The following is a 54,802-nucleotide window of genomic DNA, read 5'->3' on the forward strand; positions in this document are numbered from 1 at the left end:
TTAGCGCATTAACTGCCGGCTTCCCACTTGGCCCACTCCATGTAATTATTGCTATAGAAATGTTTATCGTTGTCTGGATTTTTGGGGTCATGCATAAAAAAGGCATGCATGTATGGAAATGGCCAGTTGCCCTCGTATTAAACGGCATCGTAGCGCCACTGCCATTTTATTTTATTATTAGTCCTGCCTTTTTCTGGGGTGCTTTAGCGAGTATTTTCATAGCAACCGCTATTAATTTAATGATTGTCGCGGTAGTCATGCCCATTCTGTCAAAAGTTTTTGTGCGTAAGGCAGGTCAAGTTTAGTGAGAAATGCTATAAAAGTGGGCGGATTTATTGCGACAATGGATAATGCGGCAGCCATCGGGGAGAAGCCCCAAGATGTTGTGCCAGCATCCGATCAATTGACAGCCTATATGACAGCCCGTGTGACATTTCTAGAGCAGCTGGCTGCACAGGCACTCCCTATTCAAATTCTACTCGCTAATTTTTCAGGGGATGGGGCATGGTCACGCTATGAAAGCGGAATTCAGCAAGTGTTCGAGGAAACAGGACTTTCCTGTCCAGCTATTGCTGGTAGTTCGGAATCCAATATGCCAACTTTGCAGTCTGGTCTAGCAATTACTATGCTTGGGGAAATACAACAGCGAAAAGCATGGGACCCTGAACAGCTTAGTTGGTACACATACGGCTTACCACTTGTTGGCGAGGAACTATTAGCACAACCTGATGATGTGGCGCAGCTGCAACCTATTTATCAGGCATGGCTGGCGGAAATCGTTCAGCAGGTGTGGCCTGTAGGATCAAAGGGACTTCAAGGTGAATGTGTGCGCCTTTTTGGCGAGCAATTAGTGGAGTGTTCTCATCATATGACCAAATCAGCCGGACCAAGTACAGTTATTTTACTTGGTGTTGATCCCGAGAAAGAGCAGTTGGCCCACCAATTTTTCCAAAGAAATTTTGAAAAACTACGGATAAGTCCCATGCAATAGGGTATGTTTTGAGCAAAAAAGACTGCCTTGAAAATTATCTAACAAGCGGTACAAGAATCATTTAAAGCGACCTCCATGAATAGACGAGGGCACTGAAAAACTTATGTTTTCATAAAAGCGAACCTTTTTCAGATAAAAATAAGGCACTTCCTGTTCAATTTTGAACAGGAAGTGCCTTAATTCTGTCTCACTGGATCTTCTGGTGCCATATCCAAGAAATAGTTGAATGACTTATCATACTTTGAGCGCTCTACTAGATCGACGTCTGATACATCATTAACCGCTTTTAATAATAAGTACTTAAACATGCGAATTGGAGGAATGGCATTACGTCCATTGTCTCAACAATATTTTGTTTTTAGCTCGTCTAAAATGAATGAAAAATCAACAAGTTCATTGATCTGGCGAAGCATATTATCTTTTGGCACAACAATATCGTAGATTGCCATGTATGGACTTAAATTAAGGGTTTCCTGATTTGAAATCATTGGGGCACCACCTGCATATTAATTCTTTTATTATAAAGGAAAGCGTGACTAAAATAATAGGATGATACATTGCGTTGTTTGGTGAAGCATCGCTCGCCCGCGGAAAGCGAGCGGAATGCTTCGGAAAACAACAATAGAGTCACAGTGTCAAATGAAAAAAGATATGGACTTTTTCAGTGCATGGGGGTTTTTTATTTGGACGGATGTCAGCCATAAGCTACATGATATCTCCTCAATTAGTTAAATCTCAAATATTACGAGTCTCGAAAAAATAGTGCCAAATGGGAATAGTTTTCAGTTATAATGAGGAACGAATGGGATTTAAATAGAACGGAGACGAATGTATGCAGGCAATAAAACAGTTAGGGCAGTATTTGGAGCCCTATAAATTTTTCACCTTAATAGCGCCTCTTCTCATGGTGCTGGAGGTGACAATGGATTTAATTCAGCCGACGATTATGCAGCATATGATTGATACAGGGATTGCCAATGGAGATCATGCTTATGTGCTAAGTATGTTTGTATGGATGCTAGCAAGTGCGGTGATTGGACTTGTTGGTGGGATTGGTTGCTCGTATTACAGCTCGAAGGCAGCGATTCATTTTGCTTCGGATGTTCGACAGGCTCTCTATGAGAAAATGATGACCTATTCAGCTAAGGAGCGAGATGCCTTTACGACTGGCAAGCTAATTACTATTTTAACGAGTGATGTGGAAAGTATTCAACGCGCGTTTATGATGACGCTACGTATTTTTGTGCGTGGGCCACTACTCTTTATCGGGGCAGTCATTATCGTCTTTGTAACAGCACGGGAGCTTTTTTCAATACTTCTTATCATTGTGCCGATTTTGATTGTGGCTATGTATTTTTTCACGAAGTATTCGGGGGTGCTCTATCGCCGCGTCCAAGAGGCTATTGATGGAGTGAATACGAAGCTACAGGAAAATTTAGCGGGTATCCGTGTCGTTAAAGCCTTTCGCCGTGAAACCCAACAGGTATCCCAATTTAGTGAGCTGAATGATGGGCTGACAAAACGCTTTATCACTGCAGAACAAATTGTAGGGGTGCTTGTGCCATTTACGATGTTCGTCGTTAACCTAGGGATAGTTGCGGCGCTTTGGCTTGGAGCTATTAAGGTTGAGGCAGGGACATTAAAGGTTGGGGTTATTCTCGCATTTATTAACTACTTAACCATTATCTTAAATGGTTTAATGTCTTCCAGTATGGTGCTGATGCAAATTGCGCGTGCATTGCCGTCGGGAGAACGAATTGTGGATGTCTTAAACAAGGACATTGCTGTTAAGGAAGCAGAACATGCATGGACAGATCCTATAAAAGGAGCTATTGAATTTGATCATGTAAGTTATCGTTATTATGAAACGGCGGAGGATGTTCTTAAAAACATTTCGTTTTCTGTGAAGCCAGGGCAAACAGTGGGCATCATTGGAAAAACCGGTAGCGGTAAATCAACACTTGTAAAGCTATTACCGCGCCTATTCGATCCAACAGGTGGCGCCATTTATTTGGACGGCAAACCGCTTTCAGCGTACTCTTTATCCACGTTACGGGACCATATCGGATTTACCTCACAAAAGGCCTTATTGTTTTCTGGAGCGATTGAAAAAAATATTCGCCTTGGTAATGAACATGCAACGCCAGAGGACATACAACAGGCATTGGATGCTGCCTGTGCTAGTGAATTTGTGGAGCGGCTTGATAAGGGCTTAGCACATGAGCTGTCACAGGGGGCTACAAATCTCTCCGGTGGGCAAAAGCAACGCTTGGCTTTAAGTCGGGCATTCGTTCGAAAGCCAGCTATTCTCGTACTGGATGACACGACCTCAGCCCTTGACAGTGCGTCAGAAAAACATGTGCAGCAGGCCATTGCCGCCCATTATCAAGACACGACGACATTGATGGTAGCTTCGAAAATTGCCTCGATACAGCAGGCAGATGTCATTCTTGTCCTAGAGGATGGCGAGATTGTTGGGCAAGGGACCCATCAACAGCTCCTTCAAAACAATGTACATTACCAAGCAATTTACGCGTCACAGCAAAAGGCTGGTGAAGAAGGATGAGTCAAAATCAACCAAAGCAAATGAATTTTGGACGGGGGCCTCGTATGGGAGGGCCAGCCGAAAAGGCGAAAAATCAAAGGGCAACACTGACAAGAGTTTGGCACTATGTCAAACAGCAAAGAATTGGACTGTATTTTTCCATCTTCTTGGTCATCGCTTCTACGTTTTTAAGTTTAGCGGGGCCTTATATGATAGGCCATATCATTGACGATTACATCATAAAAAAAGATATTGACGGGACAATTCGACTTGGAATCCTATTAGCCGTGATTTTTACGGTGGCGTCTATTCTGACATGGCTGCAAACCTATGTCATGATTCATGTGGCGATGAAAACGATTCGGACATTGCGTCTGGAGCTGTTTCAAAAACTACAAACGCTCACATTAAGATTTTTTGATCAGCGTGCGCTCGGTGATTTAATGAGTCGTGTCACTAACGATATCGATAATTTAAATACAGCGCTTGCTCAAAGTGTGACGCAAATTGTATCGTCCATCTTAACAGTCGTTGGTGTTAGTATTGCCATGTTCACATTAAGCTGGCCATTAGCGATTGTGACCTTGATCATTATTCCGCTGATTGTTTTCACCACTAAGCAAATTATCAAACGCAGCAGTAAAAATTATGCAGCACGTCAACGAGATCTTGGTAAGCTGAATGGCTATATTGAGGAAATGATTACAGGTGCAGAGGTACTCACGCTTTTTGGCAAGGAACAGCAGTCCATCGACACGTTTCATCAACAAAATGAAAACTTGCGAAACTCTGCACAACGCGCAGAGATTACGTCAGGCTTATTAGGACCCATCAATAACTTTATGAATAACCTTGGCCTAGCGATAGTCATCGGGACAGGAGCCCTTTTAGCAGTAAAAGGTTTAGTGACGGTTGGTATTATCGCGGCATTTGTCACCTATACACGGCAATTTTTCCGCCCGCTCAATCAATTATCTAATCTGTTAAACACCTTTCAGTCGGCTATTGCTGGAGCAGAGCGTGTATTTGAAATAATAGATGAACCGTCAGAGGTAGCTGATCGACCTCAGGCAATTGAGGCCCCTTCATTAAAAGGCGACGTCGTTTTCAAGCAAGTATCGTTTAGCTATGAGCAAGGGAAGCCAGTTCTTCAAAACATTAACTTCCAGGCAAAGGCGGGGGAAACGATAGCTCTTGTTGGTCCTACTGGCTCAGGGAAAACAACTATTATTAATTTACTAACACGTTTTTATGACGTGGATCAGGGTGAAATTTTAATTGATGGGCACCATATTGAGCACTATAAAATGTCTACCATTCGCCAAAGGGTAGGTGTGGTTTTACAGGATACCTATTTGTTCTCTGGCACTATTCGTGAAAACATTCGCTTTGGTAAGTTGGATGCGACGGATGAAGAGGTTGTGGATGCGGCAAAAATTGCGAACGCCCATCATTTTATAAAATATTTACCTACACAATACGATACGCCGGTTCAAGCGGGTGGCGCTAATTTAAGTCAGGGACAACGGCAGCTCATTGCTATTGCTCGTGCCATTTTGGAGAACGCGGATATTTTAATTTTAGATGAAGCGACTTCCAGTGTGGATACGCAAACGGAAGTCGATATTCAAAAAGGCTTACAGCATTTAATGCAAGGTCGTACTAGCTTTGTTATCGCCCATCGTTTGAAAACCATTGAGAATGCAGACCAAATACTCGTTATACAACAGGGTGAAATTATTGAACAAGGCAATCATCAAGAGTTGATGGAACAACAAGGGATGTACCGTCAACTCCAACAAAAACTATTGTTAGAGCAAGCGGAATAGGGAATAATAGGAATGAACAATCCGATTTTGTGAAGGCGAGGGATACACATGTATGAATTAAAGACGAAAGAAACCGATGCAAGTGTCATTGAATTTATTGAAAGTGTGGATCATCCAAAAAAGCGGGAAGATGCCTATCGACTATTGGACATTTTTACAGAGGTCTCAGGCTATGAGGCAAAAATGTGGGGTCCTAGTATTATTGGGTTTGGTCATTATCATTACAAATATCAAACGGGCCATGAAGGCGATGCTCCACTTGTCGGATTTTCCCCTCGCAAGGCAAAAATTAGTTTATACTTTGCCCCAGGTGATCGTGAGCGAGAACAGCTATTACAGCAATTTGGGAAACATACAACAGGGAAAGCCTGTGTTTATATTAATAAACTCGCTGATGTCGAAGAAGATATTTTAAAGGCTCTAATTCAACAGTCTATCGTCTTTTTACAGAAAACCTATCCAAATGAATGACTCTAAAAAAGCTGCCACATGATGTAGGCAGCTTTTTTTGTTCCTTGACAAGCATCTCAACGCATCTAGTAAACATTTCTTCGAAAATTAATTAGTTATTAATTTTTCACATGTATCCTTACAAGTATCAACGGAGAGGAGAGGCGTATGAAAAAAATCATAAAGAAAATGTTTATTTATTTGGGGGTCATCGTATCGATCGGCATTGTAGCGGTCAGTATGTACCACTATCGTTTGATCCAAAAAGAGGAGGCTATTTTACGCAATAATGGCATGATGGTAAATGTTCATGGTCAACGCATGAATGTCTATCAGGAGGGCGCTGGGGAGGATACATATGTTTTTATGGCAGGGTCAGGCATTGCTGCTCCTGTTTATGAGCTAAAGGGACTTTATAGTAAGTTTTCACAGCACCATCAAATAGCAGTAGTGGACCGAGCAGGCTATGGATTTAGTGACATCGCCCATGATAAAAGAGATATTGATACCATCCTTATGCAAACAAGGGAGGCGCTTCAGGCAAGTGGGCTTCAGCCGCCCTATATTCTTGTTCCTCATTCTATTTCAGGACTTGAAGCGATTTACTGGGCGCAAAAATACCCAGAAGAAGTAAAAGGAATAATCGCTCTAGATATTGGCTTACCAAGTCAATATGTCAAACATAAGATGGGTACCTTCGATAGATGGATGGTGAAGGGGATGAGTCTAGCTACTAAGGTAGGGTTACACCGCCTAGCACCCTCACAGGTGTATAATCCGCAAGTTCTGAACATGTCCTTTTTAACGACGGAGGAAAAGGACATCTATCAGGCGTTGTCCTTTAAGCAATTTTTTAATGAAGATATGAAAAATGAGCTGTTACACGTCTATGAAAATAGTTTACAATCAGAACAGCTTCCATTGCCGCAAGACACCCCCATTTTAATCGTTGATGCAATAGCGAAGGAAAATGTACATTCAAAGTATACAGTGCAAAATCGTCAAGATTACGCAGACTTCGCGAAGCAATTCACCCATGCAGAAGTGACAGAAGTAAGTGGCACTCATAGTATATATCTATATCAACCAGAGGAAATCTATCAACTAGCGATAGAGTTTATGAAAACGAATGCTGATGAGAGAGGTCGTTAACATGAAAGGATTTAGAATTTTAATTGTGGAAGATGATCCCATGATTGGTGATTTACTTCAAAAAATAATGCAACGAGAAGGCTATGAAGCCATATGGAAAACAGATGGCCGAGATATAATGAGGCACATTCAGAAAGTAGATGTAGTCATTATGGATATTATGCTACCAGGAGAGGATGGCTATCAATTAAGCAAAAACATTAAACAATTGGGCTTAAATATTCCTATCATTTTTCTATCAGCACGTAGTGATATTGAAAGCAAGCTAGAAGGTTTAACAGTGGGAGAAGACTATTTGACAAAGCCCTTTGATCCACGAGAGCTGTTGTTAAGAATCCAAAAAATGCTAGTGCAACAATATGGAACGTTTACGCAAATACAGCATTTATTCATTGACGGAGAGCATCGTAAAGTATTTCATCACCATCTTCATAACGAAATTTCATTGACAGCCATAGAACGAAAAATTTTCTTTTATTTATTTGACAACCGTGACAGAGTTTTAACAAAGGACCACTTTTTTGATTATTTATGGCCGTTAGATGATCGCAACCATAATATTCTCAATGTCTACATAAAAAAGATTCGAACAAAGCTGGACGATTCAACAGGAATTATTTTACAAAACATATATGGAGAGGGGTATCGTCTAAATACCCATATAAAGAAATGACATTAAAAACTAAATATAGAACACTCTTGTTGGTAGCGATTGGGAGTGTGCCCATTGTATTATTAGGTATTAGTGTGTTCATGTCCATCCTTTATGACAAGGCGTTTAAAACGAAAAATAATGGCATCCCGTTCCATGAATCCTTTGCATATCCTGTTATGCTGCTTGCCTTTGTGTTGTCTTTAGGGATTCTTGCCTTACTATTTTCCACATCCATCCATTCATTATTGTCTAGAATTACAATGCTCAACCAAACAATACGGGAACTAGCGAGTAACGAACGGATACCCGATACGCTAACCGTGAGCGGAGAGGATGAAATAGGGCAGTTAATTCAATCTGTTAATCTATTAATTGAGCGCACGACTTATAGGGAATTAGAGTTAGCTCAACAGCAGGAGCTCCAAAAAGAGCTGCTTCAAAAATTAAGACATGATATCCATACACCATTGACAGCGATACGTTTGCAATTGTTTTATTTAGAAGATCAACTACAAGAGCAACCAAAATTGGTGGAATCATTAAATGCACAAATTCACTATATCGCGAATTTAACGAATGAACTGCAATACCAGTCTTTTGATACGAGCGATAATACCTTTGTCGTTCAGGAGGAAGTTCAGCTAGCGTTTCTATTAGAAACGATGATCAAGAAATGGAGTTATTTATATCGCATGCAAAATATTGCACTCCATTTTCATTCAATAGATGCAGAGGTAATTTGGACAAGTAATGAATTATGGTTACAACGTTTATTTGATAATGTCTTTCAAAATACATTAAAGCATGCCCAAGCGTCTAAACTAGTCGTGACAATTAAAGAGGGAGAGGTATGGATGTGTGATGACGGCATCGGCTTTGATTCAGACATCGAACATAGTGGACTAGGACTGAAAATTATCCACGATATTGCTAGAACATTAAATATGGAAGCCTCTTTACAATCCAGCAAGGGTGGTACGACCTTTCGCTTTTCTCAGCCATAAAAAAACAACGGCCATCTTTTTGCCGTTGTTTTTTATTATACTGATTTTCGTTGTTGGAGTAAAAAGAGGGCAAGTCCTAGTAAAATGACCATTATGCCAATCCCTTGTTGAACGGAAATCATTTCATCTAAAATAAAATAAGCTAAAATACATGTGCCAATGGTTTCTCCTAAAATACTCATAGAGATGATGGTTGTACTTAACCATTTTAATAGCCAATTAAAGATCGTTTGCCCAAAAATGGTTGCAATCACAGCTAGTCCTAATAGGGACCACCATGTGGATGCGGGATAGTCGAAAAACGATTCCTGCATAAAGAGGGCGTAAATGGCTAAGAAGATGGAGCTACTGCCATATCCGATAATCGAATAGGTAATAAGTGATAAATCCTTCCGCACAGATTGCCCGATAAAAAAGTAGGCTGTAATAATGCCTGCTGCGATAAATGCCAGAATATCGCCATAAAGAGCCTGTCCACTAATTTGAAAATCCTGCCAGCCGATAATGAAACAGCCGATGATCGCTACCAAACAGCCAACAATTGCTCCTTTGGAAAAGCGCTCTTTAAATAAAAAATAGCTACCTACTAAAGAGAATAATGGCTGTAGCGTGACGATAACCGTTGAACTGGCCACGGATGTGTAGTTTAATGATTCAAACCATAAAACATAGTGACAGGACAGAAATAGACCTGATAGAATGCCCAATCCCCACTGTTTTTTAGACAGGTTAGCTAGCTCTTGTCGTAGACCCTTTTGTGCTAATAAAATGGGAAGGAGCACGAGCATGGCAAAAAATAGTCGATAAAAAGCCGTAATAGCCGGCGGGGCATCAGCAAGCTTAACAAAAATAGCTGATGTAGATAAAGCAAATACTGCCAAAAACAATGAGATGTAATAAAACATGATGTACTCCTATGTAGTTAATAATATCAAACCTATTATAGTGCAGCCTGCGTGAATAATATAGGCTTTTTAAAATATTCGCATAAAGAGCAACCTGAGCTAATGATCACCCTGCTCATTCCTTTCAAGTAAGGATTCTATTACTTGCTTTAATTGCAATATAGAAGACTGCTTATGGCTTTCCTTTTTATAAATAAAGACTGTCTCGATGACCTTGTTAAGTGTCTCCATTTCATAAAAATGCAGGTCAGGACAAGGGTAGAGTGCCAATAACTTCGTATTTAACACTGCCAATGTATGCTCGATTTCTAGAAAATCAAGAATACTACTTACGGATTTAATTTCCTTCATTGTAAAAGGGACTTTCTTGTGAGTAAGCCATTCTGCTAATGCCTTCGAATACATACAGCCCTTACTTAAAACTAGGAGTGTCACAGGTGTTTGCTTGTCAAAATCGATGACATGTGCAGGGCTTGAGATGACTTCAAATGTCTCGGTTGTCATTAAATCATAGTGTAAATCGGCATAATGCTTTATTGGATTACTCGTTAAAGCACAGTCTAATTCCGCCAGATGGACTTTGTGATTTAAGGATGTACTCGATTCGACCGTGAAATCCACGTCGATAGGACTATGACTGGTTTGTAGCGCATTCATGATAGACGCACCATATATTTTTATCGTCGTATGAGAGGTTCCAAATTGAATATGGGCTTGCGTGAATCCTACAGTTTGTAAAAATGCCTCATATTGTTGGGTAACCTGCTTTAAAAATTGTAAATAGTGGTCACCTACCTCTGTTAGCTTTAAGCCCTGAGGTGTTCGTTTAAAGACTTCCTGGCCAATTTCACTTTCCATCTTCTTTACCTTTGATGTTAAGGCCGACTGTGTATAGTTGGTGATTTCAGCAGACTTACTTAAATTTTGCCTTTCTAAAAGCTCAATTTTGATGGCAATTTCTTCAATGTTCATGTTATTCGTCACACACCTATTAAATTTTTTGATAGCCGCTATCATTTTCCTCCATTTTACGTAAGCTAGCTGTCAACGTAAACTCAAGATATCTAAATGTACCGCATAAATAGAGCGGTATATAGCTATGGAGGGTTTACATGCATACATATTATAAATGGATCATTTTACTGGTGGCTACGCTTTCGCAAACAGCTTCCACCTTTGTCACATACGGGATGGGGCCAGTTGCTTCCTTTTATCAAATGGAATGGCACTTAACGTCATTCCAAACAGGATTAATTGTTTCTGCCGTGAATATTGGACCGATTCTCTCGATGCTTTTCTTTGGCTATCTCATGGATAAAAAAGGAGAAAAACAAATTATAGGATGGGGCTCTATTTTACTTGGCCTCTGTACGTTCCTCTTAATTCCTGTGAATCATTATACGACATTGCTAGTCGTATTAATAGTTGTTGGCTTTTGGTACGGTAGTGCTCAAACGGGAGGTAGTACGGCCATTGTGAAATGGTTTCCAGACAAGCATCGAGGATTAGCGATCGGAATTCGCCAAACAGGTATTCCAATCGGTGGGGCTCTCGCTTCCTTTATTCTTACCTATTTATATCATCACTTCCATCTGACAGCTGTGCATGGGGCACAAGGTTTCGTAGCAATCGTTGGCGGTTTACTATTTTTATTGATGTATCAGGAGCCTAAACAGCAAAATACGGCAGCAGCAGCACCGATACCGTTTAAAGAAAAGATGAAGGCTATTAAAGACAATCGAGCACTCTATCCCATTTTTTTTGTGGGCATTGTGATGATGTCCTTACAGATGATCCTCATCGCCCATTTGATGAGTTATTTACATCAGGTGGGTGGCTATTCATTAACAGCAGCAGGGAAGTATTTGAGTTTGGTCTTGCTTGGAGGGATGGTAGGAAGAATTGCCCTTGCTTGGCTGAGTGACCGATACTTTGCTCAGAAGCGCGAGCATTTACTAATAATTGTTATGCTTGCCACATTTGTGATGGTCGCTTGTATGCCTGTTGTTTTACATGCTAAGAGCTTAATGATGGTATTTTGTGGTGTTATGGGCTTTTTCGCACTAGGCTGGTATTCCTTATATATAGCCAGTGTAACGGAGCAGTCCGATCCTCAATCTGTGGGACTGACTGTAAGTGCGGCTTTAACGATAAATCAATTCTTTATTGTTTTAGCTCCGTCTATCTACGGTTTACTCGTTACCATTTTTTCAAGTCATCAGATGGCCTTGGATATAGTAGCTATGCTGGTCATTGTAGGAGCGTTTTATTTATCGAGAACAACCAATAGTAGCCTCTCTTCTGAAAGTTCGGTAAAATAATGAAAAAATAGGAAAAGAGGGTGTTGCGGATGAGCAGTTCAATTTGGATCCATGCGGCAATTGAAAATGTGTGGCAAGCGATAACAGAGGAGCAATCCCTCTCACAATGGTATGCGCCAGGCTCTACTTGGGACATTCCTAAACTGGCTGAAGGGGAAAAAATGATCTTTACTTTAATGCCTAATGACCATAATCAGCTAGCAGATCCACTGCCAATGCAGTTAACGATCCAGCAGGTCCAAAAACATGAGATTTTTTCATTTTACTTGGAAGTTCCAGAAACGGTAATCGCGATGTCTTTAGCAGAGCAGGACAACGGCACAACGGTTAGCATCAATATGCAGGGCTATGAAGCGTCCCTTGCTAATTTAAAAGCATTGCTAGAGGGTGATGATATTCCAAACCAATCGTAACTACTACGTCTCAGGTCTTAGAGGAATTTCAAACGCAGGGTCGTATTTTATATGTTCCACTCCTATATAATGAAATTATTGGTAGAATATATAGCGGGAGGAAATTAAATTGAAAAAATTAGTTGGATTAGGTGTTGTGATGGGCACATCAGTATTCGTCTTGTCGGGGTGCTTTTCGTTTATGCCAAACAAAATGCAAGAAGAAACCATTTTAGTCGAAAAGGATAAAGCGAAGACGCTAGAGGTAGATATTGATTTAGGTGTCGGAGAAATGAATCTAACTGGTGGTGCCAAGGAGTGGGTTGAGGGCAAGGCGGACTATAATATTAAAAAGCTAGCCCCTCAAGTTACCTATGATGTAAGCGGCGATACAGGAGAAATTGAAATTAAACATAAAGGCTCGACGAAGCTAGGCATCTCCAATATTAAAAACACATGGGCAATCCAATTAAATGATGATATCCCGATGGATTTGACGGTAGAAACAGGTGCTTCCTTAGCCAATCTTGATTTACAGGGACTGCAGCTAGAAAAACTAGATATAGAAGCGGGTGTCGGTGATCTCACAGTCAATTTAGGTGGCGATTGGAAAAAAAGCTTTAAAGCAAATATTGAAACTGGGGTAGGTCAAACGACGATTATTGTACCTTCAAAGGTTGGTGTCAAATTAACAACCGAAAAGGGCATAGGTTCATCCAATATCGAGGGTCTCATTTCAAAGGGCCAAGGTGTCTATGTCAATGAAGCATATGATAAGGCAGATGTTGTACTGGACATCAAATCAGAAATCGGCGTTGGAGACATTACATTTAAATTAGATAAATAAAGAAAATGTGGGAGGCTACTAGTAAAGAAGTAGTCTCCTTTTTGTATGTAAAAAAAGGATGCTAAGCATTTGCACATTAAGCTTTTAAGCTTGAGTAAGACAAATTTATGATACCGCACAATCTGACGTTTACATTCTTTGAATTGGGCGCATATTTTATGTTAGTTTAAAGGAAGCAATTTGTTTTGAAGGAGCGAGTCGATTGAAAACCTATACATATAAACAGCCAATGGAAATAGATTCTACCGAGGTGGTCTCTATTTTAAATGAAGCAGGAGAGACATCATCAACGGTTCAACGTGTTTATTCCAATGCTCTCAAAAAAGCATTCGATAAGACGATGGATTTTCGTTATTTTGTTCGCTTTGACGTCCATGATCATACTGGTCTACCTTTATTTACTTGTAAAAAAGTATCTCGTCGTGGTCGTGTGCATTTCCGAGGCAAGGATTTAGTGACAGGGAAAGACTATATGATTGCCTATGATGGCTGGCAAATTATGATTCCTGATTTACTTATTACAGATGGAGAGCAGCAAATGAAGCTCAGCAAAGAAATGGAAGACTGGTCGATCTTTACATGGAATGAGGAGCCGATAGCACGTTGGCAAGCGACTTTTTGCGAAACTCATTTTGACATTACACTAGAAATTGAAGACAACAGTCCTATACAGCATGAGGCCTTTTTTATTGCGATTGGACAGGCTGTATTATTTGTAGGTGCCTAACAGCAATAAAAATTTGGCATAATATGTCGCTGTGGTCAGTGGCATATGTCTTTCGATTATGCTATAAATAACAACAAGAAGGTAGCCTTAAATGAGGCTACCTTCTATTATGATGAACGTGAAGAAAGGTTCTGATGTGGTGCTAACTATTTTACCGGCTAAAGAAATATACTTGAAAGGGAATGAGCATGCAGTATTGCTTCTACATTCCTTTACAAGCCATACAAGAGATATGAAGAAAGTGGCGACGAAGCTCCACGAAGAGGGCTATACCTGTTATGTACCTCTTTACAGAGGACACGGTCATAAGCCAGAACCGTTATTGCAGTACAAAGTTGAGGACTGGTGGCAAGATGTGGTGAAAGCGCACCAATTTTTGCTAAATGAAGGCTATCAAAAAATTTCTGTTATTGGCTTATCGATTGGGGGTATTTTTACATTGAAGCTTGCCCAATTAGAAAAGCTAGAGCGAATCATTGTGTTATCGGTACCAATTGATAAGGAACCAGCACAACTAAAACAAAGAATCATTGACTACGCTTATAATTTTAAACATATCGAGGGTAAATCAGAGCAGCAAATGACACATGAAATGGAGCCGTTTAACGATATGCCTTTGGACGCGATGATTGGATTTCAGCGATTTATTAAAGATACGATGCAACAGCTTGAGGAGATCACGATGCCTATTGCTATTTTCTACGGCAAAAGAGACGAGGACTTATACGCGCATAGTGCTGACACTATTTATCAGCGAGTTCATTCTATGCAGAAGCTTAAAAGAGGCTTTGAAAACTCCAAGCATTTAATGACATTAGGTCGGGAGCAAGATGAAATCCTTCAGGAAATCATGCAATTTTTAGAATGAAGAACTGACGATCAAAGGGTATTGACTACCTATAAAAAATCGTGTTATTATTATCTCGAATTAGAGATATATTAATTCGAGATAATAAAAATTACGTCATATTTCTTTAGATAAACACAAGCATGTTTTCGCAGTTGAACAAGTCTTCATTTAAAAGCATAGCAGATAGGAGAATATTCGATGTCAAAGATCACAGGACACCATCATATTTCAATGATTACGAAAAATGCTCATGAAAATCATCAGTTTTACCATCATCTTTTAGGACTTCGCCGCGTGAAAAAGACAGTTAACCAAGATGATCCCAGTATGTATCATTTATTTTACGGTGATTTGACAGGTAGTCCTGGCACAGGCTTAACATTTTTTGAATTAGCGCACGCCGGTCGTACACATCGCGGCACTGATGCGATTACAAGAATTGGTTTACTCGTTCCTTCTTACGACAGCTTAGTGTACTGGAAAAATCGATTGGATGAATTTCAGATTGAGCACAGCGAGATCACAACATATGGTGGCACGGATGCAATCTATCTTGAGGACCCAGACGGTCTACGTCTAGTGTTATTAAATAATCAGGACAAGCCTATTCCACAAGAATGGACAAAGTGGCAAGATTCATCCGTAGAGATGGCTCATCAAATTTTAGGAATGGGCCCAGTGGAATTAACTGTAAGCTCTTTAGAGGATGCTGCGAAAACCATCGTACAATTATTTGGCTACAAAGAACGATCAAAAACTGAAACTGAAGCTGTTTTTCAAGTGGAGGAAGACCAATTACATGGACAGATTATCATTGTCGAGCAAGAGGGTCCTAAAGAAAAACCAGGAAGAGGTAGTGTTCACCATTTAGCCATCCGCGTGAACGATAAGGAAGAGCTTGAGCAATGGGAACAGCGAATAAAAGACTTTGGTTTTCCTATTATAAAAAAAGCGGATCGATACTATTTTTCAAGTATTTATATGAAAGAAACACACGGCATAATAGTTGAACTAGCGACAGATGGACCAGGCTTTACCGTAGATACGGCAGTGGAGGATTTAGGAACACGTTTAGAGTTACCACCATTTTTAGAAGAACGGCGGCAGGAAATTGAAGAAAAATTAACACCAATAGAATAATAATCTTATAATGAGGGACGTGTTAGGTATGGGGTACCGTGAATATAGAGGAGAAGAGATAATCGTTTATTTCGATAAGGACATGTGTCAACATGCGGCTGAATGTGTAAAGGGCTTGCCAGAGGTGTTTAATGTCAAAGCAAAGCCATGGATCGCACCAGATGAAGCAGCGGCCAAACAGGTAGCAGAAATTATCAATCGATGTCCAAGTGGCGCATTAAAATACAAAATTTAAAAGGAGCATTATGCCATGGAAATTAAACAAGGTAACCAATCATTTTATATCGGAAACGAGGAAAATAGTGAGGCAGAGGTGCATTTCGTTCGTGTAGGGGAAAGTCGAATCATTCTCGATCATACACATGTAGGCGAGCATCTAAGAGGTCAAAATGTAGGACAGCAATTAGTTAAAGCGGCTGTTGACTATGCGAAAAAAGAAAAGTTACTAGTTATCCCACTATGCCCTTTCGCAAAAGCTGAGTTTGAAAAGCATCCTGAATACCAAGAAGTAGTAGGCTAAAATTATGTAGACGCACCCAGCAAACCGGGGTGCGTTTTTATTTTTCTCTTTCTAGCGATGGACTCTTGCTTACTTTGATAAACTTTAATTAAACGAACAATCACTATCAATCAAATAAACATCAGTATTAATTGAAGATTTGACAAATCCTTACCTCACTTTTGTTTAAGTTAATTATATATTTATTTATTTCCTATCGCGCTACTTGCCAAGTAACACAAAAACAATCAATCTATCGCAAAGAAATGCCGCTTTCTATTACATTTTGCTTATCTCATTCATTTTACGACTGCTATTTTCAGTAAATTAATTAATTTGAACGATTTGAGAGGAATAGGACTAGTTAAAATAGAAGGTCCATAGAGAGACAAACATGAAGGAGTGATTGGATGCGATTAACAAAAGGAATTACTGGTTTTGATGCCGACCATTTAATCGAACAAGATATGCGCATGTTTCAATCGATGGTGTACCATTTAGCAACAAGTGAACAGCGAGCGAAAGTACGACATTTTATCGATCAGCCGCATTTTGTCTATATGCAAGCAGTAGTGGAAATAGAGGGGGAAATGGTGACCATTCTTCACCATCGCTGGATGCCGTATATTGCCTTTGCGAAATTGAATGGAGAGCTCAGCTTTGCCTTTTTATCGAGGCCACAGCTACACAAATATTTCCCGATGCGAAAATGTTTGGAAGCAGCAACGCTGAATACGTTACTGGAGAAAGAGCGAGCCTTGCATAGTTTATCTGCTATAGAGTGGAAGAACATTGCCTATTTCAAAAGTGAAACTATTGGGGACGTCATGTTTCATGCTTGGGATTGATTAGGACAAATTACTCATGATGAAAGTTGCTATAAAATACACAAAATTGACCAAGTTATTTCTGGAAATATAGCAAAAATTCCTAAAGCCACCAATCTTTCTTTGAAAATGATAAATTACTTTTTATGGAATAGATTCGGAAAATAAGGAGTTTTTGCATATGTCATTCAAAACAATTAGTAGAAGAATTGTTTTTTCCTTTAGCATTGTCATTACGTTCATGGCGTTATATATCGTGTACAACTATTTTGCTATTAAGCAAAGTAACCATGCAACAGAACAAATTGTTGAGCAAGAATTACAGCTATTAACGACAGATTACGAGCAAGCGCAAACCATCGATTTAAGAATAGCTGCTGCTAGAGGCTATGTATTGTCTGGCGATGAAAAGTATAAAGCTATTTTTCAAGATAATGTAGCGCGTGCAGCGAGCAACGAAAAACAACGATTAGCCATGACAAGCTCTGAAGATTTCAGCAAACTTGCAGAAATGGCGAAGGAATGGAATCGCTATATTGAACAACAAGTATTTGCGGTTTATGATCAAGGTAATACGGAGCTCGCGATTCAAAACATCACAAAAATGGATGCAACAGTAACAACCATTCGTGAAGGCTATGAAGGTTTAGCAGAGCAACGCAAGCAAGCGATCAATGAGGTAGGTGCTGACATGATAGTTGCTGGAGAGAATAAGCAGCTTATTGGCATCGTCGTAGGTATACTCATTTTTGTCATAGCGATTATTGTTGAGCTATTGAGTGCCCGCGGTATATCAAGACCTATTATGACATTGACGGAGCGAATGCAACGAATGACGAATGGGGATTTAAGCGGTCCTCCTTTAAAGATTCACTCGAAAGACGAAGTGGGCCAGCTAATGGAGGCAACCAATACGATGGCGGATATTTTGAATCGTTTATTGAAGCATATTCAAACGGTATCGAATGACGTAGCGGCCCATAGTGAGGAGCTATTGCAATCAACATCAGAAGTAAAGACGGGGACAGACCAAATCGTCCATACGATGATAGAAATTGCAAGTGGGACGGATGAGCTAGCCAGCCATACGACAGATGTTGCAACTTCCATGAATGACTTTAAAGGAAAAGTAACCTCTGTTCATCAAAGCAATAAAGACGTTCAGCACTATTCTCAGGATGTTATGGCTTTAACAAAGGCGGGACGAGACTTAATGTCCTCCTCTACTAAGCAGATGGGTGCCATTCAACATATTGTGAAGGATGCAGTAGAGCAGGTTGATGGATTAAGCAAGCAAACACAAGAAATCTCAAAGCTTGTCACGGTCATTCAAACCATTGCAACACAAACAAATTTACTAGCATTGAACGCAGCCATTGAAGCAGCCAGGGCGGAGGAACAAGGCAAAGGGTTTGCCGTAGTGGCCAATGAGGTCCGAAAATTAGCCGAGCAAGTTTCATATTCTGTGGAAGATATTACGGGTATCGTCCGTAATATTCAGGATGGTTCCAATCGGGTGACCGCTTCTCTTGAGCAGGGCTATAGTGAAGTGGAGAAAGGGGCATTGCAAATTACAACGACCAATGCAACGTTCCATCATATTGCCGACGCAATTGAGGCCATTGCTACAAATATTGAGGGGATGTCCTCTGAGCTAGATGATGTCGTTCACAATACTGTCACGATTAATCAATCCATAGATGAAATGGCAGCTATTTCCGAGCAGTCAGCGGCAGGCATACAGGAGACCTCTGCCACAATTGAACAGTCCGCTAGCTCTATGGAAGAAATTAAACATAGTGCGGAGCATCTAGCCGAGATGGCCGAGCAATTAAATAGTTTAATCCGCCGTTTTAAGCTGTAACGATTTGTCCCGTTAATTTCAAACTTCCATCACATTTACGCTGTATACTTATGTATTGGAAGGTGGAATCATTTTGAGAAAATATTTACTTTTATTACTAATGAGTACTTTATTCATGGCACCAGCTGCCTACGCCCATACGATGGATAAAAGTACACTATTTACGGATGTTCCTGAAACAACTTCAAACATTCAGGACATAATGGTGTTACATAGTATTGGGCTTCTTGGGTATAATGGCAAAGATATGGCCTTAAACCCAACGGACAACCTATCACGCAAAGATTTTGCAAGCTGGGTAGGTGGCTTCTTTGGACTTGAAGGAGCAACGGTGGATGAATTAGCACAAGCAGCAAAAAAAGAAGAATACATTTCTTCCTTAGAGGGCGACCTTACATACAAGGAAATAAATACAGCACTTTTTCATCATAAACTTGAAGTAGAGAACCCCGATGCGACGATGACAAAGGAGGAGTATATTACCTTCTTAACGGAACACCTAGATGATGATATGGGCGGCCATACGCTTCTTCAAATGGGTGGCTTTGCTGAAGGTCCAACTGGTACTATTGAAGATGTCGTGACTGGTGATGAAACGGGCATTATTATCAACGGAAAAACGTATATGCTGTCAGGACACCCTCGTATTTTTGCAGAATCAACGGATGCTAAAAGCTGGGTAGGTCAACAGCTAGAACGTTCTATTTTTACGACAGCAGGAGATCACCATCATGGACATGATGACAATCAAGAAGGACATGGTGATCATGAAGAAGGTCATGGAGACGGCCATGATGCGCCGGCATCCAATGCAGCCACACTTCAATATGTGCAAATCAGTTCTGCTCAGGTAGCAGCAGATGACACGAAAGAAGTACAGTCTTCGAATGCCACACCAAGAGAAGCGCAGCAAACTGATGAAACAACATCATCTAACTCAAGCACAGTGTGGATCATTGCTATCCTAGTCGTGCTCGCGGCTATTTTTGCCTTTGTTTTTGTAAAAAGAAAAAAATAATTGAGAGTAGCAAGAACCAACAAAGATGGGAATCATCCTTTGTTGGTTTTTTTCGATTCATTTCATATACGTATACATGAAGGCTTGTCATGAAGGCCATGAACCGTCATAAAATCTTCATTCCTCACAAACGAATCTATGCATAATCCAGTAATTTTACACAAAATTGAATAACCACAAGCCTGTTCGGTATATAAATAGGGTACGATCATTTTTAGGCTGAGGAGTGTGTAAATGGCAACGCTTGTAGTAAAGAGAAGTATTATGCATCGGTACCAAAGCATTGGGCAGGCAATTGAAGAGGCTATGCCTGGGGATATGATTGAAATTCGGGATGGTATTTATGAGGAGAGCTTGGATATTTCGAAGCGGCTCACCTTGTATGGAGTTGGCAATGTCACAATTAAAGGTGGCGTTTTTATTCGCTACCAGACCTTTGTAGATATGCGCAATTTACGTTTTCGCCAAGGGCAGGGACTTTATGTAAAAGGAGATTTACAGTTAGAAAATTGCATTATTGAGGAGCAATTGATTCGCACACAGATTATGGTCAGCTATGGTAGTTTACTGATGAAAAATTGTGCTGTGCTTGCTACACCGCTCAATCACTTTGGTCTGCGTGTTGCTAATGGTTCCAGTGTTATTCTCATTGATACAACACTTGAGCATCATGTGAAAGCTCAAATTATTGCGCAAAACTGTGAGATGACATTAAGCAATTGTCTGCTGCTCGAAGGGAAGAAACATGGTATTTTTGCAATTCGTGATGTGAAGATGGTCATGGAGGATTGTGAAATTCATGGTCATGAAAAGGAGCAAATTGTAGCAGCGTCTAGTGAGTTGGAAATAACTAATTGCCTGATTCATCAAGGACAGGGAGTAGGTATTCAGCTATTCGATGATGTGATTTTACGTATGGATGGCTGTGAGATCAACAATCATCAAGACACGAATATGATCGTGCACCGTAGTGAGGTGATGGTATCTGATTCAATTTTATCAGATGGGCAAGGACTCGGACTGTACTTGGGAGAAAAAACAGTCGCTAAGTTTTATGACTGTCAGTTTCATCGTCATGTGAAAGCACAAATGCTGATAGAAAACAGCAAGGCAGAGTTTCGCAAATGTCACGTCCTCAATGGATTGGCGGTGGGTATGTCCATCGTAGATGAAGCAGACGTTTCGATGACCGAATGTCAAATCCAAAACCATCAGCAATTTCATATTATTGTGGATGCAAGCGGGCTACAGCTTCATCAATCGACTATTCAATTGGGGCAATCAGGTGGTATTTATGGCAATGATCATGCCAAAATTATGCTTGATCATACAAACATACGTGAACTAGAAAGGCATCATGTTTATATTAACAATGCCCGTTTATTTACACAGCATTGTATATTTGAACAAATGAAAGGCAACGGAATTACATGTATCGATGCCATTTTTGAGGTAGCTAACAGCCATTTCAAAGACTGTCAGGACAGTACGTATGCGATTATCTGGTCTGATCGCTCAATGGGACGTATTGAGCATTGCCAAGTAGACGAAGCTGCCCGCCCATTTTTAGCGTTGTCCAATCAATCCTTACTAGAAATACGTGATACAGATTTAAGTACCGTAAAAGCTCCTGCGGTGGTACAAGAGAACAGTCAGTTATATGTGCAAAAGCATGTTCAAACAACAACTTGGCATAAGGATATTACTTCTAGAGTATCACAAATAGAGATGGTACAAACAAATTATGAAAGCCAAATAGAAATGCTGAAAAATGATATTAAAAAAATAATTTAATAACCGATTATACAACTAAGATAAGTAGTTTCAATTTTGAAATTACTTTTTTTATGGCGGGCATCCAGAAAGTTTCAATTTTATTTAAATGGGTAAAGTAATATGTTTGGGTCAAAAATGAAGTGATAAATGGCAGTGAAAACTCTATAATTCGACAAATTGACTGATTATTTTTATAATGGTATAGACAACTTCTTTTCAATTTCTGTAATATTCCGAAATATTAGGGAGTAAAATGGGATAATCTTTTGTAAATGTTATTTTTTATATAATAAAGTTTCGAATTGATGTAAAAAAAATATTAAGAAATTATAGATAATAGATTGATTAGTTTCGATAAATTAGCCTATAATTAGTAAAAATGGTTCATATCTAAAGATGATTATATGTTATTTGTGAAGTGTGTGTAATTTGATTAAAATAATAATAAAAAAGGAGTGGAGGTGATAAGAGATGTTTGGGCTGACAAAAGAGGAAATTCTTTTAATGTTAGAGGAAATTGAATTAGCAGAGAAGCAAAAAAGTGCGATTGCTGATATCTTACATCTAAACAATATGCGAATAGAACAACAGCTGGCATTATTGATCCATTTAATTATCGATGAGCGCGAACGAACTATTTCTAACCATACATATTTAAATTAACCTATATATAGATGCAAAAAAAATCACAAGGGCAAAATCTGAAGCCCCTGTGGTTTTTTATTTTCGTCTTTTTTATAATTTTTTAGTAAAACAAATGATACGGTTCGCTTCCGTAAACCCGAGTTGTACATGTACTTGTAGACTTTCGGTATTGTCCCATTCGCAATCGCTGGCAAACTCTGAGCACCCCATATGCTTGGCCCATTGTTCGCAATGCACCACAAGCTGTCTAGCATAGCCTTGCTGTCGATAGCTTTCCATAACGAATAAGCCTTCTAAATAGCCAACTGGACTAGAGTCTGTACCCTCTACATAATCTGTTCGTAGCTGACATTGGGCAAAGCCAATCGCCTTGTCATCGTCGTAAGCTAAGAAAATGGCTGCATGGTCCTCCTTCAATACTAGTGTCATGCTTTCAGACAATTCCTCTACCGTATGATTGGGCCACAATAATAAAGCTAATGTGGCAGCAGTAAGAGCATCCTGTTGCTTTGCTTGTTGAATCATCTACTATTCCTCCATTCTTTTGATTCGATAAAAAACGAAACAAAAATCTAATTTACACGTACAAACTAGTAAGAGCTTCTGTCGTTGATGTGCTTTCTACCATTATATACAGGGTATACATGTAAAAAAAGGATAAAATCCACATCGACTGTGAAGAGAGGGGAACCAATATGTCATTATTACAATCGTTAATTGAACAGGAAAAAAACCCAAAAGGATGGATTGGCTCATGGATGCTACGGATCATGAATATCGCTCATCATGGCATGAATAGCTGGTTTATTCGACAAGGTGCCATCAATGATGGGGACCATGTGTTAGACATTGGCTGTGGCGGGGGCAAAACACTCCGGATTTTATCGAAATTGAATCCCAATGGTATAATTTATGGGATTGATATTTCTGCACAGGCAGTAAAGGAATCCATCAAAATGAATGAAGCGAATGTCGCAAGTGGCAGTATGATTGTTAAGGAGGCAAGTGTGTCTCAAATACCCTATGAGGACCAATATTTTGATGCCATTACAGCTTTTCAAACCCATTATTTTTGGCCCTCATTGGAACATGATGTTGGGGAAGTTTGGAGGGTATTGAAAAATGGTGGGAAATTTATTGTCATTGCCGAGTACTACAAAATGAATTACCATATGGAGGCTTTCCAAACACCCGCAGCTATGAAAGAATTATTGAAACAAACCGGTTTCCAAACGGTATATATAAGTGAAAAAACAAGTAAAGGATGGCTATGTATCACAGCCATTAAATAATACATAAACGTGGGAGGTTATACGATGAAAAGATGTTCATGGGTCAAGCTAGATCAGCCGTTATATGTAGATTATCATGATAAAGAATGGGGAGTACCCGTCTATGATGATCAGCATTTATTCGAAATGCTTTGTTTAGAGGGTGCACAGGCAGGACTTAGCTGGTGGACGATTTTACAAAAGCGAGAGGGCTATCGAGAGGCATTTGATCAATTCGATGCGAAGAAAATTATACTTTATTCAGAGGACAAGCTTTTGGAATTACAGCAAGACACACGGATTGTGCGCAATAAATTAAAAATAGCTAGCGTTGTGACGAATGCGAAAGCATTTCTACAAATACAAGAAAAATATGGCTCGTTTTCTGAATATATTTGGGGGTTTGTCGATCATCAACCAATCATAAATGAATGGCCATCTATGGCAGAGGTACCAGTGACAACAGATCGCAGTGATCGGATGAGTAAGCAATTGAAGAAGGACGGCTTTAAATTTGTTGGTAGTACGATTTGTTATTCATTTATGCAGGCTGTCGGTATGGTCAATGACCATATAACGGATTGCTGCTGTCGACAACAGGAACTTGCGCATGAGCATTAAACATATCCAATCTCAGCTAGCCAAGCAAGCGACAATATTCCAGACAGGTGGTTTCCGTCCAACCCATGAGCTTTTAGAAAGTTGGATTGGCTATGTTGGATGGTCTTTACTAGAGGAGGATCGACCTTCCGATTTTCAACCGCTCGCTACATTATTTTTGAAAGATTTGCCCTATGTTCCTCAAGCTTTACAGCCATTTCAATTGGTCACTCTATTTGTCCATGAGAATATTTTCGATCATCTCATGGAGGATGATTTGAGCACCTATTTTGAAATAAGAGTCTACACTACTTTAGAAAACCTAGTACAGCGGGACTGGCAGCACGACCGTATTCGAGCCTTTCCTCTGCAGGCAAAGCATATTCACAATGATTATCCAGTATGGGATGGCGGGGGTATTCCTGCACAAATAGAAGAGGACATACTAAGATTGGAGCATGAAGAGGGCCTTAATTATTTTGACGACATCCTCGAAGACCTGTATCCGCAACACAAAATTGGCGGCTACCCGACCTTTTGTCAAAGTGGCTATGAATTTGGTGAAGATACACCTTTTGTCTTCCAAATTGCCTCAGATGCCAAGGCACAACTGAATATTGTGGATAATGGCAATTTCTATTTCTTTTATAATCCAACAGAACAGACATGGCGCGCCTATTGTGATTTTTATTAATATCGTTAACGCTTCGCCCTAAAATGGATTGTGATATCGATCATGTATTGAATGAAAAATAAACCTAGGTATGCGCCTGTCAGTAGAAAAATGGGATTTAGGAAAACAGCATGAATCGTTGTCATAAAGACCATATCCTCAAGAATAATCTGCGTTATAGAAGTAGCGGCAATATAGCCAAAAAGAATGGCAGACACGACGCCTATTGCATTGAAAACAAGGCGCATTTTATCGCTTTTTTGCTGAAGATAGACCATGAGAGCAGGTATAACTATGATGGTAACTATTATGAATACGTTCATCAACACACATCCTTTTTTCTCAGGATGCCCTTGTTAGCTAGTACATAAACCAAAGATATAGAGGAGGGGAATAAGGTGAGACGGCAAGATGGGGAGATGAAAAAAGTAAAGAAGGTGAAGAAAATGGAGCACAAAACAGTCGTCAAGAATGGTATAGGCTTTGGTTCTGTTTTAGCGATCACAATTTCATGGAGTGTCCATCATTCCATCATATGGGCAATCATTCATGGCTGCTTTAGCTGGCTCTACGTTCTCTATTATGCATTTACTCGCTAAACTTTAAAGCATACCTATCAGCTAAGTATTTGTTTAATCCAACATAATATGGGGTACAAACAAAGTAACGTTCATAAATATTGACTAACAAGCATAAATAACAAAGTGCTCTTTTTCGAGAGGATAAACTTATCAGTATGAACGTAGAAGAAAGGTTGATAGTATGACACATCAAGTAACGGCATTAAGTAATGTGAATGGAAAAGCTACGGGAGTGGAAGGTATTTTACAAAATGTAGCATTTATTTTATCGACGTTTACGGTCTCTTGCCCGCAACGGGAATGGAGCATTCGATCAGATATCCGTAAACTCTTCCAACGTATGAAAAAAATGAATACCAAACGTTTGATTGAGTGTATCCAGCGTTTTGAACCGAGAGCGGTCGTAGTGGAAGTTGATTATTTGGGCGACGTTTATCGAGGAAAACTAGAGCCCATCGTGAAAGTAATTATCAATGAATAAGCCAATAAATTCTGCCAGGTTTCAACCTGGCAGAACATAAAATAAAAAGTTCGTTACCATTTTTTCGATTACAGAAAGCTTTAAGCAATGCTTCTTCTGATGACAATAATTTGTTGGCAATCAACAATAATAGGAGAAGCAGTTTCATCTGTTACGTCCAAGAATGTGGCACAGCACGTTTTAGGATCTAGGCTGATGAAAAAGACATCAGCTAAGCTAAACCCACCTGCTAGCACTACGTCTACAAGTGTGCCGATGGGCAGACATCTTAATTGATGGCAGATACAGCCCTTACAATCGTTTTTGGAACAACAATCTTTTTCATGGCATTTTTCTTCCTTCTGGCAAGGGCATTTCTCTTCCTTATGTTTGCATTTACACGTATGCTCACATTTTTTCTCCCAGCATTTTTTCGATTCGTCTTTTTGTTGACCCCAGTTCATATAATGATTAAATCTACAATCTTGCATCTTTTAATCTCCCTTATGGTTAATTTTTAGTATTGGTCGCGCAACCCTTACACCTCTAATCTATGAACGAATCAAATAGAGTTCTTGGTAATTTGCCCTTTGAATAGAAAAATGGAAACTTTGTCGTACATATCTAACAGTTTTTAGGGGTGAAATACTAGATTTCCGCCTGTTAATATGAAGGTGAAATGGAGCGAGTGTATGAAGAGATTACTTCAAGGTTTCTTTTTATTAATGTTCGCTATAGTGGTGATATCGTGGCTGATTGTAGAAAAACAGCCTTCACCAATACCCGTAAGTACTTCTAATTCTCCGACCTATGCAGAAGAGTTTAGTGAAAAATTACAAGTGACTAATTTTACACAGAAAATCATACAAGCGGTGCGAAAGGCAGGGTATTCTCCAGACAGTACGGTAGGCTATTTAGTAGATTCCCCCAACCATCAAATCATCACGATTCAATTACACGATGGTAGTGAAATAGAAAAAAGCACAGAAAGTGAGATTCAATCGATTATCCATGAGCTGGCCAAAGAAGATAATATGGGAGCATTTATTGTGAATGTTGAGCTACTAGAAATAAAATAAGAAAAGTGGGAGACACATAATGCATGTGTCTCTTTTGCATAGTAGGGGCATGGTATAATGGAATGAAGAGGTGAGGGTCTATGAAAATATTAGTTTTGGGTGCAACAGGACGTGTGGGAAGGCAAATTGTTGAGTTCGCGTTACAAGATCAACATGAAGTAACGACATTTGTCCGTGATTCCCATAAATTACAGCTAGACAATAAGAACTTACATATGTTTCAGGGAAATGTCTTAAATAAGAAAGATCTCGAACAGGCTATGGTGAATGTGGATGTAGTAGTAAGTGCGTTAAATACAGATGGTAACGATACTTTATCTTCTAGTATATCGCTCATACTTGAGGTGATGGAGCAATATACGATTAAGAGAATCATTACAATTGGCACTGCTGGTATCTTACAAAGTCGAGTGTCACCAACGATTCTTCGTTATCAATCAACGGAATCCAAACGAAAATCTACGTTTGCTGCTAAGGAGCATCAGTATGTTTTTGAACAATTACACGATTCCAATGTTGATTGGACAATCGTTTGTCCAACCTATTTACCAGATGGATCGTTTACAGGAGTCTATCGAGTGGAGCGCAATTTTTTACCCGAAGGAGGCAGTGAAATATCAGTAGCCGATACAGCCTCCTTTGCTTATCAACAAATCTTCAGCAAGGAATTCGTTAAAATGCGAGTAGGAATTGCCTATTAAAAAGAGGGTAGAAAAATGAGAATCATTCATACGATCATTGGCCTGCTCATTACATTTATTGGGCTTGCCCTGCTAAATATAACGATGGATGCTGCCATTCGAAATAGGATGGTGAAAGTATATGGCATTATCCTTATGTCTGTTGGGGTGTTTTATCTTAAAAAAATGGCAAAATTGGATAGGTAATAGCATCGTTAAGGAATTGGTTCCTTCAATTGACAGGGTTTTAATAGGAATAGCGGATACTTATGCTTCTAAGGGTGAGAAAGTATATGGATATTTTCCTTTTTATAGAAGGTTTGCTATACTTTATGTCGAATATATATCATTGAAGAGGTGATTGTATGGACAAAGAGATATCAAACAACTATCAATATCCTGAACACCTAACCAATCAAGATGGAATCGAAAAGACAGAGTTATATGTCATAAAGATAACAAAGGAACAAGTGGATAGGTTGATTGAGGATATCGATCAAACATTAAAGGCGTCTACCTGACGTCTTTTTATTGTTCAAAAGGCTCCTTATACAGGGGAGGTGGCCCCAAAAAAAGGAGAGTTTTTTGAGAAGGCTAGATTGCTTCTCATTACTATATTTAACCTGAATTGTTAAAACTGATAAAATAAGCTCAACCCCTTAGTATCCTGCACTTTTTATTTCTGAAAGGGGAACTAGACTAGGAATTAGGCAAATGCAAAAAATTGAGGAGCAAGTAGGAATAGATGCGGAAATTAAGAGGTACCTACATCCTCACCGGTTTAGACATACCTTTGCAACCGAGTTTTTGACAAAAGGTGCTGATCTTTTTTTTATTTCAGATGAATTAACACCGTCCGAAATCGGGTCAAAGGACTTGGTGCTACTAAAGTTGCATACACCTTTATCGTAGCTGCCTGTATAAAGCAGTTTTTTATTAAGAAAAAACTATAGTAAAAAATATTTTATCTAGATTATGAAAGGAGCTGAGCTGTTTTATGATTTATAAATTGGATAAAAAAGACTACTACAAAATAAAAAGGTTACTACAAACACCTGATCAGAAGAATGATTTAACATTAAATTCAATAATTAATGGTATGAATAGAGGGACAATTTATGTAGACAATCTGCAAGAACCCAATACAGCTCTAATAGATGTAACAGGAATTAGCAGTATTTTTATTGGGAATGCGACCAATAAACAATTTATTAATTCTTTACGTGATTTTCTTGATAATGAATTAAAAATTGATACGTATGAATCGTGTGGTGGAACCTGGTTTATTGCAGTCATAAAAGATGAGATATGGGAACAGGTATTAGAAAATGTTATTGCTGATAAAGAATACGAACCAGATTATGAGTTGTATTATCAATTCAATCCTGAAGCTTTCGTTTCTTTAAAAAAGCAATACAAATCTTTACCGGATAATTATCTTATAAAAAAAATTGATGCCGAAGTCATTAAGAACGATCCAGATGGAATTCTTTCTGAAGTATTAGAAGAGGTTTGGTATTCAATTGAAGATTTTTATACTTATGGACTGGGATATTGTATTATAAAGGGTAATAAAATAGTAAGTGCATGTTTTTCTTGCTGTGTACACGAGAATAAACATGAAATTAGTGTTGAAACATATGACGAGAAACTCATGAATAAAGGATTAGCAACTATAGTGTGTTCTGCATATTTAGATGATTGTATAAAAAATGGACTAATACCCCAATGGTCAACAATGGAAACAAACCTTGAGTCTAAACGTTTAGCAAAAAAATTGGGCTTTAAATATGAGTCAAAACTAAAAACATTGGAGTTTGAATGGGAATAGTAATGAGATACTCTTAAGAAGCCAAGAAATGAATTATAATTTTATGAATGATATTAAATATATAGAAACGGTACATTTTTCTAAAAAAAATGTGTTTTATAATCTAATTTTGAAAAATCAATCATACATTCCGCGACATTGTCACGTTTGTTTCATTGTAATGGATTTGAGTCACTAATACTCAAATAAATTAAATTTGTTTGTAATGAATCTATTCTTCCTCTGCACAATTTCTTCTTATTTATAGTTTATAGTATAAGTCGTCAACGTTTTACGACGTAGAAAGAATGAAGAAATTAGGGGTGAATAAAATGAAATTAAAAGTTATTGCTGTAACTTTGCTTACTACTGTTGTACTAGGTGCTTGCAATGGAGAAAGTTCTAATGACGATAACTCTAGAATAGACATGAAGATGCAAAATATTAAGGAATTGGTGAATGAATATAGCGGGGACAAAACTAAAGACGAATCTGCTTCAATCACATCAAACCAGCTGATTTTAACTGATAAAGAAGGAAAAGAGTCAGCATATGCTTTGCCAGAAGAAGAATTTTTTGTTTCTGTTGCTCCTTACATAAATGAAACTCACCCTTGTACTAACCATAGCTTGACTGGTTGCCAAGGTGAGCTGGCTAATAAGGATGTAGCTGTCTATATTGAAGACTCAAAAGGTAATGTGCTAGTGGACGAAACTATGAAAACTCTAGCTAATGGATTTATTGATTTATGGCTACCTCGTGACCAAACGTATAACATAAAAATGGAGCACAAAGGCAAAACGGTAAAATCGTCATTTTCTACTTATGAAAGCGATGGCACTTGCATTACAACAATGCAATTAAAATAAAAAAAAGGAGGGTTGTCCAAAAAGTCAGTGAAAGCTGATTATTTGTGGCAGCCCTTTACTATTTATATTTTTAAAATTATAGGTTTAGATTTTGCATTAAAGTTGCATTGTTTATAAAAAAGAGATGGTGTTTTTTAGCATATTCGAATGGTATAAATGAAATTATCATGGCTAATTTAACTTAAATTTATCTATTTTACTTTGTAAAGACGCGGATTTTTTACTTAAATTTGTAGCGACTAAATTTACTTGTAGCATTGTTCCGACTTGCTCCTTAATAGCTATCGTGAAAATTTGAGTATTGGAACTACTCATAGCAGCTCCATATGCGATTTCTGAAACAGAATCAGCAACTGTTCAGCACTTGCAGAAATTTCTTCAGACGTAGCTGAAATATCTATTAATATAAGTTATTTATTTAAAATAGCATGGTATTTACATGAAAATATAGCGAGAGGTATGAAATAGGTGCTGGATTGAAGAATAAGAGTCAATGAATAATAACTACCATGGAACTGCCGGAATCCCTTCCATAGATGTAGAAACCGGAGCAACTATTATTTTCCCCCCTAATTATTGAAAAAAATTAGTTAATTAAACAAAAGTCAGATCTTAAATCTTTTTAGATATAACCACTAAAATTCTCCGCTTCCCATTCATGAATAGCATGCTGATCTGTCTCCAAAACCTTTTCCATATAAATGATAGTCGTTTCAATCTTTTCGTGTCCCAGGGATTTCATTACACTATACATATATGGAAAGTATATTTGCCAGCTAGCCATTTGTCCGAACGATAGATAAAAATGATTGGAGTATCTATCTTATGTAAAGCCTCAGTCCTTTTGACATGAAAAGGAATAGTTAAGAGCCAAATAATCACGAATGATTTTAGGATGTCCGCCATTTTCAAGACAAAGTTTACTCGCAATTTTAATTTCCTTCTGATTATAGTGAGATTGCGCACCAATTAAAAATATGCCTGACAGTATCAATAATGTGCCAATCGCCAAAACATATTTTATGACTCTTTTCAATACACGTACCTCCATTTCAAAAGTAATCGCTATCCCTAGTATATGTTGAACGATGAAAGCAATATGTTTATTGACTTATTGTATACACTTGTATACAATAACTTTAAATTGATGTATACGTTTGTATACAAAGGGAGGGTTTAATGAATGAGAGGTTCAGGTTTTAGAGAGCATATGAAGGAAGGTCATCATCGAGGTGGTCGTCACAGAGGAGTGGAGGGAACGGCGACACGTGGAGCAAAAACATTCCGAAGAGGGAGAGCCATTGCCTTTTTAGAAACGTTAAATGTGAAACGTGCAACGATTAAACAGCAATTAGAACAGCCCGAGTTTCAATCCATTCAACAAATTTTAGTAGGTGAGTTAAAGGCCATTGATATGGTGATCCAGGAATTTAGCCAGTTGTTTGATATACATGAAAGCGAAACAGTAGAAACAGCAATTGAACATTCACAGATAGAAGAAGGAGATCCTGTGCATGAAAAAAGTGAATAACTATATTGATACGGTATTTGCCCAGCAGGACCCCATTCTTGAGAATGTTATAGCTTCCATTACGGAACAAGGTATGCCAGCCATTTCTGTTTCTCCTTCATCAGGAAAGCTATTGACGATGCTCGTATCGATTACAGGGGCTCAGAATATTTTAGAAATCGGTGCATTAGGTGGTTATAGTGGTATCTGTCTAGCGAGAGGAATGAAAAAGGAGGGCACATTAACCTCACTAGAGTTAGAGGAAAAATATGCACAGTTAGCTGCACAAAATCTTGCCAATGCAGGCTTTGCTGAACAAGTGACCTATCTCACTGGGCCTGCCCTTGAAAGCCTTGAAAAGCTTCTAGCTGATGGAAAACGCTTTGATTTTTTCTTTATTGACGCGGATAAGGAAAATTACGAAAATTATTTAGCAAATTGTATAAAACTAGCAAATACTGGTGCATTAATTGTCATGGATAATGTATTAGCAGCGGGTAGTGTTGCAGACCCAGAAGTGACACCAAAACGATATACAGCCATCATGAAGAAATTTAATCGTCTGGTGGCGAACCATCAACAATTGGAGTCAATCCTTTTACCGATTGGGGATGGCATAACCGTTTCTAAGGTAAAAAAATAATAAAGATTAGTCCTCCTTTATGGTAAAGTATGGGTAGTAACTGAAAAAGGAGAGATGCGTTTGAAACAAGCGTTAGTTGTAATTGATGCACAGCAAGAACTGATAGAAGGTAATCAGGAGGAACAAGCTGTTTATCGCAAAGAAGAATTACTAGAGACCATCAATAAGGTAATTAAAAAGGCTATCGAGGAAAATGTTCAAATTATTTTTGTTCGTGATCAAGATGTGGCTGGTGGAGAGGGAGATGGCTTTCAAGTACATAAAGAAATCCATGTTCCAACATCGGCTGTCTTTTTTGATAAACTCGCCACCAATGCATTCTACAAAACTGGGTTGCTGGACTATTTAAAGGATCATGACATGCAGCATTTGGTAATGATGGGGTGTAAAACCGAGCATTGTGTGGATACTGCCGTCAGAGCGGCCACTGTTCACGGCTTCGATGTCACAGTTGTCGCTGATGGACATTCGACGAACGGCTCCCAGCATTTAGTACCAGAAGCCATGATCGCACATCATAATGACATATTACACGGTCATTACAATGTTGACCATTTCTCGCTGGTGCGTCATTCAGACGAAGACTTATTTGAACCTAGCCATTCAACCTACCGCTAACATAATAATGACCAAGAATTTTAGTTCTTGGTCATTTCTTTTACGTTCTTAATGATCAAACTACTACATAGAAGACGTTATGACAGAGCAAAAGCTTGTCCAAAAGGATAGAGTTTTTTCAGAAATCGAAATCAGTAACACATTTATTCTCCAAAAAATGGAATACAAGCTATGCTTAATCCTTCTTATTCATAGGGCCACTGTGTGAGCAGTGACCCTAAGTATCAAGTCAGGAGGTGTAAGGCTAAAATTAGCTTTACACTATTATATGTATGTGAAAGTAACTTCGAAAGTTAGTTATCTGCCTGTTCGATAGATTATTTTTTTGAAAGGCGACTTAATCGGGCACAATATGTCGGATGACTCAATTCTATTCTTGCTATTGTTGTGGAAAGGGAGGTTATTCTAGTGGAATCATGCACACGATTGAATGAAGCGATTGCCTATATTGAGGCCAATTTGACCAATGACATTGATATGAAGGAAGTGGCAAGAAGAGCGTATTGTTCTGAGTATCACTTTAAACGAATGTTTTCATTTCTCGCAGGCATCTCACTTTCCGAATACATTCGTCGGAGACGTTTGACACTGGCCGCTCTTGAATTGTCAAATGCCTCTATGAGAATCCTCGATATAGCAGTTATGTATGGTTATAGCTCAGCAGATGCTTTTACAAGAGCCTTTCAGCACTTACATGGGATTACACCTTCAGAGGCGAGGCAAACTGGCCAAACATTCAAAGCTTTTCCACGGATAACCTTCCAATTGACCATCCAAGGAGGAATTGAAATGAATTACCGACTCGAGCAAAAGGAAGCCTTTCACATTGTTGGTTTGATGAAACGCGTACCGATTATTTTTGAGGGAGAAAATCCGGACATTGTGAAATTGGCACAATCCCTAACAACCAAAGATATTGAGCAACTTAAAAAGCTGTCTAATGTGGAACCTAAGGGCATCATCCAAGCTTCTACAAATTTTTCTGATGGGCGAATGGAGCAAAAGGGAGAACTCGATCATTATATTGGCGTGGCTACTACAGCAACAACCCCAGGGCGCTTTTGCCAACTTGCTGTCCCAGCGAATACATGGGCTGTCTTTACGGTGGTTGGACCTTTCCCGCAAACACTTCAGGAGACGTGGGGCCGCATTTATGCTGAGTGGTTTCCATCTTCTAGCTATGAACAAGTTGCTGGCCCTGAAATTGTCAGTCATGCGAGCACCGATTTTTCATCACCAACCTTTACAAGTGAAATATGGATACCCATTCACAAAAAAGAGCCTCTTGCATAATGCATGGCTCTTTAATGTATTTTTGTTCCATTTGGTACATGCTGATCAGGTGTTAACAGGATGACGTCTCCCTCACCTGGCACTCCACCAATAACTAACACCTCTGACTTAAAACCGGCAACGCGGCGTGGGGGGAAATTAACAATTGCTACGACTTGCTTTCCGACCATTACCTCTGGCGTATAACGTTTTGTAATTTGGGCGGAAGACTGTTTAATACCGAGCTCCTCAACAAAATCGATGTTCATTTTTATTGCTGGAACACGCGCTTTTGGTAGCTCCTGTGCGTCCAAGACCGTACCCACTCGTAGATCAAGCGCTGTAAAATCTTCAAATGTGGCCATTATACAACTCTCCTTCATTTCAGCTATATAACAATGCTAACATTATGTGGGAAATTATTCAAAATAAAAAAGAAGAGCACATTGAGTGCCCTTCTTTTCTTAACGACGATGCTCTACAAGGTCAATAGCTCCTAACACAATATGAGCTAAACCAAAGCCAAAAATGGTGTTAGCCACCATTTTATTAGAGCCATGCTTTTGCTTCATGGCATATCCTGCCGCTGTGACAGCCGACCCGAGAATAGTTGGGATTAAACCTTCACGAACATTATTCATAAAATTGATCCCTCCGTCGTATGATTCGGTATAAGTTTCATACCATACTTACTATGAACGTTTGCAGCCTATCCTATACGAATAAATAATAGGTTGAAAATATACGGCTGTCATTTATTGTTGAATAGGTGCTACTTCAATTTGATCGATCATAAATTCGTTTTTCGTATGATTGTATTTATAGGTAATGTGGAAATCAGCTACATAGATAGGAAAGACACTAGCTGCAAGGGTCAATTGTATCTTTTGATTTTCTAAATAGTAAATCGTTATCCCACCAAAGCCTAGTTCATCCTGCTGTAATTCTAGCTCAGGATCGACATGATAGTCAAAGTGGTATTCCTTGCCCAGTGCTCGGCCCGTAATCGTTAATGTTTCATGATCCTTTTTCACAACGTTTGACTCAATATGTTGAGCAACAATTTCCTCATAATAAGGGACCTTTATTTCTTGTAAGTCCTGATCTACTATATGAATATCATAATTATCTAGCCCCGTTCCTCTGCCAGTTTGAATGATGATAACTGCTTCTTCTTTGCCATCCTCCGTCATATCTATGTAAAACACTTGTGGCTCGGTACCTGTATCACTAGGGTTGTTCCAATTAAAGTCCTTCACGTGCCCATTAATTTCTAGCTTTACGCCATCTCCTTTCTTATACAGTTTTACTTCTTGATTGTCAGAGGCCCCAATTAAAGTGGTATCTATATGTGTTGGGCTGTGGGTTTCCTTCGAAACTCGTTCTTCTTTTTGATCTGATTGGCATCCTGAAAATATAACTGTACTTAACAATAGCAATGTACGAATTTCTTTTTTCAATCGTATCTACACCTTTCTTATTCTTTGTAAAATCTATGTTATTTATCACGAATAGCTGCAAGCCATAATGGGGAAGAAGCGAATCTACATAAGCGAACTATTACTACAGAAATTTTTCTCACTCTACAAAGTCGGCTTAGTAGAAAACCTCAAGACGATATCGGACATTACAATAATTTACAAAATAAAGCAATTTCCTCTTTCTAGTATATAGTTGTTGGAGTAAATATGAAAATTTTGGATTTATTGAAACGAAAATGAAGCATCTCCCGTATACTAAAGTAAGGGGGTGCGGAAATGAAATATGTAGGCATCGGAGCAATATTGTCCATCCTAGGTGTAGTATTTTCAATCCTAATATGGGGTACAGAAAAAGCCCATTTACTTTCTGGATTGGTAGGTGGAATGTTCGTAATATTCGCTTTACTGATGTCGGGTTCAATGGGTAGTGGGGATAGAATGCGGGCAAATTTTGCAACAGAAACAAAAGAAGATCGGGACGAACGCAATCATATGATGAATAACGCGTTATTGTTAGCATTACCGAATATTATTGTCGCTATCTTTGCTTATTATATGTGAACATACCAGCTCATTCGAAAGGATGTTGTGTACCTTGGATAAAGAAAAAGATTATTATTCAGAAGCCTCTAGATATACACTTGCAGTTGTTCTCTTCACACTCATCATTTGGGGCATCTATGATTGGCGAAATGCAACACCCAATGGTTTTCAATTTTTATTAATTAATGAAATTGTTATCACTCTTGGGATTACACGCTACATTTTGAAGAAACGAGATCAGAAAAGAAAGCGCTCTTAATAATCTTTACATAGATAATCAATAAAAGTGTCACATCTACCCTAGGTGTGGCTTTTTTTGTTGCATTTAATAAGTAAAAGTACATTTGCAATAGAGAGGTGGTTCTATGCAATTAACAGATGGTACACGGACGTTTGAAACGGATATAATTGATGAAGCTGCTAGAAAAAAGGAACGTGATGAGCAGGAGCGGGAGATGCTTAATGCCTTTGCACGCTATGCATATCTTCGATACAAGCAAATACGGGATAAGGTCAATCCGCGTAAATGCAAATACATGTATATCCATCAAGTTCGCCAACAATTAACTTCACCCGCAAGACTGCAACGCGTTTGCAATCTTGTAGGCATGACGGATGAAGAAGTACTTTATATTGTAGAATTTGTCCGCAAGTATTTGAAATACGTCAAATAAAAGCCTCATCATTGAATGGGGTTTTTTTACATAATTTCTAGGGAGAATTGTTTCTCAATACCCCACTCCATATAGTATGATGAACGTGGATAAAGGAGTGAAGCGATTTTGAGATTCATTAAATGGTTAGTTGTTTTTATTATTTTCATTGGTATAGTTGGCTATGGTGTATTACATTTTGGCACGAAATTTGCGTCTGAAAAAATTGTCAATACACTCTCAACAGAATTAGAGAATAGTGGACAAATGGAAGAAATAAAAAATACGATTGAAAATGATCCGGAGTTAAAAGCCTATATGGAAGAGGCGAAAACGGTTGATAGTAGTACGTTACCGTTTACATCAAAAGAAGATGCTACGAAAGTAATCATTCAAAAGGTTGGCATTACAGAGCTCAATGATATTCGTGTGAAATTACAAGATGGCTCCATGACAAAGGAAGAGGCATTGCAACAGGTAGAAGGAAAATTATCAGATGAAGAAATAGCTGCCTTAAAAGTTATAATTTATAAAGAGCTGTACGAATAAACAAGGCAATTGTAAAATGGGCAGTTAGCCTAGAGGAGGCACTTACTAAATGGTAAGTGTCTTTTTTGCTGTACATGTATGCAGAAGGCCATATTCTGAAAACAACCACAAATTTTAGTGAATTAGAAAAATTGTCCCTTTTAACCTCATGCCCATTTATATAGATGGTACTGAGATTAATTGTAGGGGAGAGGGGTAGCTATGATCTACAGAGTAGTAAAGAACGAAAATTTTGTCGTATTGGACAAGGGCTTTTTAAATGATGATCAATTAAGTTGGAAGGCAAAGGGGTTACTTGCCTATATGCTGTCATTACCAGATGATTGGGATTTTTGTCTGACTGATTTGGCGACACGTAGTAAATGTGGACGTGAAGCAACTGCTAGCATTATCAATGAACTGATTTTGGCAGGTTATCTTCAAAAGGTGCAGGAGCGAACAAAGGATGGGAAATTCAGCAAGGTGGAGTTTGTCGTTTTTGAAGTATCAAAACGTGCTGTCCAGCCGTCAACGGGTTATTCGTCAACGGTCGCACCACAAACGGAAAAGCCCACACAACTAAATAATAAATTACTAAATAACCAATTACTAAAAAATAAAGATGATGATCAACCATCACATACAGCCGACTACTTTTACGAACAACAAGGCTTTGGCTCACTGTCGGCGTATATAACGGCAAAAATTCATTCCTGGCTTACCATTTTTTCAGAGGAAATCGTCATTCACGCGATGAAGCTAGCTGTGGAACACAATGTATTGCGCTGGCGGTATGTTGAGAAGATATTGCAAAATTGGCATCATAAACAACTAAAGACCATGGCAGATATTGCTTCAGATCAAAGGCGCTTTCAGGCGAAGAAGATAAAAGTGACGGACATTCCAGCCAATAGACGTCAAGAGACTATTCCGCAGTGGTTTCATCATCGACATGAAGAGGAACGGCCACAGCAGCCAACCATTAATTTTGAAGCAGAACGACAAAAAATATTAGCGCTGCTCGAAAGTGGTTAAACGTCCTAATTTTCGGCATACCATAACGGCTTCACGGATGAAAAGGAAGCATGATCCTCCAAAATTAGCTGAATTCTGGCTACTGCATCGTCAAACGATTGCGGATCATATTGGCGTGTCCAAGCAATAGTTGCAATGACATTCATCGCGGCATATAAGCCATAAAGGCGCCAAAACTGGTCATCTGGTGGCTGTGTGAAATACCCATTTATTTGCCCGACGCAATAGGGGACGCTTCGCCGTCTACTAAACAGTGCTAGATTATAAAAATCATGATAGGGATCACCGACATCATAGCCATTGAAATCAATAACCCCATTGAAGCAGTTTTGGTGACAAATAATGTGACCAAGATGGTAATCATCATGAAGCAACGTAATAGGACGTTGTCTTAATAGCGGCCAATGTTCTTCGATAAAGCTCAATAATTTAGCTTCTTGCGGAATTTGATAAGAATCCTGTTGATAGGCTTGTAAATAATTAGTAAATTTCTCTTTTTGTAACGTCTCCCATTGGACAGTTTTTGGAGCTTTCACCTGATGAATTTTTCTTAATTCTTTCCCAGCCGCAAGACCGAGATGGAATTGCTCTGTGTCCGAAAGGTGAGGAATGATTTCATCCGCAGGGGTGCCTATTAAATAGCTCATAACCATCGCTGAAAGATCGTTGTCAGGGAGGGCCATATATTCAATGGCCTTATGTGTTTGAACTCCCTGTAGCTCTAAGTCCTGCAACAAAGTAAATTCAGTCCATCTTTTGTCGTGGTGTGCGAGATCGGATAGCCGTACAAAGTAAGGTGTATCATCAACTGTTACAACATATTTGGTATCAGAGGAATAGCCTTTGTCGATTTTTTTAATAGCAGTGTAACCTTGTAAGCTAGTTAATCGATTCATGATATTTTTTATAACCACTTTATCTCTCTCCTTCCAGTTTAGAAGATACAAAATACTATATGGAGCTGTCCTTTGTCAATGTACCTGCTGAAGTGAAATGATCATTTATTCATCATTTTAAATAATAGTCATGAGCACAACTCACTAGAAAAAATGGTGTAGCTTGCATTTACTAGAATAAGTGAATGTTATTTCATTCACGGTCATTAGCTTGACATGTGTAGCAGCAAAAAAGGTGAAATAGAGCAGTCACCCATTCAGCCCCATCAGTCAACCATGGCAAATAGTTAGAATATCGCCCTATAACTAGTTGTTGATTCTCCCCTAAAATCGACATAACTAATGAATAACATGGTTGTCATTCGCAAAAAAATGGTAGGAAAGGATGGTGCATAATGAGTTTTTTTATTGAAATGCAAATAATGTCAGGTTTACCGAATCAGCCGCTCACCGCTATCAAGTACGTGGTAGCGCATGAATCAGGTAACAGCACAAACACAGGTCCAAACGCATTAGAAAATGAAATTGCCTATATGAATAAAAATAAAGCCAATGCCTTCGTTTCTCACTGGGTAGGGGGAGGTGGACGTATTGTGCAAGTAGCACCCGTTAACCGCGTCCAATATGGCTGTGGACCAAAAGGGAATCCATATAGCTATGCCCAAGTAGAGCTAGCGCGGACTTCCGATAAGGAACAATTTAAAAAGGATTATGCGGCTTATATTTGGTTATTACGCAAAATGGCTATAGAAGCAGGAGTACCAACTATTTTAGATGGTACCGGCAACGGCATTAAATCCCATCGATGGATTGCCGATAATTTGGGCGGCACCACACACAAAGATCCGTTTGCCTATTTAATGAGTATGGGTGTTACCGAAGCACAGTTCCAACAAGATATAAAAAATGGACTGGAGGAGGAGTTAACCGTGTCACAATATAATGAGTTGAAGCAGGAAATAGAGGCTTTAAAAAGTCTATTAGCAACTAAAGCAAGTTTACAATCCGACCGAGAAGTTGGCGCATCTTATAAAGAAGCATGGGATTGGGCTATTCGAGAAGGTATTATCCGAGGAGATGGTAGTAAAAATATGAATCCAGCAGGCGTTCTCACGCGGGAGCAAATGGCTACTATGCTCAAACGATATTACGATAAATTTGTCGATAATAAATAACTATGCTATAATATAGAAAGGATAAAGTTCGTTGAAACAGCGTGCTTTATCTTTTTTTTTTAAGATCTTTAGAACTTTTGTCGAAATAAATAGAAGAGAGGCGGGGGTTAGGATGTTAACAAAAATTAGAAAAGTAAAATTTGAGCAGGAACGAAAAAATCCGTTATACAATGTAGTCATGGAATGTCCAGAGGGAAAGCAATTATATGTAAAATTTGATTATACGTATAAGACTAAAAACTTCTGGCCATTGGAAGTAAATTATAATAAGAAAAATTATGGCGCTAAACTGGCATGGTATACAAATGAAGTTGAAAATATGACTGTTGCTGCCTTTTTAGAGAAAATTGCTAATAAAATTAATAAAAAATATCAGTTCGAGTTAAAACAACACTAAAAAAGCAGCATCCTTCAGGGGAAGCTGCTTTTTGCTTGTCCATTATTTTGTTGTAATATAGACCGTTAATTTGGCTTCATCAAATGTAACCTCTGCGCCAAGTGCTTGACTTACAAAACGTAAAGGTACCATTGTTGTTCCTTGATAAACTTCAGCAGGGTGACTAAGGTTAATGGTAGATGTCGTTCCATTTGCATCAACATAAGCCGTTTTGTTGCCAACTCCGATGACAATTTTCTTGCTGCCCTTTGTCGCAGTTACTTTTTTAGTAGCACTTTCATAAGAAACTGTTGCACCAAGTGCTTCAAAAATCGGTTTCATCGGTACCAATGTTGTGCCATTTTTCATGTAGGCGCTTGGCGTATAGCTTTGTTTTACATTATTCAAATAAACGGCTACCTTTGTCAATGTCGGTGCTTGTATTGCTGTTGTCGGCTTTGTATAGTTGCTTTGACCATCTGAGGACGAACCACCGCCGCTATTCCCATTATGATAATGATAGCCTGTACAAAGACCTTTTGCCTTTGACTTCTCTGAACAATTATGACCACCATTGCTATCGAGACGTCCTGGATGCGCGTCAGCAATCGAGGTAGTAGTGAAAAATAGTGTAACCATAGCTAAAAATAAGACCAGTTTTTTCATATGTATCCTCCTATTATCAAAATATGTAATTATTATACTATCAAAAAGTAAAATTTGGAATGTTTTTATAGTAAATTAGTAGTGAAAAACAACTATGAAGCTGTTATATACACAACATGGAAGGCACTAACAGATCAATTATTAGTGCCAATTTGCTTTAAACGGAGTTAATTTATTCATTTTAACTTCCCTGTTTTTGTGTAAGAGGCGATGGAGGACAGCAGCAAAGATTCTAAAACAAAATGTATCCATAACCATTTTTGTATGTAAAAAGGCATTCATCCATATTGGATCAATGCCTCTTAGTATGATTCATTAACATCTTACATATTTACGTTTAAAACCAAGCTTCCCTCGATCGAGTTCCTTTTGAATATTTTCATACGCATTCAATGTCGTGCTTTTTTTATTGTCACGCTTCATTTCTACAGGGCCAACTGCCTGTGCGGCGGCCACTGCCTTATCGTGAAGGGGTACATAGGAAATCGCGACGGTGTAAAGGAAATTATTCATCGCAGATTTTGTTCGTTCGGGTGCAGTATGAATCGTATTATTCACAACATCTAGCATGCTCGCTAATTTGCTCTCAGAAAACTCACTATCTTTGCGATTTCCTAAAAGCCAGCAATAGCAGCTCCAGCCCGCTGACATTTTTAGTTCCTCACCACTTGCAATCCATGCATCTGCCACCTCTTGTGCAATGGGGGATTCCGCTAAAGTGACTGCCACTACATAATCAGATAGCATATAAAAATAGGCAGAATCCATCCATCGATCAAAGTCAGCCGCCGTCATCGTTTTTGGATCTGCAATGATACCCGCAAAGTACATGGCATCATAGTTGCCAGTAGCATAAAGCTCTTCTGCTAAAGCCTGATCGATTTTAATTTTTTTAGCAATCGGCTTCATCGCCCCAGTTGCCACGCCAAAAACCGGCTCATGTGCCCCATTCGACATATACATTTTCTTCGTACGTTCTTTGCCTAGCTCCTCCAGCTCCTGCATGACCATTTCTGCATTCATAGAAGCACTTCCTTTTTATCTAATTTCAACGCTATCCCTTATTATCCTATATGGAATGTCCTTTTGTCATGGTTGAACTCGTTTCATCTGGAGAAGGAGAGGCTGCTTATGCTTTCCGTGTGATTAGAATAAAAAATACTCTATTCAAATATAGTTGCTCACTTGAATGGATTACAGCCTATTCCAAATAAACATAAATTGTGCTGCATCCGCTTCAAGAGCTAGTTGGTGATACTCGGTCGATTCATCCTCAGTAATTAAGCGACCTTTTTGAACATTTAAAATGGCATGCTTAACAGAATCGGGATGTTCAACGGAATAGTGAGAATCCTTTAGGAGTGTCAAGGCAGATCGACATTTATGTTTATCAATGCGTTCATTTTTTCCTTTGAAATATAATTTTATAAGGTAGGGGATATCATCGATGATTAAACCAAGCTCTGGGTTTGAACGCACGATTAAGTCACCACAAACCCAATTAGATTTACCTGGTTCAAACCACTGCACATTTTTGTTTTTAAAAAATTTTAAATAAGCTTTAATCGCTTCTTGATAATTTTTCTGCCGAGTAGGGAGGGCATTGTCTATCATATCGAGAAGGTAGGAGTCATTAAAATGATGCTCATGGTATTTTTTTAACCCCTCGCGTAATGCTTTCCAATAATCCTTAATTGGATGATAATCACCCTGATATTTAATATCTTTCACAAACTTCGTCTTGGCGGCACTTCCCTTCATCGTGAAGTCCGTAAATTGTGTTAAGCCAATAGATGGCTTTGTCAAAATCGTCATTTTCACATCACCTTTCCTTCAAAAAATTACAAGGTTATAGATTAGTATTATATTGGAATGGATAAATTTATATGATTGCTCAAAGACTGATGAACGCTAGCATTAAGAGGTTCTACTACTATAGAAAAATTAATTTTTTGAAAAAAGGATGTTTAGATAGGATGGAGCTGGGAATATAAATAGCGAGCTAGTCAATAGCTCAAAAAAATAATTAGGAGGAATAGAAAATGGCTAACAAGCAAAACAATCGCAACAGAAACAACAATGAAAACATGACTGTCGAAGAAGCGGGACGTAAAGGCGGAGAAGCTACCTCCAAAAATCATGATCGTGATTTTTATGAAGAAATAGGACGTAAGGGCGGCGAGGCTACGTCTAAAAATCATGGACATGAATTTTATCAAGAGATCGGTCAAAAGGGTGGAGAAGCTACAGCTGACAACCACGGCGAGGAATTTTATGAGGAAATAGGTCGCAAAGGCGGCGAGGCTCGCAGCAAACAGCGTAGTACTAACTCCAACACCAACGGTAACCAAAATCGTTGAAGTAACAATAATCGCTAATTACGTTAAATAAAATATAACCCTTCACACACGAGGCGTTTGTAGTTTTTACTACAAGCGCCTTTTTTGTTGAGCATTTCCTCTATATGTATAGGATGAATTGGTTGAATTTATATGAATTGTAGTATATATTTAATCCGCTTCTATTATCGTTACATGAGAATGTTTGCAGAGGAAATGAGGACGGTTCATGACAAAACAACTAAAAGAGAAAGAACTATATGAAATCATCAACTCCGTTGTGCAGGCTGTTGGCATGACGATGACTATAAAGCAGGACCATTCAGGCGTAAATATGAGTTATAACTTTATTGGGGATTATGTGGGCTTTGATGCTGACCGTTTAATTGAGGCAAAGAATGAGTTGCAATATCCACTATCACTAGAAATGTATGTAAAAACAATGACCTTACATGAACTGGGTCATGCGGTGGATCGTGAAGCATTACAAACATCGCTTCCACGTACTATTGAAATTTTTACAATGAAAAAACAACATACCTTACAGGAAATTTATCTTCATGAGCATCTGTTAACGATGTTGCTGGAAGAACATGACATGAATATTCAATTTGAGCAAACAGCATGGGAAAATGCTTGGGCTCTCAATCGTAAACATCACTTCGTATGTGATGAGGATTTTGATTATATAAAGCAGCATAGCCTAGCGACCTATAAAAAAATATATGAGCAAGATTTACAGGCATATCACCATCTTTTGAACCAGCCTGTCCCGCAATTAGCATAGCTAGAAATGATTATTTCATACCTTTCCAAGAATGAGATCAAACCAATTAGGGCAATGTAATACTACTTGGAGGTGATCATTTTGACAAAGGGCAAGCAATATAAACGTCAGTCAGAGTTGGCGGAATTAGCGACAGATTTAAGTCCAGATGATTTAGATGTGCGTGAAGATAATGCGTTAACAAAAGAACAAAAGAAAAATTCAAACGATACTCATTGTTCGAACGAATCATCATCACGTAAATCTCAATCATAATTCACACACCACAATCCATTCGATTGTGGTATTATTTTTGTCCGTCATTTCACCAAATAGACGAAAGCCAGAGAAGTTGGATCAAATTGTCACAGAACATAACAGAGAGCCATTCATTGAGAATGGTTCCTAAAACGACCTGTCCTCTAAAGGGGGAATGGGGAAATTTACATAGAAGAATAACTATCATTTTTTTATCAACGCCATGTTATAATCTTATAATGGAAGAGGGAGGTGTGGTAAAAATGGAATTTTTTATTATATTTATTGGCATCATCGTAGTCGTCAGCATCATCAGTAATGTTAGCAAAAAATCTAACGAATCCAATGAGCAAATACATGATCTACATTCAACAAACGATTTCCATGGGCATCATTCACATACTACTATTCAGGAGAACTATCATTGTGCTGACAATAGTTCAACAACTCATGATTCGTCATGCGGTCCTTCAGGGGATTGATCAATGAACTGAATGGAAGAGGATTAAAAAAGCCTAATGATCAATAATACTCATTAGGCAAATTCATATTTATAATTGATGTGCTTGAATGGACTGTCTTTGATGTAGTTTTTTCATCACAAATCGAGCCATAGGCTGTGCTAATAAAAGTTCAATCCAAAAGGCCACAGCAAAATTCCTTGGCCAAATATGAAGAAATTGTTCAAAAGGCTCTAAGCTAATTTGCTTGGTTCCGACCCAAGGACCAATGATTGATAAAAAAATAGACAATACCGTTACATGTAATAATGTATCCAATAGCACGCGTGCATTGAAACCATCTGTTGGGCCCATTATAACAGGCATTATTTTTCCAACTAAGGGACCCGCAACAGCTCTCACTAATAAAATGACAATGACCCACATAATGGGAATAATTTTAAGTGTCTCCGTATATACAGCTATACTGAAACCTCGTTCTAGCCCAACAATAATGGGTGCAATGGTATTGACAGAAATAACTGAAACAATCAATAAAAATAAAATACCCTCTTTTGCGTTTTGTGGTAGCCGATCTTCTTTGTACATACTTATCCTCTCCATTTATAATATTTTCAGATGGCAGAGATTTGTGAAACAAGTCGGCTTGTACACTATGCGTGAGGGCAAAATTTGATATATATTCGCCCCATTACTGCGCATTGATACAATAAGTATATCAGTTAGTTTACAGTTAAACAAATGGAAATTATGAATTAAAGGATGATCTACAGGTGGAATGAGCATAGCGAATATACAGCAATAGGTTAAGCTGAAAGCGAGTGTCCTGTATTATCTATGCCCGTAGTTTCTCCTTGTCGTTGAATGTGGATCAACATTCTTCTGTTAGCAGCCTTCAAAGCTAAATAAGTCCTTCCGACTAACTAACCATAGATTATTACCATCATAAGGTTGTAAAATAAGGGATAGATACAGAGAGAATTTGGAGGGAAAGATATGATACGATTTGAAAATGATTATGCAGAAGGCGCCCATCCGCAAATTTTGCAAAAATTAGTGGAAACCAATGAAGAGCAATCGCCGGGTTATGGCATGGATGCGCATTCTGAAAAAGCTAGAGCGTATATCAAAAAAGCGATAGCGGCTGAGCAGGCAGACGTTCATTTTTTAGTTGGTGGCACGCAGACGAATACAACTGTAATCGCCTCCATCCTACGTCCTCATCAAGGCGTTATTGCTGCAACTACAGGCCATATTGCTGTCCATGAGACAGGGGCAATTGAAGCGACTGGTCATAAAGTGCTTACTTTGCCTAGTGATGATGGCAAAATAACGGCCGCACAGGTTAAAGCATGCTACGACGCGCACTGGCAAGATAGCACACATGAACATATGGTACAGCCGGGCTTAGTGTACATATCTCATCCAACAGAAAATGGAACAACTTATAGTAAAGCTGAATTAACCGCATTAAGTAAAGTTTGCCGGGATTGTGGATTGCCATTGTTTCTAGATGGAGCCCGTTTAGGCTATGGTTTAGTAGCACAGGATAATGATTTATCTTTAGCAGATATTGCTCAGCTTTGCGATGTATTTTATATAGGTGGTACAAAAATGGGGGCACTATTTGGCGAGGCGGTCGTAATCGTGAATCCTGCCTACCAACGAGATTTTCGCTATATGATCAAACAAAGAGGAGGGCTACTGGCAAAAGGTAGATTACTAGGTCTTCAGTTTGAAACATTATTGGAGAACCATCTTTATTTGGATATTGCCCAACATGCGGTAGAGATGGCAATGCTCATTCAACAGGCATTTATCAATAAAGGCTTTGCATTACGCTATGATTCGAAAACCAATCAGCAATTCCCAATTTTACCGAATGATTTACTGAAAACATTAGGCGAAAAATATTCATTCTCCGTTTGGGAATCATTCGATGAAACACATACGGTTGTTCGTTTTTGTACAAGCTGGGCGACAAAAAAAGAAAATGTGGAGCGTTTAATAAAGGACATTGAGCGTTTAGCATAAGGATTAAACTGCACTTGGACTCCCTAGGTGCAGTTTTCCTTTATTATTCCCTAATTATGGCTATAATGAGAGTAGAGAGAAAGGTGGGAGTGTAGGATGAACTACGTAGCATTACTAAGAGGGATTAATGTAGGTGGGCATAATAAAATAAAAATGGCTGACTTAAGGGAAGCTCTTATCCCGCTAGGATTGCAAAACATTCGTACCTATATTCAAAGTGGAAATATTCTTTTTGAATCGACCGAATTAGAGGAAGTTTTGCAGAAGCAAATTCATGAAACAATCCAAATGAATTTTGATATTACAAGTACAGTCATCATTAGAACCGCTGAGGAAATTCAGCATATCGTCAACAATTGCCCATTTTCTCAGCAAGACATCGCTGAAGCAAGTGCCACAGCAGTTGGGGAAAGCCTACATGTTGCCTTTTTACCTGCTGTCCCAACAGAAGGAAATCGTCATAAGTACTTATCCTATGAAAATGATCAAGAGCGTTGCGTCATCATTGGCAGAGAGGTTTATCTTTTATTTTACAAGAGCATCCGCAACGCCAAACTGAGCCAACAATTGCCCAAGCTCGAGATGCCCGCAACGGTTCGTAATTGGAAAACTATCATGAAGCTTACGTCAATGTTTGAATTATGACACGGGCTCAATTAGGTTATTTCATTTATCCAATTACCTACTTCATCGTAAGAACGATCAATCAATGGAGTAAACAAGCATCTATTACATGGGGCGAAAACGTGACAATGATGATAATTACGATGGTCATCATATATCTCTTTATTTTGCTGTGGAATTGGTCGAAAAAGCCGTATCAATGGGGGAAGAAAAATAATAAGGAAACATAAAAACGGGAGCAATTTTCACTTCTTTTGAAGAGATGCTCTCGTTTTATTTTTTTAGTTGTGTTAATAAAAAGTAAGCGATCATATAAAAAAGCTGTAGCGAGGTTATTCGCTACAGCCAAGAATTGGTTGACCCTTTGAGGTTTTCCAATGTATTATAGCATAATTATTTATTTCTTGCATAGAAGGGGGAGGATTGAGGTGTCTTGCATTGTAACACGCCATCAATTTTCCACCATTAACTGTCTATCGATGAGGCATATATTCACCTACTCGCTACCTTACTTAAATTTCTCTGGCTTAGCTACTTTAATGGATGCAGCTTCCCCACATTTTGTGCAAAACGTTAAAATAAGTGGAGATCCAGTAGCCATAATTGAACCGAACGGCCGTATATTTCCTTCACTCGTGAAACTGCCAATTTGTCCTGAAGCAAAGGCATCGTTTCCACATGCTTTACAATTCATTTTATCATTTTCCATATAAACACCTCTTTATGTAATTTATGTAAATATAACATAAAAAAGATGGCATCAGGTAATCAATGGGCTAGTCTTTTTAGTTTAAAAATAAATAGTTTAATGTTAAACTATTTACTGAAAATAAAGAGTGTATTGCTCTTTTTTGTTTTAAGGAGGAATGAAATATGAATCGTGTACAAAATAAAGTAGCTTTAGTAACAGGTGGCGCATCAGGAATTGGTTTATCAGCAGCGATCTTATTAGCCAAGGAAGGCGCAAATGTGGTTATTGCTGATTTCAATATAGAGGGTGCTCAAGAAGCGGCACATTCTTTAGTGAAAGAAGGTTACGAGGCTTCAGCGATTTTCCTTGATGCAGGGGATGCTTCTTCAATTGAAGCGGCAGTGAACTTCACGGTGGAACAATACGGTACATTAACTGTATTGTTTAACAATGTTGGTTTAACAAACTTGCAGAAGGATTTAGATGTGGTGAATATCGACTTAGATGAATGGGATCGTTTAGTCAATGTGAACTTAAAATCCATTTTACTTGGAAGTCGCTTTGCCATACCACATATGCAAAAGGCAGGAGGGGGCTCTATTATTAACACAGCTTCCATGGCTGCATTCGCTAGTGACCAAATCCGTACAGCCTATGGTGCTACAAAGGCAGGAGTGGTCAATATGACTAAAAACATTGCCACTCAATATGGCAAAGATAAAATTCGCTGTAATGCGGTCGCACCAGGTCTCATTTTAACACCAGCAGCAAAAAATAATATGCCAGATGAATTGCTAGCAATCTATTCTAAATTCAATGCCCTACCATACCATGGTGAAGCAGATGATATCGGTCACGCAGTGGTATTTTTAGCCTCAGACGAATCAAAATTTATGACGGGTCAAACAATGCAAATTGAAGGTGGCCATTATTTAGCAAACCCAACCATTGCAGACACAAATAATTGGTTAGCTACTCTTAAATAAGCGCTCAAAAAAGAGGTTGTCCTTTAATGGGCAACCTCGCTTTGAATATTGTGTCTGTCTTAGCTTCATTTACATTTGGGGGGCTTGCAACCCGAACTGTGCCCATTCCTCTTTGGCGGGACCGTAAATGCCTGGAACAGGTAAGCCGGCTTGTCGCATGAGCACAGTTATTTGTCCACGATGATGACTTTGATGTTGCAATAGAAATAATAAAAGAGAGCCGTTAGGGATGGATTGACCAATAAAATCAATCATTTCATTCATGGTCTGGTCTGTCCATTGTGTTTTTACTGCTTCAATAAAGGCATTACTCGCTTGATGATAACTATCTGCAATCAATTGAGCGGAAGTGGGAACAGGATAATCCTCTGCTGGTGCCTCAAAAGTTAGATCGGTATTGGCGGAAATAATTCGAATAGCTGTGACAGTATGCCAAGCAATACGCCCTAAAGTCCAATGTTCATCCGTTATTGCTTGATGAAGCGATTCATCGGTAAGCTGGTGGAGTAAATTTTGCGTAGCAGTAGCTTCAAATGTCCAAGATTGTAAAAAATGCTCTACTGTTTGAAACATAAAATAACCCTCCTAAAATGAAGTCTTTAAGGTTAAATAGTATTATTTTTCCCTCTATTTTGTTCCCAATAGAAAAGCAAAATAAAGTACGGCATAAACAGGAATTGCGGTGGAAGTGACGATATACATTGTCCACTCACCAATCGTTAGTTTTCTTTTCCATTTCGTTAATTTAAGATGTCTGCGATACACCATACTGGAAATAAGTATGGCTAGAAATGATAGTTCCTTTATGGAATCTAAAAGGGGAATCAAATCATCAGCTCCTTTAAACTGTTGCAATATATGAGGCGAGCTGTAGGAACATGACTACAAATAACGGCATAACCGCCAGTAGCTGAATTAAAAAAGTGCGCCTCTATACAAGATAGAAACGCACATTCTTTTACTCTTCTCGAATGACCATAAATACACCGCTAAAAATGAAAAGCGAGCCCAACCAAAATGAAAGACCAATCGTCTCCCCTAAAAGGAGCCAGCCTAAAAATGTACCGACAACGGGCTGAAAGAAGAAAAATAAGCCCCCACTAGAAGCATTCATTAGTTGAAGCCCTTTATTCCACAATAAAAAACCACCAGCAGTTGAAACAATACCTAAATAGAGCAAGCCACCTGAAATCGTTGGCTGCACAACAATGGATAGATTCATCTCATTTAACCTTGGAATGACAAAAGGCGTCAATAGGATAACGGCAATGAAGGAAGAATAGGTTGTCACCACTATTTGAGAGTAATGACTTGGAACTTTTTTTACTAGAACAGACATCAATGCCCATGTTAAGGCGGCAAGCAATAAGTAGAGTCCACCTAATTGTTGGGTACTATCAATTCCGCCATGGCCCACAATGACACCAACACCAATTGTTGCTAGGATAATAGACAAGCACTTTTTGATGGTTATGTCTTCCTTTAATAGGACACGTGCAAAGACAACCATAAAAGCAGGTGTTGTAGCCGTAATAATCGCACCCATTTGTGCAGTGGAAAGCAGGGTGCCCATTTCTTGAGTAACAATCGAAATCGTATTGCCGATCAGACCGACAAGAAAAATAAGGAGCCAATCCTTTTTGGCGATTTTCCAAGATTGTTTCGTCATAATGCCAATCAAACCAAGTGTAAAGACGGCAATTACATAACGAATCCAAACAAGCTCTAACGGTGGCACGACCTCCACCACTACTTTGACAACTACATACATAGCGCCCCAAATGCTCGCCGCAAGCGATAAAAAGAAGGCGCCGATTAGTTTATTTCTCATGTTTTTTCCTCCGTTTTCATAGTTACCTATGTCCTTAACGGAGAAAAAGCGCTTCTACCGTTAAGGAAGAAGAAGTGCTGGAACGTCCTGTTCAAATAATGGAGCATACATCATCTAGATCACACCATCCTATTCATGTATTTTTATCAGTATAAGGGAAAAGTCTATGATTTCATAGAATAGCCACGCTAATTTCGAGCTGTTCTAAATAAAGATAGAATACTAAAAACAGACCCTATGAATCCACAAACGAAGAATATATAAGCTACCAGTAGGGACATAGCTTCCAAGTGATCGGTAAAGATTTTATAGGCTCCTACTAAAAATAATGCTAAGCCACTAATGAAACAAATGAAATTCCTATTTTTAACAGTCATAACATCCCCCCTAAAAATTAGATTTGGCAAATGAAGCTCGATACACTCTAAAAACAATAAAAGAGGAGTGGCACTAATAAAATTAAAATAACTCCTATCCCATAAACAGTAATAACTTTGATCATGTCTTTTTTCATGAAAACACCACCTAATGTGAAACTTGATTGTCAGCCATCACAGTGGTACTTTTTATCACCATTTTACTAAAAATTGAAGCAAGCACTTGTTGAAATAACATACCAAACACGACAGGCATTGCTACTTTACCTGGGAAGTATGTTGTGGCCACAATGACCCCAACGGCAATATTTCTCATACCTCCAGTATAGACAAAGGTAGCCATATGTGAATAGTCTTTTAGCAGATAGCGACCAATCAAAAAGGCGAAGACATAGCCTGAAACAGCAATCAGAAACACTAATAATATAACGAACAATAGGTGTAGATTAAAATCTTTCAAGTATGGAGCGATCGCACTGCTATTAATTAAAATAACAGCAAATAAACATAGCTTTGAAAAAGGCGCAAGCTTCTTTCCCATTTTCTTTGGTATTTTTCCCTTTGACCATTCATTCACCAATATACCTACAATCGTCGGTAAGACAATCATTAAGAGTAAGTTAAGTATAAGCGAGAGAACGTCTAATTCAATTTTTTCACCAGACACAAAGAAGAGAATGAAAGGGAGAATGAATGGAGAAAGGAGCGTATCGATTAAAATGATCGATAAGCCTAACGGTAAGTTTCCTTTGCAAATATTGATCCAAATAACACTTGTAACACCTGTTGGAAGTGCAACCGCTAAAACAAATCCGACCGTTAACAAATGGTCATCAAAGATAACAGTAGATAAGAAATACGCCCATAACGGCATTAATAGGTGAAGAAAAATAATGGAGAACATAATAAGTCCGGGATGCTTCACAAAGATTTTTACATCTTTAAATTTCATATGTAAGCTTCCTGAAAATGTCATGAATGCAAATAGCCATGATACGAGGAATAATAAGCTTTGTCCTATGCTTTCTAATAATACACCTAAAATTAAACTTAATGGTGTCAAGATCGCAATGTATTTTTGGAGAAATACATTTAATTTTTCTAACATCAAAAGACCTTCTTTTTCATCTGATTTTATAACTTTATGTTAATAATAACAAGAAGAATAGGGGGATAGGTAAATAAAAAGGCAGAAGGTCCAATAGCGCTCGGTCAAATGAAAACGAGCGCTAATCCTTTTTACAGAAGGTAGTGACCCCTTAATGGTATTTGTCCTTATCAACGAATCATCGCTATTTTCACCAAGACAACGTATAATAAGTGAAGCAGAAGAAAAAGAATTTATTTTTCCTCTAGTTAAAAAAAGAGGTGCAATTACTTGAAACAGTTTGAAACAGCATTACCCGAGCAGTATGAAGCATTAAAAAAACAGGCCAATTATACATCTAGCTGGCGAGAGCGTTTAGACGCAGTCGAAAAGTTATCGGCTTATCAACATGACAAAATTATAGATTTATTAATTAATCGTATGCAGCATGATACTGTCTACAAGGTGCAAGTAGCAGCCTATGAAGCACTTGCGGCGCTTGGCGCGGACGTAGAGAAGCCATCACCGGCACGTTTTGATATTATCAAAGGAACAGACAAAATTTTCCTGCGAGTTAAAAAGAGCTTGCCGAAGGACCATACAGTGGCAGATTTTGCGGATAAACTAAAACGGATGCGTTTAGATGTCTTTGATGCGTATGAAGGCGACAAAGGTGTACAATTTATGGATTGGTTAGAGGAACGTTGGGCAAAGCTGTAATCTGTAGTATTGCGATTTATGATTATGAAGGAAAGTCATTCTCTCCGCTTGTGGAGGGGATGGCTTTTTGCGGTTCATCTAAAATGATTATGCAACCACCAAACAACAAGAAACATACTCGCTATCCCCCAAGCTGTGGAACCCCATATCCACCAAATGACGGATGTAGCTTTTGATGAGTTTTCCTCGTTTTCCCTATTTGCTTTTATAAAAGCGATCTTCCTTTCCATCCCTTTTTTCATAGAAGTGAGAACAACAAATCCAATTAGGATGAAGCCAATAGTTATCCAAAGTAATAGGTCCATTTTTACACTCCCTTTGAAAATTTTTCTTAAAAGAATGTTCTTCAACATTCTAACCTGATTGTTGAAGAAAAGATTCTGCCAATCAACACAGAATTTTTAAGTAAACTTTAAATGATCAATTTGCTTGTCTCATTTGCATCAATTCTTTTGATATTTGCCTAATTTATAGTCAAACAGCCCCTTCAAAATGAAAGGAGCTGTTCGTGGGGGGCATAATTGTAAAATTCCGTATTAATGTGGAGCTTTTGTTTGCAGCAATTGGAAGCCCATATCAATAAATAGTATTCCTGTCGCCTTATTTAGAAGGCGTCCAAACTTTTGATTGCCTCGTAATTTTGTCGTCATATACGAGGAGAAGTAAGCAACAACTAAACACCAGACAAGTCCAGTTGCTGTAAAAGTAAGGCCTAAAAGGAGGAATGGAATGGGCCCAGATGCGTGAACATCAATAAATTGCGGGAGAAACG

Annotated in this window: 74 protein-coding genes and 1 pseudogene (2 of these 75 only partly in view); 52 read left to right on the top strand and 23 right to left on the bottom strand. The window is 38.7% G+C overall.

Going from position 1 to position 54,802, the window contains the following annotated elements; translation table 11 throughout:
* Positions 1–305 carry the 3' portion of an ECF transporter S component gene (locus tag KVT27_RS06455; RefSeq protein ID WP_217580962.1) on the top strand. 187 nt of this gene lie to the left of the window's left edge, so 305 of the gene's 492 nt are visible here — the last part of the coding sequence; its start codon lies beyond the left edge, outside the window; the stop codon is at positions 303–305.
* On the top strand, positions 305–991 hold the full coding sequence (locus tag KVT27_RS06460) for a hypothetical protein (RefSeq protein WP_309140220.1): 687 nt from the start codon (positions 305–307) through the stop codon (positions 989–991). The genes KVT27_RS06455 and KVT27_RS06460 overlap by 1 nt, the downstream gene beginning before the upstream one ends.
* Before the next feature lie 188 nt (positions 992–1,179).
* On the opposite strand, the pseudogene KVT27_RS06465 reads toward KVT27_RS06460, so the two are convergent.
* Positions 1,180–1,479: pseudogene (locus KVT27_RS06465) on the bottom strand (transposase); the annotation flags it as partial.
* Between the two features lie 344 nt (positions 1,480–1,823).
* Here KVT27_RS06465 and KVT27_RS06470 point away from each other — a divergent pair.
* The 6 genes from KVT27_RS06470 (at position 1,824) to KVT27_RS06495 (ending at position 8,626) form a co-directional block, all read left to right on the top strand.
* On the top strand, positions 1,824–3,557 hold the full coding sequence (locus tag KVT27_RS06470) for an ABC transporter ATP-binding protein (protein WP_036125342.1): 1,734 nt from the start codon (positions 1,824–1,826) through the stop codon (positions 3,555–3,557).
* Positions 3,554–5,365 (top strand): ABC transporter ATP-binding protein, encoded by a 1,812-nt coding sequence (locus tag KVT27_RS06475; RefSeq protein WP_036125344.1) that lies wholly within the window; start codon positions 3,554–3,556, stop codon positions 5,363–5,365. The genes KVT27_RS06470 and KVT27_RS06475 overlap by 4 nt, the downstream gene beginning before the upstream one ends.
* A gap of 48 nt (positions 5,366–5,413) precedes the next feature.
* Entirely contained in the window at positions 5,414–5,836 is a 423-nt protein-coding gene (locus tag KVT27_RS06480; protein WP_036125345.1) for a DUF1801 domain-containing protein, read from the top strand.
* 147 nt (positions 5,837–5,983) lie between these two features.
* Positions 5,984–6,967, top strand: a complete 984-nt coding sequence (locus tag KVT27_RS06485) for an alpha/beta hydrolase (RefSeq protein WP_036125346.1) — start codon at positions 5,984–5,986, stop codon at positions 6,965–6,967.
* 1 nt (position 6,968) lies between these two features.
* The gene (locus KVT27_RS06490; RefSeq protein WP_036125347.1) at positions 6,969–7,640 is read left to right on the top strand and encodes a response regulator transcription factor; all 672 of its coding nucleotides are present in this window, start codon (positions 6,969–6,971) and stop codon (positions 7,638–7,640) included.
* Positions 7,637–8,626, top strand: coding sequence for a sensor histidine kinase (locus KVT27_RS06495; protein ID WP_036146145.1), 990 nt, complete (start codon positions 7,637–7,639; stop codon positions 8,624–8,626). The genes KVT27_RS06490 and KVT27_RS06495 overlap by 4 nt, the downstream gene beginning before the upstream one ends.
* Before the next feature lie 35 nt (positions 8,627–8,661).
* Here the strand turns inward: KVT27_RS06495 and KVT27_RS06500 are convergent, their stop codons facing one another.
* Positions 8,662–9,531, bottom strand: coding sequence for a DMT family transporter (locus tag KVT27_RS06500; RefSeq protein ID WP_036125351.1), 870 nt, complete (start codon positions 9,529–9,531; stop codon positions 8,662–8,664).
* A gap of 99 nt (positions 9,532–9,630) precedes the next feature.
* Positions 9,631–10,503, bottom strand: a complete 873-nt coding sequence (locus KVT27_RS06505; RefSeq protein ID WP_036146608.1) for a LysR family transcriptional regulator — start codon at positions 10,501–10,503, stop codon at positions 9,631–9,633.
* Between the two features lie 140 nt (positions 10,504–10,643).
* On the opposite strand from KVT27_RS06505, the gene KVT27_RS06510 reads away from it, so the two are divergent.
* From KVT27_RS06510 to KVT27_RS06570, 13 genes are all read left to right on the top strand, one after another.
* Positions 10,644–11,852, top strand: a complete 1,209-nt coding sequence (locus KVT27_RS06510; protein ID WP_217580963.1) for an MFS transporter — start codon at positions 10,644–10,646, stop codon at positions 11,850–11,852.
* 29 nt (positions 11,853–11,881) lie between these two features.
* A complete protein-coding gene (locus tag KVT27_RS06515; RefSeq protein ID WP_217580964.1) occupies positions 11,882–12,265 on the top strand; it encodes an SRPBCC domain-containing protein in 384 nt (127 codons plus the stop codon).
* Between the two features lie 109 nt (positions 12,266–12,374).
* Positions 12,375–13,091: a toast rack family protein gene (locus KVT27_RS06520; protein ID WP_217580965.1), complete on the top strand. Its 717-nt coding sequence runs from the start codon at positions 12,375–12,377 to the stop codon at positions 13,089–13,091.
* Between the two features lie 202 nt (positions 13,092–13,293).
* Positions 13,294–13,818: a tubby C-terminal domain-like protein gene (locus tag KVT27_RS06525; RefSeq protein ID WP_217580966.1), complete on the top strand. Its 525-nt coding sequence runs from the start codon at positions 13,294–13,296 to the stop codon at positions 13,816–13,818.
* A 91-nt stretch (positions 13,819–13,909) separates the two neighbouring features.
* Positions 13,910–14,686, top strand: coding sequence for an alpha/beta hydrolase (locus KVT27_RS06530; protein WP_241603097.1), 777 nt, complete (start codon positions 13,910–13,912; stop codon positions 14,684–14,686).
* 180 nt (positions 14,687–14,866) lie between these two features.
* Positions 14,867–15,808, top strand: a complete 942-nt coding sequence (locus KVT27_RS06535; protein WP_217580967.1) for a VOC family protein — start codon at positions 14,867–14,869, stop codon at positions 15,806–15,808.
* Between the two features lie 10 nt (positions 15,809–15,818).
* Complete coding sequence (locus tag KVT27_RS06540) at positions 15,819–16,043, top strand: (4Fe-4S)-binding protein (RefSeq protein ID WP_144422592.1); 225 nt, start codon at positions 15,819–15,821, stop codon at positions 16,041–16,043.
* A 15-nt stretch (positions 16,044–16,058) separates the two neighbouring features.
* Positions 16,059–16,328 carry a GNAT family N-acetyltransferase gene (locus KVT27_RS06545; protein ID WP_025117018.1) on the top strand — a complete coding sequence of 90 codons (270 nt, stop codon included), beginning with the start codon at positions 16,059–16,061 and terminating at the stop codon, positions 16,326–16,328.
* A gap of 389 nt (positions 16,329–16,717) precedes the next feature.
* A complete protein-coding gene (locus KVT27_RS06550) occupies positions 16,718–17,155 on the top strand; it encodes a hypothetical protein (protein ID WP_208704358.1) in 438 nt (145 codons plus the stop codon).
* A gap of 160 nt (positions 17,156–17,315) precedes the next feature.
* Positions 17,316–18,998, top strand: a complete 1,683-nt coding sequence (locus tag KVT27_RS06555) for a methyl-accepting chemotaxis protein (protein WP_217580968.1) — start codon at positions 17,316–17,318, stop codon at positions 18,996–18,998.
* A gap of 73 nt (positions 18,999–19,071) precedes the next feature.
* Positions 19,072–20,016 carry a hypothetical protein gene (locus KVT27_RS06560; RefSeq protein WP_217580969.1) on the top strand — a complete coding sequence of 315 codons (945 nt, stop codon included), beginning with the start codon at positions 19,072–19,074 and terminating at the stop codon, positions 20,014–20,016.
* Positions 20,017–20,250: 234 nt separating this feature from the next.
* Complete coding sequence (locus KVT27_RS06565) at positions 20,251–21,810, top strand: right-handed parallel beta-helix repeat-containing protein (protein ID WP_217580970.1); 1,560 nt, start codon at positions 20,251–20,253, stop codon at positions 21,808–21,810.
* A gap of 453 nt (positions 21,811–22,263) precedes the next feature.
* Complete coding sequence (locus tag KVT27_RS06570; protein ID WP_036125370.1) at positions 22,264–22,455, top strand: hypothetical protein; 192 nt, start codon at positions 22,264–22,266, stop codon at positions 22,453–22,455.
* 72 nt (positions 22,456–22,527) lie between these two features.
* Here KVT27_RS06570 and aac(6') read toward each other — a convergent pair whose 3' ends face one another.
* Positions 22,528–22,962 carry an aminoglycoside 6'-N-acetyltransferase gene (aac(6'), locus tag KVT27_RS06575; protein ID WP_150907702.1) on the bottom strand — a complete coding sequence of 145 codons (435 nt, stop codon included), beginning with the start codon at positions 22,960–22,962 and terminating at the stop codon, positions 22,528–22,530.
* Positions 22,963–23,132: 170 nt separating this feature from the next.
* Here aac(6') and KVT27_RS06580 point away from each other — a divergent pair, with 170 nt between their 5' ends.
* Genes KVT27_RS06580 through KVT27_RS06590 form a run of 3 tightly spaced genes read left to right on the top strand, consistent with a single transcriptional unit; the run spans position 23,133 to position 25,002 of the window.
* Positions 23,133–23,729: a class I SAM-dependent methyltransferase gene (locus KVT27_RS06580; RefSeq protein ID WP_217580971.1), complete on the top strand. Its 597-nt coding sequence runs from the start codon at positions 23,133–23,135 to the stop codon at positions 23,727–23,729.
* Positions 23,730–23,753: 24 nt separating this feature from the next.
* Positions 23,754–24,329, top strand: coding sequence for a DNA-3-methyladenine glycosylase I (locus KVT27_RS06585; RefSeq protein ID WP_036125377.1), 576 nt, complete (start codon positions 23,754–23,756; stop codon positions 24,327–24,329).
* Positions 24,319–25,002 (top strand): DUF1963 domain-containing protein, encoded by a 684-nt coding sequence (locus tag KVT27_RS06590; RefSeq protein WP_036125379.1) that lies wholly within the window; start codon positions 24,319–24,321, stop codon positions 25,000–25,002. Before KVT27_RS06585 ends, KVT27_RS06590 begins: the two co-directional genes overlap by 11 nt.
* A 5-nt stretch (positions 25,003–25,007) precedes the next feature.
* Here KVT27_RS06590 and KVT27_RS06595 read toward each other — a convergent pair whose 3' ends face one another.
* A complete protein-coding gene (locus tag KVT27_RS06595; protein ID WP_036146119.1) occupies positions 25,008–25,304 on the bottom strand; it encodes a hypothetical protein in 297 nt (98 codons plus the stop codon).
* 75 nt (positions 25,305–25,379) lie between these two features.
* Here KVT27_RS06595 and KVT27_RS06600 point away from each other — a divergent pair, with 75 nt between their 5' ends.
* Together KVT27_RS06600 and KVT27_RS06605 are read left to right on the top strand one after the other, a co-directional pair.
* Complete coding sequence (locus tag KVT27_RS06600) at positions 25,380–25,580, top strand: hypothetical protein (protein ID WP_025117029.1); 201 nt, start codon at positions 25,380–25,382, stop codon at positions 25,578–25,580.
* 163 nt (positions 25,581–25,743) lie between these two features.
* Entirely contained in the window at positions 25,744–26,043 is a 300-nt protein-coding gene (locus tag KVT27_RS06605) for a hypothetical protein (protein WP_008179784.1), read from the top strand.
* Between the two features lie 80 nt (positions 26,044–26,123).
* Here the strand turns inward: KVT27_RS06605 and KVT27_RS06610 are convergent, their stop codons facing one another.
* Entirely contained in the window at positions 26,124–26,513 is a 390-nt protein-coding gene (locus tag KVT27_RS06610) for a hypothetical protein (protein WP_036146117.1), read from the bottom strand.
* Between the two features lie 201 nt (positions 26,514–26,714).
* Between KVT27_RS06610 and KVT27_RS06615 the strand changes: the two genes are divergently transcribed.
* The 7 genes from KVT27_RS06615 to KVT27_RS06645 all read left to right on the top strand — a co-directional run bounded on the left by KVT27_RS06615 (position 26,715) and on the right by KVT27_RS06645 (position 30,460).
* Positions 26,715–27,101 carry a hypothetical protein gene (locus KVT27_RS06615; protein WP_036146115.1) on the top strand — a complete coding sequence of 129 codons (387 nt, stop codon included), beginning with the start codon at positions 26,715–26,717 and terminating at the stop codon, positions 27,099–27,101.
* Between the two features lie 80 nt (positions 27,102–27,181).
* Entirely contained in the window at positions 27,182–27,802 is a 621-nt protein-coding gene (locus KVT27_RS06620) for an NAD(P)-dependent oxidoreductase (protein WP_217580972.1), read from the top strand.
* Between the two features lie 15 nt (positions 27,803–27,817).
* Entirely contained in the window at positions 27,818–27,988 is a 171-nt protein-coding gene (locus KVT27_RS06625) for a hypothetical protein (RefSeq protein WP_217580973.1), read from the top strand.
* A 158-nt stretch (positions 27,989–28,146) separates the two neighbouring features.
* Positions 28,147–28,302: a hypothetical protein gene (locus KVT27_RS06630; RefSeq protein WP_175423014.1), complete on the top strand. Its 156-nt coding sequence runs from the start codon at positions 28,147–28,149 to the stop codon at positions 28,300–28,302.
* Between the two features lie 157 nt (positions 28,303–28,459).
* A complete protein-coding gene (locus KVT27_RS06635; RefSeq protein ID WP_255350106.1) occupies positions 28,460–28,693 on the top strand; it encodes a tyrosine-type recombinase/integrase in 234 nt (77 codons plus the stop codon).
* 85 nt (positions 28,694–28,778) lie between these two features.
* Positions 28,779–29,612 (top strand): GNAT family N-acetyltransferase, encoded by an 834-nt coding sequence (locus KVT27_RS06640; RefSeq protein ID WP_036146107.1) that lies wholly within the window; start codon positions 28,779–28,781, stop codon positions 29,610–29,612.
* Between the two features lie 311 nt (positions 29,613–29,923).
* Entirely contained in the window at positions 29,924–30,460 is a 537-nt protein-coding gene (locus tag KVT27_RS06645) for a CueP family metal-binding protein (protein WP_036125392.1), read from the top strand.
* Positions 30,461–30,631: 171 nt separating this feature from the next.
* On the opposite strand, the gene KVT27_RS06650 is transcribed toward KVT27_RS06645, so the two are convergent.
* From KVT27_RS06650 to KVT27_RS06655, 3 genes are all read right to left on the bottom strand, one after another.
* Positions 30,632–30,775: a hypothetical protein gene (locus KVT27_RS06650; protein ID WP_217580974.1), complete on the bottom strand. Its 144-nt coding sequence runs from the start codon at positions 30,773–30,775 to the stop codon at positions 30,632–30,634.
* Between the two features lie 307 nt (positions 30,776–31,082).
* Positions 31,083–31,214, bottom strand: a complete 132-nt coding sequence (locus KVT27_RS27015) for a hypothetical protein (protein WP_256448878.1) — start codon at positions 31,212–31,214, stop codon at positions 31,083–31,085.
* An 81-nt stretch (positions 31,215–31,295) separates the two neighbouring features.
* Positions 31,296–31,496, bottom strand: a complete 201-nt coding sequence (locus KVT27_RS06655) for a hypothetical protein (RefSeq protein ID WP_036125393.1) — start codon at positions 31,494–31,496, stop codon at positions 31,296–31,298.
* A 147-nt stretch (positions 31,497–31,643) separates the two neighbouring features.
* Between KVT27_RS06655 and KVT27_RS06660 the strand changes: the two genes are divergently transcribed.
* From KVT27_RS06660 to KVT27_RS06675, 4 genes are all read left to right on the top strand, one after another.
* Entirely contained in the window at positions 31,644–31,991 is a 348-nt protein-coding gene (locus KVT27_RS06660) for a hypothetical protein (protein ID WP_217580975.1), read from the top strand.
* Complete coding sequence (locus tag KVT27_RS06665) at positions 31,975–32,613, top strand: O-methyltransferase (RefSeq protein WP_217580976.1); 639 nt, start codon at positions 31,975–31,977, stop codon at positions 32,611–32,613. The genes KVT27_RS06660 and KVT27_RS06665 overlap by 17 nt, the downstream gene beginning before the upstream one ends.
* A 60-nt stretch (positions 32,614–32,673) precedes the next feature.
* A complete protein-coding gene (locus KVT27_RS06670; RefSeq protein ID WP_217580977.1) occupies positions 32,674–33,231 on the top strand; it encodes an isochorismatase family protein in 558 nt (185 codons plus the stop codon).
* A gap of 408 nt (positions 33,232–33,639) precedes the next feature.
* Positions 33,640–34,524 carry an AraC family transcriptional regulator gene (locus KVT27_RS06675; RefSeq protein WP_217580978.1) on the top strand — a complete coding sequence of 295 codons (885 nt, stop codon included), beginning with the start codon at positions 33,640–33,642 and terminating at the stop codon, positions 34,522–34,524.
* Positions 34,525–34,535: 11 nt separating this feature from the next.
* On the opposite strand, the gene csaA is transcribed toward KVT27_RS06675, so the two are convergent.
* The 3 genes from csaA to KVT27_RS06690 form a co-directional block, all read right to left on the bottom strand.
* Complete coding sequence (gene csaA / locus KVT27_RS06680; RefSeq protein WP_217580979.1) at positions 34,536–34,868, bottom strand: chaperone CsaA; 333 nt, start codon at positions 34,866–34,868, stop codon at positions 34,536–34,538.
* A 99-nt stretch (positions 34,869–34,967) separates the two neighbouring features.
* Positions 34,968–35,144, bottom strand: a complete 177-nt coding sequence (locus KVT27_RS06685; RefSeq protein ID WP_008179752.1) for a hypothetical protein — start codon at positions 35,142–35,144, stop codon at positions 34,968–34,970.
* 114 nt (positions 35,145–35,258) lie between these two features.
* Entirely contained in the window at positions 35,259–35,963 is a 705-nt protein-coding gene (locus tag KVT27_RS06690) for a hypothetical protein (protein WP_217580980.1), read from the bottom strand.
* A gap of 297 nt (positions 35,964–36,260) precedes the next feature.
* Here KVT27_RS06690 and KVT27_RS06695 point away from each other — a divergent pair, with 297 nt between their 5' ends.
* The 5 genes from KVT27_RS06695 to KVT27_RS06715 all read left to right on the top strand — a co-directional run bounded on the left by KVT27_RS06695 (position 36,261) and on the right by KVT27_RS06715 (position 38,743).
* Complete coding sequence (locus KVT27_RS06695; RefSeq protein ID WP_036146092.1) at positions 36,261–36,545, top strand: DUF5316 domain-containing protein; 285 nt, start codon at positions 36,261–36,263, stop codon at positions 36,543–36,545.
* A 34-nt stretch (positions 36,546–36,579) separates the two neighbouring features.
* The gene (locus tag KVT27_RS06700; protein WP_225316212.1) at positions 36,580–36,786 is read left to right on the top strand and encodes a hypothetical protein; all 207 of its coding nucleotides are present in this window, start codon (positions 36,580–36,582) and stop codon (positions 36,784–36,786) included.
* A gap of 106 nt (positions 36,787–36,892) precedes the next feature.
* Positions 36,893–37,201: a hypothetical protein gene (locus KVT27_RS06705; RefSeq protein WP_008179743.1), complete on the top strand. Its 309-nt coding sequence runs from the start codon at positions 36,893–36,895 to the stop codon at positions 37,199–37,201.
* A gap of 108 nt (positions 37,202–37,309) precedes the next feature.
* A complete protein-coding gene (locus KVT27_RS06710; RefSeq protein WP_025117043.1) occupies positions 37,310–37,729 on the top strand; it encodes a hypothetical protein in 420 nt (139 codons plus the stop codon).
* A 201-nt stretch (positions 37,730–37,930) separates the two neighbouring features.
* Entirely contained in the window at positions 37,931–38,743 is an 813-nt protein-coding gene (locus tag KVT27_RS06715) for a DnaD domain protein (protein WP_208704347.1), read from the top strand.
* A 5-nt stretch (positions 38,744–38,748) separates the two neighbouring features.
* Here the strand turns inward: KVT27_RS06715 and KVT27_RS06720 are convergent, their stop codons facing one another.
* Complete coding sequence (locus KVT27_RS06720; RefSeq protein WP_309140221.1) at positions 38,749–39,657, bottom strand: phosphotransferase family protein; 909 nt, start codon at positions 39,655–39,657, stop codon at positions 38,749–38,751.
* A 377-nt stretch (positions 39,658–40,034) separates the two neighbouring features.
* On the opposite strand from KVT27_RS06720, the gene KVT27_RS06725 reads away from it, so the two are divergent.
* Positions 40,035–40,814, top strand: coding sequence for an N-acetylmuramoyl-L-alanine amidase (locus KVT27_RS06725; protein WP_208704346.1), 780 nt, complete (start codon positions 40,035–40,037; stop codon positions 40,812–40,814).
* A 112-nt stretch (positions 40,815–40,926) separates the two neighbouring features.
* Positions 40,927–41,211, top strand: a complete 285-nt coding sequence (locus tag KVT27_RS06730) for a hypothetical protein (protein WP_036125418.1) — start codon at positions 40,927–40,929, stop codon at positions 41,209–41,211.
* Between the two features lie 42 nt (positions 41,212–41,253).
* Here KVT27_RS06730 and KVT27_RS06735 read toward each other — a convergent pair whose 3' ends face one another.
* The 3 genes from KVT27_RS06735 to KVT27_RS06745 all read right to left on the bottom strand — a co-directional run bounded on the left by KVT27_RS06735 (position 41,254) and on the right by KVT27_RS06745 (position 43,671).
* On the bottom strand, positions 41,254–41,856 hold the full coding sequence (locus tag KVT27_RS06735) for a copper amine oxidase N-terminal domain-containing protein (RefSeq protein WP_036125419.1): 603 nt from the start codon (positions 41,854–41,856) through the stop codon (positions 41,254–41,256).
* 315 nt (positions 41,857–42,171) lie between these two features.
* A complete protein-coding gene (locus KVT27_RS06740; RefSeq protein ID WP_217580981.1) occupies positions 42,172–42,879 on the bottom strand; it encodes a DNA alkylation repair protein in 708 nt (235 codons plus the stop codon).
* Between the two features lie 171 nt (positions 42,880–43,050).
* On the bottom strand, positions 43,051–43,671 hold the full coding sequence (locus KVT27_RS06745; protein ID WP_052059770.1) for a hypothetical protein: 621 nt from the start codon (positions 43,669–43,671) through the stop codon (positions 43,051–43,053).
* 272 nt (positions 43,672–43,943) lie between these two features.
* Between KVT27_RS06745 and KVT27_RS06750 the strand changes: the two genes are divergently transcribed.
* The 3 genes from KVT27_RS06750 to KVT27_RS06760 all read left to right on the top strand — a co-directional run bounded on the left by KVT27_RS06750 (position 43,944) and on the right by KVT27_RS06760 (position 45,237).
* Positions 43,944–44,216, top strand: coding sequence for a KGG domain-containing protein (locus KVT27_RS06750; protein ID WP_369794264.1), 273 nt, complete (start codon positions 43,944–43,946; stop codon positions 44,214–44,216).
* Between the two features lie 208 nt (positions 44,217–44,424).
* Complete coding sequence (locus KVT27_RS06755) at positions 44,425–44,982, top strand: hypothetical protein (protein ID WP_036125424.1); 558 nt, start codon at positions 44,425–44,427, stop codon at positions 44,980–44,982.
* A 72-nt stretch (positions 44,983–45,054) separates the two neighbouring features.
* On the top strand, positions 45,055–45,237 hold the full coding sequence (locus KVT27_RS06760; protein WP_230584799.1) for a hypothetical protein: 183 nt from the start codon (positions 45,055–45,057) through the stop codon (positions 45,235–45,237).
* A 533-nt stretch (positions 45,238–45,770) separates the two neighbouring features.
* Here the strand turns inward: KVT27_RS06760 and KVT27_RS06765 are convergent.
* Positions 45,771–46,268 (bottom strand): DUF2798 domain-containing protein, encoded by a 498-nt coding sequence (locus KVT27_RS06765; protein ID WP_217580982.1) that lies wholly within the window; start codon positions 46,266–46,268, stop codon positions 45,771–45,773.
* Between the two features lie 408 nt (positions 46,269–46,676).
* Between KVT27_RS06765 and KVT27_RS06770 the strand changes: the two genes are divergently transcribed.
* The 3 genes from KVT27_RS06770 to KVT27_RS06780 all read left to right on the top strand — a co-directional run bounded on the left by KVT27_RS06770 (position 46,677) and on the right by KVT27_RS06780 (position 48,568).
* The gene (locus KVT27_RS06770) at positions 46,677–47,714 is read left to right on the top strand and encodes a threonine aldolase family protein (protein WP_036224313.1); all 1,038 of its coding nucleotides are present in this window, start codon (positions 46,677–46,679) and stop codon (positions 47,712–47,714) included.
* 96 nt (positions 47,715–47,810) lie between these two features.
* Complete coding sequence (locus tag KVT27_RS06775; RefSeq protein WP_217580983.1) at positions 47,811–48,359, top strand: DUF1697 domain-containing protein; 549 nt, start codon at positions 47,811–47,813, stop codon at positions 48,357–48,359.
* Positions 48,356–48,568: a hypothetical protein gene (locus KVT27_RS06780; RefSeq protein ID WP_217580984.1), complete on the top strand. Its 213-nt coding sequence runs from the start codon at positions 48,356–48,358 to the stop codon at positions 48,566–48,568. Before KVT27_RS06775 ends, KVT27_RS06780 begins: the two co-directional genes overlap by 4 nt.
* 278 nt (positions 48,569–48,846) lie before the next feature.
* On the opposite strand, the gene KVT27_RS06785 is transcribed toward KVT27_RS06780, so the two are convergent.
* A complete protein-coding gene (locus tag KVT27_RS06785; RefSeq protein ID WP_208704340.1) occupies positions 48,847–49,047 on the bottom strand; it encodes a hypothetical protein in 201 nt (66 codons plus the stop codon).
* 164 nt (positions 49,048–49,211) lie between these two features.
* On the opposite strand from KVT27_RS06785, the gene KVT27_RS06790 reads away from it, so the two are divergent.
* Positions 49,212–50,015 (top strand): SDR family NAD(P)-dependent oxidoreductase, encoded by an 804-nt coding sequence (locus tag KVT27_RS06790; protein WP_036125432.1) that lies wholly within the window; start codon positions 49,212–49,214, stop codon positions 50,013–50,015.
* Between the two features lie 69 nt (positions 50,016–50,084).
* Here KVT27_RS06790 and KVT27_RS06795 read toward each other — a convergent pair whose 3' ends face one another.
* From KVT27_RS06795 to KVT27_RS06805, 3 genes are all read right to left on the bottom strand, one after another.
* Positions 50,085–50,588: a DinB family protein gene (locus tag KVT27_RS06795; RefSeq protein WP_217580985.1), complete on the bottom strand. Its 504-nt coding sequence runs from the start codon at positions 50,586–50,588 to the stop codon at positions 50,085–50,087.
* 385 nt (positions 50,589–50,973) lie between these two features.
* Positions 50,974–51,846: a DMT family transporter gene (locus KVT27_RS06800; protein WP_036146070.1), complete on the bottom strand. Its 873-nt coding sequence runs from the start codon at positions 51,844–51,846 to the stop codon at positions 50,974–50,976.
* A gap of 525 nt (positions 51,847–52,371) precedes the next feature.
* A complete protein-coding gene (locus KVT27_RS06805; RefSeq protein WP_217580986.1) occupies positions 52,372–53,331 on the bottom strand; it encodes a bile acid:sodium symporter family protein in 960 nt (319 codons plus the stop codon).
* Positions 53,332–53,601: 270 nt separating this feature from the next.
* On the opposite strand from KVT27_RS06805, the gene KVT27_RS06810 reads away from it, so the two are divergent.
* Complete coding sequence (locus tag KVT27_RS06810) at positions 53,602–54,030, top strand: HEAT repeat domain-containing protein (RefSeq protein WP_036125442.1); 429 nt, start codon at positions 53,602–53,604, stop codon at positions 54,028–54,030.
* Positions 54,031–54,104: 74 nt separating this feature from the next.
* On the opposite strand, the gene KVT27_RS26600 is transcribed toward KVT27_RS06810, so the two are convergent.
* Positions 54,105–54,335, bottom strand: a complete 231-nt coding sequence (locus KVT27_RS26600; protein ID WP_249660446.1) for a hypothetical protein — start codon at positions 54,333–54,335, stop codon at positions 54,105–54,107.
* A 231-nt stretch (positions 54,336–54,566) separates the two neighbouring features.
* A protein-coding gene (locus tag KVT27_RS06815) for a LysE family translocator (RefSeq protein WP_036146067.1) crosses the window boundary here: on the bottom strand, positions 54,567–54,802 show its 3' end. The gene runs 394 nt beyond the window's last position; 236 of the gene's 630 nt are visible here — the last part of the coding sequence; its start codon lies off the right edge, out of view; the stop codon is at positions 54,567–54,569.

The sequence above is a fragment of the Lysinibacillus sp. GbtcB16 genome, from assembly GCF_019091145.1.
Taxonomy (GTDB): domain Bacteria; phylum Bacillota; class Bacilli; order Bacillales_A; family Planococcaceae; genus Lysinibacillus; species Lysinibacillus fusiformis.

What these genes read in the sequence shown, in the direction of transcription:
- KVT27_RS06740 (WP_217580981.1), bottom strand. Translation starts at nt 42,879, where the DNA reads ATGAATGCAGAAATGGTCATGCAGGAGCTGGAGGAGCTAGGCAAAGAA.
- KVT27_RS06665 (WP_217580976.1), top strand. Translation starts at nt 31,975, where the DNA reads ATGAAAAAAGTGAATAACTATATTGATACGGTATTTGCCCAGCAGGAC.
- KVT27_RS06755 (WP_036125424.1), top strand. Translation starts at nt 44,425, where the DNA reads ATGACAAAACAACTAAAAGAGAAAGAACTATATGAAATCATCAACTCC.
- KVT27_RS06470 (WP_036125342.1), top strand. Translation starts at nt 1,824, where the DNA reads ATGCAGGCAATAAAACAGTTAGGGCAGTATTTGGAGCCCTATAAATTT.
- KVT27_RS06555 (WP_217580968.1), top strand. Translation starts at nt 17,316, where the DNA reads ATGTCATTCAAAACAATTAGTAGAAGAATTGTTTTTTCCTTTAGCATT.
- KVT27_RS06595 (WP_036146119.1), bottom strand. Translation starts at nt 25,304, where the DNA reads ATGAACGTATTCATAATAGTTACCATCATAGTTATACCTGCTCTCATG.
- KVT27_RS06540 (WP_144422592.1), top strand. Translation starts at nt 15,819, where the DNA reads ATGAGGGACGTGTTAGGTATGGGGTACCGTGAATATAGAGGAGAAGAG.
- KVT27_RS06515 (WP_217580964.1), top strand. Translation starts at nt 11,882, where the DNA reads ATGAGCAGTTCAATTTGGATCCATGCGGCAATTGAAAATGTGTGGCAA.
- KVT27_RS06735 (WP_036125419.1), bottom strand. Translation starts at nt 41,856, where the DNA reads ATGAAAAAACTGGTCTTATTTTTAGCTATGGTTACACTATTTTTCACT.
- KVT27_RS06705 (WP_008179743.1), top strand. Translation starts at nt 36,893, where the DNA reads ATGCAATTAACAGATGGTACACGGACGTTTGAAACGGATATAATTGAT.
- KVT27_RS06630 (WP_175423014.1), top strand. Translation starts at nt 28,147, where the DNA reads ATGGACAAAGAGATATCAAACAACTATCAATATCCTGAACACCTAACC.
- KVT27_RS06615 (WP_036146115.1), top strand. Translation starts at nt 26,715, where the DNA reads ATGAAGAGATTACTTCAAGGTTTCTTTTTATTAATGTTCGCTATAGTG.
- KVT27_RS06565 (WP_217580970.1), top strand. Translation starts at nt 20,251, where the DNA reads ATGGCAACGCTTGTAGTAAAGAGAAGTATTATGCATCGGTACCAAAGC.
- KVT27_RS06800 (WP_036146070.1), bottom strand. Translation starts at nt 51,846, where the DNA reads ATGAGAAATAAACTAATCGGCGCCTTCTTTTTATCGCTTGCGGCGAGC.
- KVT27_RS06570 (WP_036125370.1), top strand. Translation starts at nt 22,264, where the DNA reads ATGTTTGGGCTGACAAAAGAGGAAATTCTTTTAATGTTAGAGGAAATT.
- KVT27_RS06685 (WP_008179752.1), bottom strand. Translation starts at nt 35,144, where the DNA reads ATGAATAATGTTCGTGAAGGTTTAATCCCAACTATTCTCGGGTCGGCT.
- KVT27_RS06775 (WP_217580983.1), top strand. Translation starts at nt 47,811, where the DNA reads ATGAACTACGTAGCATTACTAAGAGGGATTAATGTAGGTGGGCATAAT.
- KVT27_RS06510 (WP_217580963.1), top strand. Translation starts at nt 10,644, where the DNA reads ATGCATACATATTATAAATGGATCATTTTACTGGTGGCTACGCTTTCG.
- KVT27_RS06475 (WP_036125344.1), top strand. Translation starts at nt 3,554, where the DNA reads ATGAGTCAAAATCAACCAAAGCAAATGAATTTTGGACGGGGGCCTCGT.
- KVT27_RS06550 (WP_208704358.1), top strand. Translation starts at nt 16,718, where the DNA reads ATGCGATTAACAAAAGGAATTACTGGTTTTGATGCCGACCATTTAATC.
- KVT27_RS06480 (WP_036125345.1), top strand. Translation starts at nt 5,414, where the DNA reads ATGTATGAATTAAAGACGAAAGAAACCGATGCAAGTGTCATTGAATTT.
- KVT27_RS06745 (WP_052059770.1), bottom strand. Translation starts at nt 43,671, where the DNA reads ATGACGATTTTGACAAAGCCATCTATTGGCTTAACACAATTTACGGAC.
- KVT27_RS06625 (WP_217580973.1), top strand. Translation starts at nt 27,818, where the DNA reads ATGAGAATCATTCATACGATCATTGGCCTGCTCATTACATTTATTGGG.
- KVT27_RS06725 (WP_208704346.1), top strand. Translation starts at nt 40,035, where the DNA reads ATGAGTTTTTTTATTGAAATGCAAATAATGTCAGGTTTACCGAATCAG.
- KVT27_RS06780 (WP_217580984.1), top strand. Translation starts at nt 48,356, where the DNA reads ATGACACGGGCTCAATTAGGTTATTTCATTTATCCAATTACCTACTTC.
- KVT27_RS06580 (WP_217580971.1), top strand. Translation starts at nt 23,133, where the DNA reads ATGTCATTATTACAATCGTTAATTGAACAGGAAAAAAACCCAAAAGGA.
- KVT27_RS06585 (WP_036125377.1), top strand. Translation starts at nt 23,754, where the DNA reads ATGAAAAGATGTTCATGGGTCAAGCTAGATCAGCCGTTATATGTAGAT.
- KVT27_RS06535 (WP_217580967.1), top strand. Translation starts at nt 14,867, where the DNA reads ATGTCAAAGATCACAGGACACCATCATATTTCAATGATTACGAAAAAT.
- KVT27_RS06730 (WP_036125418.1), top strand. Translation starts at nt 40,927, where the DNA reads ATGTTAACAAAAATTAGAAAAGTAAAATTTGAGCAGGAACGAAAAAAT.
- csaA (WP_217580979.1), bottom strand. Translation starts at nt 34,868, where the DNA reads ATGGCCACATTTGAAGATTTTACAGCGCTTGATCTACGAGTGGGTACG.
- KVT27_RS06715 (WP_208704347.1), top strand. Translation starts at nt 37,931, where the DNA reads ATGATCTACAGAGTAGTAAAGAACGAAAATTTTGTCGTATTGGACAAG.
- KVT27_RS06495 (WP_036146145.1), top strand. Translation starts at nt 7,637, where the DNA reads ATGACATTAAAAACTAAATATAGAACACTCTTGTTGGTAGCGATTGGG.
- KVT27_RS06590 (WP_036125379.1), top strand. Translation starts at nt 24,319, where the DNA reads ATGAGCATTAAACATATCCAATCTCAGCTAGCCAAGCAAGCGACAATA.
- KVT27_RS06505 (WP_036146608.1), bottom strand. Translation starts at nt 10,503, where the DNA reads ATGAACATTGAAGAAATTGCCATCAAAATTGAGCTTTTAGAAAGGCAA.
- KVT27_RS06795 (WP_217580985.1), bottom strand. Translation starts at nt 50,588, where the DNA reads ATGTTTCAAACAGTAGAGCATTTTTTACAATCTTGGACATTTGAAGCT.
- KVT27_RS06485 (WP_036125346.1), top strand. Translation starts at nt 5,984, where the DNA reads ATGAAAAAAATCATAAAGAAAATGTTTATTTATTTGGGGGTCATCGTA.
- KVT27_RS06500 (WP_036125351.1), bottom strand. Translation starts at nt 9,531, where the DNA reads ATGTTTTATTACATCTCATTGTTTTTGGCAGTATTTGCTTTATCTACA.
- KVT27_RS06490 (WP_036125347.1), top strand. Translation starts at nt 6,969, where the DNA reads ATGAAAGGATTTAGAATTTTAATTGTGGAAGATGATCCCATGATTGGT.
- KVT27_RS06650 (WP_217580974.1), bottom strand. Translation starts at nt 30,775, where the DNA reads ATGAGTAGTTCCAATACTCAAATTTTCACGATAGCTATTAAGGAGCAA.
- KVT27_RS06620 (WP_217580972.1), top strand. Translation starts at nt 27,182, where the DNA reads ATGAAAATATTAGTTTTGGGTGCAACAGGACGTGTGGGAAGGCAAATT.
- KVT27_RS06790 (WP_036125432.1), top strand. Translation starts at nt 49,212, where the DNA reads ATGAATCGTGTACAAAATAAAGTAGCTTTAGTAACAGGTGGCGCATCA.
- KVT27_RS06545 (WP_025117018.1), top strand. Translation starts at nt 16,059, where the DNA reads ATGGAAATTAAACAAGGTAACCAATCATTTTATATCGGAAACGAGGAA.
- KVT27_RS06530 (WP_241603097.1), top strand. Translation starts at nt 13,910, where the DNA reads ATGAGGCTACCTTCTATTATGATGAACGTGAAGAAAGGTTCTGATGTG.
- KVT27_RS06770 (WP_036224313.1), top strand. Translation starts at nt 46,677, where the DNA reads ATGATACGATTTGAAAATGATTATGCAGAAGGCGCCCATCCGCAAATT.
- KVT27_RS26600 (WP_249660446.1), bottom strand. Translation starts at nt 54,335, where the DNA reads ATGGACCTATTACTTTGGATAACTATTGGCTTCATCCTAATTGGATTT.
- KVT27_RS06785 (WP_208704340.1), bottom strand. Translation starts at nt 49,047, where the DNA reads ATGGAAAATGATAAAATGAATTGTAAAGCATGTGGAAACGATGCCTTT.
- KVT27_RS06805 (WP_217580986.1), bottom strand. Translation starts at nt 53,331, where the DNA reads ATGTTAGAAAAATTAAATGTATTTCTCCAAAAATACATTGCGATCTTG.
- KVT27_RS06610 (WP_036146117.1), bottom strand. Translation starts at nt 26,513, where the DNA reads ATGCAAGATTGTAGATTTAATCATTATATGAACTGGGGTCAACAAAAA.
- KVT27_RS06695 (WP_036146092.1), top strand. Translation starts at nt 36,261, where the DNA reads ATGAAATATGTAGGCATCGGAGCAATATTGTCCATCCTAGGTGTAGTA.
- KVT27_RS06750 (WP_369794264.1), top strand. Translation starts at nt 43,944, where the DNA reads ATGACTGTCGAAGAAGCGGGACGTAAAGGCGGAGAAGCTACCTCCAAA.
- KVT27_RS06640 (WP_036146107.1), top strand. Translation starts at nt 28,779, where the DNA reads ATGATTTATAAATTGGATAAAAAAGACTACTACAAAATAAAAAGGTTA.
- KVT27_RS27015 (WP_256448878.1), bottom strand. Translation starts at nt 31,214, where the DNA reads ATGTATAGTGTAATGAAATCCCTGGGACACGAAAAGATTGAAACGACT.
- KVT27_RS06765 (WP_217580982.1), bottom strand. Translation starts at nt 46,268, where the DNA reads ATGTACAAAGAAGATCGGCTACCACAAAACGCAAAAGAGGGTATTTTA.
- KVT27_RS06645 (WP_036125392.1), top strand. Translation starts at nt 29,924, where the DNA reads ATGAAATTAAAAGTTATTGCTGTAACTTTGCTTACTACTGTTGTACTA.
- KVT27_RS06605 (WP_008179784.1), top strand. Translation starts at nt 25,744, where the DNA reads ATGACACATCAAGTAACGGCATTAAGTAATGTGAATGGAAAAGCTACG.
- KVT27_RS06660 (WP_217580975.1), top strand. Translation starts at nt 31,644, where the DNA reads ATGAGAGGTTCAGGTTTTAGAGAGCATATGAAGGAAGGTCATCATCGA.